Raw genomic sequence first — 56052 nt, 5'->3', positions numbered from 1 at the left:
ACGATCATCTTCTCGGCCAGCCCCATCCCCGGCAACACCATCTCCGTGGTGAACACCATCGACCGGCTGATGATGCTGGGTGCCAAGGTGGTCTACGGCAAGGGCGAGGGCATCCACGTGTCCGGCCATGGCTTCCAGGAGGACCAGAAGCTGATGCTGGCCCTCACCAAGCCGAAGTTCTTCGTGCCGGTGCACGGCGAGCACCGCATGCTCGTGGCCCACGCCAAGACCGGCATGTCGATGGGCATTCCGCCCGAGAACACGCTGATCATCGACAACGGTGATGTGGTGGAACTCACGCCCGATTCGATCCGCCGGGGGGATCCGGTGAAGGCCGGCATCGAACTGCTCGACGCCTCCCGCAACGGCATCGTGGATGCCCGGGTGCTCAAGGAGCGCCAGCAACTGGCGGAAGACGGGGTGATCACCCTGCTGGCCGTGATCAGCACCGACGGCGTGATGGCGGCGCCGCCGCGGGTGAACCTGCGCGGGGTGGTCACCACCGCCGATGCCCGCAAGCTCAGCCTCTGGGCCGAGCGGGAGATCACCTGGGTGCTCGAGAACCGTTGGAGCCAGCTCAGCCGCAACACCGGAGGCAAGGCTCCCGACGTGGACTGGGTGGGTGTGCAGCGTGAGGTGGAGCTGGGCCTGCAGCGCCGTCTGCGGCGCGAGCTGCAGGTGGAGCCGCTGATCATCTGCCTGGTGCAGCCTGCTCCTGCCGGCACACCCGCCTACAAGGGGCGGGCCGATGCCGAGCCCGACAGCCGTCCGGCTCCGCGGGGCCGGGGCGGCCGTGATGGGGGCCGTGACAGTGGCCGTGATGGCGGCCGGGACAGCCGCGGAGCCGACCGGGCTCCCCGCCGGGAGCTGGCCGCTGTGGGGGCTGCGGCCCCTGCTCCGGCCGCGCGGGCTGCGGTGAAGGTGGTCCCGGCGCCCAGCGCCAACCCCGAGCCTGAAATCGCCGGCCGCACCCGCCGCCGCCGTTCCGCGGCGTCGCGCTGAGGCCTGCGCTCAGCCCAGCACCACCCCCAGCAAGCCCCGGGAGAACTCCTCCAGTTCCTTGGGGCTGAACCCCGCCAGCTTCGCTGAAATCGCAGCTGGCGCGGCCGGCAGGGCTTCCAGTTCCCGCACCTCGATCTCCTCGCGGCGCTGGGGATCGGCCAGGGCCACCTCGATCTGTTCGGGCTCCTCAACCACATCCACGCTGTCCAGCCAGGGTGCGGCGGCCGTCACCGCCGTTGATTCCGTGGCAGCGGCGGCACTGAAGGGGAAGGGATCACCGGTGCCGATGGCCGTCTCCGGGGGCTGCATCGCCACGGGAGAGCCTGCCCTGCCGGCACTGCCCGGCTGATGCTCTGCCAGATCGCATTGGTGCAGCCCCTGATCGGCGATCTGCCGCAGGGTGTTGTCCGCTTCGGTGCGCAGCAGGGCCCGGTAGTACGAGCGGGCCGATTCCACATCCCCCATGCCGTAGAGCCGGGTGTGGCCCAGCAGCAGGATCACCCGCTGACGCAGGGGATCGGCCGGACTGTCGGGGAGATCGATCAGCAGCGACTCGCAGAGGGCTTCAACCTGGGGCCACTGCCGCTCGCTGTAGAGGCGCTCGACCGTGGCATAGCGCTGTTGGATCGATTCAGGGGTGGCCGTCATCGCAGGGATCGGAGCTCTCACGGGTCAGCAGCAGTGTGCTCCGCTGCTGCCGCAAACGCCAGCCATCGGCGAGGTGCACCACACCACTCCCCTGCCGCCGGTTCAGCTGATCCAGCAGGGTCTCCAGGCTGCGCCGCCCCAGCCGCCGCCCGGTGCGGCTCTCCAGCCATCGCTGCAGCAGCACGGCCTGGTTGGCACGCCGCAGCGTCCGCAGCTCGGCCAGCGGCAGCCGGTCCGTGTGCCGCACGGTCGCCTGGGGCACTCCCAGCAGCGCGGTGAGGGCCAGGCCGCTCAGCTCAGCCTGGGCGTCCTCCTCCTCGGCCAGCCCCGCCGCCAGTTCCGCCAGCCGGCGCTCGACCCCCGGATGCAGGGCCTCCAGCACCGGCAGCACCTCCTGCCGCAGGCGGTTGCGGCTGAAGCGGGGATCGGCGTTGCCGGCATCGGGCCAGACCGGCAGGTGCAGCCGTGCGCAGAGCCGCGCGGTGTCCGCCCGGCTGAACAGCAGCATCGGCCGGGCCAGCATCACGCTGCCGCCCAGGGGCCGCAGCGGCCGCAGACTGCCCAGCCCCCGGCGGTGGCTGCCGCGGGCCAGGTTGAGCAGGAGCGTTTCGGCCCGGTCACTGCCGGTGTGTCCGGTCACGACCCGCGTGGCCCCCAGCGCGCCCGCCCGGGCCCCAAGGCTGGCGTACCGCCAGCTTCGGGCGGAGGCCTCATCCATGGCCGGATCCCCCCAGCGCGCCAGGCTGAAGGGGAGCCCCTGCCCCTGGGCCCAGGCCTGCAGCTGCCGGGCCTGGGCGCTGGAGGCGGTGCGCCAGCGGTGGTCGCCGTGCCAGAGGTGCAGCTCCCAGCCATGCAGCCGGCGCAGGTCGCGCAGCAGGGCCACCAGGGCCATCGAGTCCTGCCCGCCCGACACCGCCACGAGCAGGCAGGCCCCGGCGGGCAGCAGCTCGGGCTGCCGCCGCAGCAGGCGATGCAGCCGCAGATGGTCGGCGCTCCAGGGGCCCGCGGCGGGGTGGCGGGGGGTGGGATCGGACACCTGGACGGTGAGGCTTCAGGTGGGAGAATCACCCCACTGTGCTGCGCCTCCCGTGATGTCGTCCGGTCACTCCCGCCTCGACCAGCTGCCGGCCTCCCTGCGGGCCGCCCTGGCGGAGCGCCGCCTGCTCAAGGTGATCGCCGGCCTCACCAACTTCGATGCGGCCTCCGTCGAGCGCGTCAGCCTGGCGGCGGGCCGCGGCGGCGCCGATCTGATCGACGTGGCCTGCGACCCCGTCCTGGTGGAGCGCGCCGCCGCCCTGTCCGGTCTGCCCATCTGCGTGTCGGCCGTGGATCCCGCCCTCTTCCCCGCCGCCGTGGCCGCCGGCGCCGCCCTGGTGGAGATCGGCAACTACGACGCCTTTTACCCGCTCGGCCGCGTCTTCGATGCCGCTGAGGTGCTCGACCTCACCCGCCGCACCCGCAAGCTGCTGCCTGCGACCGTACTGAGCGTCACCGTGCCCCATGGGCGGCCGCTCGACGAGCAGGAGCAGCTGGCCGTGGATCTGGTGGCGGCCGGCGCCGACATCATTCAGACGGAGGGTGGCACCAGCGCCCGGCCGCTCAGCCCCGGCACCCTGGGCCTGATCGAGAAGGCCGCCCCCACCCTGGCGGCGGCCCATGCCATCAGCCGCGCCCTCGCCGCCGCGGCGGAAGAGGCGCCTGCGGCGCCGGTGCTCTGTGCCTCCGGCCTCTCCGCTGTCACCCTGCCCCTCGCCCTCGCCGCCGGTGCCGCCGGCGTGGGGGTGGGTTCGGCGGTGAACCGGCTGGAGGACGAACTGGCCATGCTGGCCGTGGTGCGGGGGTTGCGTCAGGCCATCGCCGGAGTCCGCACCGTCTCCCCGGAGCGCCCCGCTCTGTACGACCAGCCCTGAACGGTTCATCACTAGGAGGTCACCACCGGCAGTCGCCTCCCGATCCCCTGCCTACGGTTCAGACGTTCCCGTCCCAATCGCCATGGGTTCTCTCGTGTGGCTGCTGCAGTGGCCAATCCGCGCCGTCGTTCTGCTGATCGTGGCCTGGCTGCCCCTCGGGGTGGAGGTTGAAAGCTTCGGCATCGCCCTGCTGGCGGCCGTGGTCATCGGCCTGCTGGGCACCCTGCTGATCTGGCCCCTCAAGGCCCTGATGGCCCTGCCCTGGGCGATCACCAGCCTGGGCGGCATCATCACGCCGGTCAGCTGGCTCTACAACTGGGCGATCACCGTGATCCTGTTCGGCCTGGCCGCCTGGTTGATCCAGGGGTTCCGGCTGAAGCAGGGCCTGCTCAGCGCCGTGCTGGGGGCCGTGGTCTATGCCGTGCTCTCGGCGGTGATCCTGCGCATGCTCGGGCTGGATGTGGACTTCACCCGCGTTTCGGCGGTGATGAGCGCGGTCGTGGCGGCCTGAGCCTCCCCGCTGCCGCCTCGGCGACCACACCAACCCCATGGCTCCCCCGAGAATGGCAGCCATGGTTCCGTTCCAACTCCACGCCCCCTACACCCCCAAGGGCGACCAGCCCACGGCCATCGCCGGGCTGGTGGCCGGGGTGGAAGGGGGCGAGCGCTACCAGACCCTGCTCGGTGCCACCGGCACCGGCAAGACCTTCACGATCGCCAATGTGATCGAGCGCACCGGCCGGCCCACGCTGGTGCTGGCCCACAACAAGACCCTGGCGGCGCAGCTGTGCAACGAGCTGCGGGAGTTCTTCCCAAACAACGCGGTCGAATACTTCATCTCCTACTACGACTACTACCAGCCGGAGGCGTACGTGCCCGTCTCCGACACCTACATCGCCAAGACGGCCTCGATCAACGAAGAGATCGACATGCTGCGCCACTCGGCGACGCGCTCGCTGTTCGAGCGGCGCGATGTGATCGTGGTGGCCTCGATCAGCTGCATCTACGGCCTGGGGATCCCGAGCGAGTACCTCAAGGCGGCAGTGAAATTCCAGGTGGGCGACACGCTCAACCTGCGCGGCTCCCTGCGGGAGCTGGTGAACAACCAGTACTCCCGCAACGACCTGGAGATCTCCCGCGGCCGCTTCCGCGTGCGCGGCGATGTGCTGGAGATCGGCCCGGCCTATGAAGACCGGCTGGTGCGGATCGAGCTGTTCGGTGATGAGGTGGAGGCGATCCGCTACGTGGATCCCACCACCGGCGAGATCCTCCAGAGCCTCGAGAGCATCAACATCTATCCGGCCAAGCACTTCGTGACGCCCAAGGAACGCCTCGAGGAGGCGATCCAGGCGATCCGCCTCGAGTTGCGGGAGCGACTGGACGTGCTCAACAGCCAGGGCCGGCTGCTGGAGGCCCAGCGCCTCGAGCAGCGCACCACCTACGACCTGGAGATGCTCGAGCAGGTGGGCTACTGCAACGGCGTGGAGAACTACGCCCGCCACCTGGCCGGCCGCCAGGCCGGCACGCCCCCCGAGTGTCTGATCGACTACTTCCCCGACGACTGGCTGCTGGTGGTGGACGAGAGTCACGTGACCTGCTCCCAGCTGCAGGCCATGTACAACGGCGACCAGAGCCGCAAGCAGGTGCTGATCGAGCACGGTTTCCGCCTGCCCTCGGCGGCCGACAACAGGCCGCTCAAGGGGGAGGAGTTCTGGGAGAAGGCCCGCCAGACGATCTTCGTGAGCGCCACGCCGGGCGCCTGGGAGCTGGAGCAGAGCCGGGATCAGGTGGTGGAGCAGGTGATCCGCCCCACCGGCGTGCTCGATCCGGTCGTGGAGGTGCGGCCCACCGAGGGCCAGGTGGACGATCTGCTCGGTGAGATCCGCCTGCGGGCCGACAGGAAGGAGCGGGTGCTGGTGACCACCCTCACCAAGCGCATGGCCGAGGACCTCACCGATTACCTGGCGGAGAACGGCGTGCGGGTGCGCTACCTGCACTCCGAGATCCACTCGATCGAGCGGATCGAGATCATCCAGGACCTGCGCAATGGCGAATACGACGTGCTGGTGGGCGTGAACCTGCTGCGGGAGGGCCTGGATCTGCCGGAGGTGTCGCTGGTGGCGATCCTCGATGCCGACAAGGAGGGCTTCCTGCGGGCCGAGCGCTCCCTGATCCAGACCATCGGCCGCGCCGCCCGCCACGTGGAGGGCGTGGCGCTGCTCTATGCCGACAACCTCACCGACAGCATGGCGAAGGCGATCTCCGAAACCGAGCGCCGCCGCGCCATCCAGCAGACCTACAACGAGAAGCACGGCATCACCCCCACGGCGGCCGGCAAGCGGGCGGGCAACGCGATCCTGGCCTTCCTGGAGGTGTCGCGCCGCCTCAATGACGAGCAGCTCGAGCAGGCCACAGAACAGGCGGAGCACAACGCCGTGCCCCTCGATTCCCTGCCGGAGCTGATTCAGCAGCTCGAGGAGAAGATGAAGGCCGCCGCGAAGAACCTGGAGTTCGAGGAGGCCGCCAACCTGCGCGACCGCATCAAGGGGCTGCGCCAGAAGCTGGTGGGGCGGGCCTGAGCCCCGGACCGGAGCCCAGTGGTTGCGCTCGCCAGCTCAGGCTGACGGTCTGCCCCCTGAGATGGCCGTCTGCTCAGCGCGCCGATGGAAGGAGATCAGCTCAGGGGCGGCCAGGGGGCGTGAGAAGAGAAAACCCTGGGCCGCCTGGATGCCGTAGTCCTGCAGCACGCGGAGCTGGTGCGCCGTCTCCACGCCCTCGGCCACCAGCATGAGCTCCGACGATCGGATCAGGGCCGAGATTCCCTCCAGCCAGTTGGGAAGGGCGTCTCCCGGCGAGATCAGCCCAACCAGGGAGCGGTCCACCTTGATGATGTCAAAGGGGCAGCGACTCAGGGCCGCCAGGTTGGCGCCTCCCATCAGGGTCACATCATCGAGAGCGATCCTCACCCCCAGGTCCCTGGCCGAGGAGAGACCCTGCAGCGCCAGGTGGTCGGGCAGTCCCCGCTCGGTGAGTTCCAGAATCAACTGCCTGGGTCTCTTCTGGAGGTCGGTCTTCATCCCGTAGTGGTAGAGCCCTCCGCGTCCGAGGATCTCCGGGGGGACGTTGATGGCGAGGTGGCAACCGGGGTGGTCCTCCAGCCACGGCAGGAGCTCGGCAATGGCCGTCTCCATCACCCAGTAGGTGAGGACACCGGAGGCCGGCGTGTTCTCCGCGCAGGGCATGAACTGCCCCGGCATCAGGACGCCGCTGGGCCGCCGCCAGCGGATCAGGGCTTCGGCACCGATGCAGCGGAGATCCTGCAGGGAGACGATCGGCTGGTATTCGAGAAAGAACTCGCCCCGGGACAGCCCGTCTTCAAAGTCCTTGAGCTCAATCAAGCAGGCTTGCTCCTGATGGGGATCCGAATTGCCAGCTCAGGGATGCAAACGCCTTGAGGCTCCGGTCAATCGAGGGAGCCAGTCTCAGCCTCGCCCCAAGGCCGGCGCTTGTTCAGACCGGCGCTTCGGTGCCCTCGGCCCGGTGCCGCGTGGTGCCCCCCAGTCCGAAGGCGGCATGAACCGCCTGCAGCGCCCGCACCCCCTCCTGTTCCGCCACCACGCAGCTGGTGCGGATCTCGCTGGTGGCGATCAGTTCGATGTTCACGTCCGCCTCGGCCAGGCAGCGGAACATGCGGGCCGCCGTGCCGGGGGTGCAGGGCATGCCGGCGCCCACGGCGCTCACCCGGGCGATGGCCGGGCCCTCCTCGAAGCGTGAACCCGGCCACTGCCGCAGCAGGGGGGCGAGGGCCTGTTCGGCCCGGCCCCGGTCGTCGCGGCGCAGGGTGAAGCTCATGTCGCGGCTGCGCTGGCTGCCGCTGCCATGGGTGCGCTCCGACTGCACGATCGCATCGAGGCTGATGCCGGCATCGGCCAGGGCGCGGCAGACGGCGGCAGCGGTGCCGGGCCGGTCGGGCACCTGGCGCACGGCCACCTGGGCCTGGTCGCGGTCGAGCGCCACGCCCCGCACGGCCGCTTCCCCCACGTGGCAGGGGGGTGGATCGTGGCGCAGCTGGGCCTCGCCCAGTTCGAAGGCCTCGGCGGCGGCCCGCAGGGCCTTGGTGCCCAGCTCGCCCGCCACCAGGCAGCTCACCTTCACCTCGCTGGTGGCGATCAGGCGCAGGTTGATGCCGTAGCGGGCCAGGGTGTCGAATAGCCGTGCCGCCACCCCCGGGCGCCCCATGATGCCGGCGCCGGAGATGCTCAGCTTGGCCATGCCGGCCTCGCCGCTGAGCTGGGCCCCGCCGTCGCCCAGATCGGCCCCCAGGCCGGCCAGCACCTCACGGCACACCAGCTGGGCCCGGTCGAGGTCGGCCTCCGGCAGGGTGAAGGCGATGTCGTTGGTGTAGGAGCCAGGGCCGCTGCCCACGTGGGTGGCCTGCACGATCAGGTCCACGTTCAGGCCGGCGGCCCCGAGCGCTTCGAACAGCTGGGCGGCCACGCCGGGCCGGTCCGGCACGTGGGAGAGGGCCACCACCGCCTGCTGGCTCTCCAGCTCGGCCCCATCCACGGGTTTGCCCAGCTCGAGCCCGCCCATGCCGATCGGGCGCGGTTCGCCGCTGGTGAGCAGGGTGCCCGGGGCATCGCTCCAGCTGGAGCGCACCACCAGCGGCACGCCGTAGTTGCGGGCGATCTCCACGGCCCTCGGGTGCAGCACCGCGGCGCCCAGGCTGGCCAGCTCCAGCATCTCGTCGCAGCTCACCTGCTCCATCAGCTGGGCATCGGCCACCTTGCGCGGGTCTGTGGTGAGCACCCCGGGCACATCGGTGTAGATCTCGCAGGCGTCGGCCCCGAGGGCGGCGGCCAGGGCCACGGCGGAGGTGTCGGAGCCGCCGCGGCCGAGGGTGGTGATCTCCGGGGTGCCGCCCGGGCCGCTGCTGGTGCCCTGGAAGCCCGCCACCACCACCACGTGGCCCTCATCGAGCAGGCGGCGCAGCCGCTCGGTGCGGATCTCCAGGATGCGGGCGCGGCCGTGGGCCGATTCGGTCACGATGCCGGCCTGGGGTCCGGTCATCGATACCGCCGGCACCCCCTCGGCATGGAGAGCGATCGAGAGCAGCGCGATCGACACCTGCTCGCCGGTGGCCAGCAGCATGTCCATCTCCCGCTGCGGCGGATCGCCGCTGATCGCCCGGGCCAGGCCGGTGAGCTCATCGGTGGTGTGGCCCATGGCCGACACCACCACCACCAGTTCATGGCCCTCCTCGCGGCAGTGGGCGACCCGCCGCGCCACCGCCTGGATCCGCTCCACGTCGGCCACCGAGGTGCCCCCGAATTTCTGAACCAGCAGGGCCATGGGCGCGGGATCCGGCGTGATCGCAACGGCTGATTATCGGCCGTGGGCCGCGGCGAACAGGAAGCCGTCGCGGAAGGCATCCCCCGGATCGGCGCCGCGCTTGAGGGCGGCCTCCACATCCAGCAGCTGGCTCAGCAGGGTGAGGAAGCGGCCGGCGGGGCGGCCGCGGATCTGCTTGCGCATCACGTAGATCCGCTTGGGGTTGCCGATGCCAGCCGCCTTGGCGATCACCGCCACGTCCTGCTCGCCCCGCTGATCCAGCAGCGCCACCCAGAGCCAGCCGCGGATCTGGCTGGTGAGGGAGGCCACGATGCGCAGGGCCGGCTCGCCCTGCTCCAGCAGGGATTCCACCAGGGCGATGGCGGTCACCGGCTCGCCCTCCAGCAGGGCATCCCCCACCGCCAGGGCGCTGGTGCTGTGGCCGCCCACCAGGGCCTGCACGGCCGCCACGCTGATCGGCCCGCCGGTGCCCCCCGGCCCCCGGCCGAAGAGCTGCAGTTTCTCCAGCTCGCTGGCCAGCCGGGCGCTGTCGTTGCCGATGGCCTCACTGAGGGCTTCGGCGGCCCCCGGCTCCAGCTGCAGGCCCAGCTCCCGCGCCGTGCGGTGCACCAGCTCCACCTGGCCGGCGCCATCCCAGATGGCCGGCAGCTGGAACGCCTGCTCCTCCGCCTCGCCAGCCTTCACCAGCTTCTGCAGTGCCTTGGTGGTGCGCAGGCGGCCATCCGGTTTCGCGGCATGCACCAGCAGCAGATGGCAGCTGGGCGGGATCAGCGGCAGGGTGGCTTCGAAGCTCTCCGCCAGCTCGGCCGGGCACTGGTTGCAGAAGGGGCTGCGCTGCAGCAGCACCAGCCGTGCACCGCCGCCGAAGGGGGGGGTGCGCGCCTCCTCGAGGGCCCGGGCCGCCTGGGCGGCGTCCTGGCCATCCAGCCGACTGAGGTTGATCGCGGCCCAGGCCGGATCCACCAGCTCGGCGATCAGGGCCTCCACCCGGCGGCCTCGGGCGGCCTCGTCATCGCCCCAGAGCAGATGGATCGGCATGGCGAATCGGCATCACGTAGCGGTGTGGCGGGCCCGGGGCGCATCGGGGAGTGCATAGGGTCTGGTGCGCCCGACCGTCGCGCCCGACCCCATCGACCGCCCCATCCTCACGGATCATCCGATCTTTCTGGAAAGCCTGCGGCTGATCCGCGCCGAGCTGACCGCCCGCGGCATCGCGCCTCCCGCCGATCCGCTTGAGCGCGCTGTGCTGGAGCGCTGCATCCACAGCTGCGGCGACGTGTCCATCGCGGCCGATCTCCACTGCAGCGCAGGCGCCTGCGCCGCCGCTGCGGCAGCCCTGGCGGCGGGGGCGCCGATCCTCACCGACACGGCCATGGCGGCGGCGGCCGTGGCGCCGATGGCGGCCCGCACCTTCGCCAATCCGGTGCAGGACGTGCTCGCCTGGGCACCAGCCACGGCTCCCGCCGGCACCACCCGCACCGCCGTGGGCATGGAGCGGGCCCTGCTGGAGCTGGGCGGGGGCCTGGTGGTGCTGGTGGGCAGCGCCCCCACGGCGCTGGAGCGGCTGCTGGAGCTGGTGGCCGCCGCTGCGGTGCCGCCCCCGGCCCTGGTGATCGGCATGCCGGTGGGCTTCGTGGGGGTGCAGGCCAGCAAGCGGCACCTGGCGGCCAGCGGCCTGCCCCAGGTGCGCCTGGAGGGCTCCCGGGGCGGGGCGGGCCTGGTGGCGGCGGCCTGCAACGCGCTGCTGCGGGCCGGCTGGCGTCAGGCGGCCCGCAGCTGACCCACCCGCACCTGGGAATTGGCCTCGATCCGGCTCAGCACCTGGCGGGCCCGCAGCAGCACCGAGGCCGGGACGCCGGCCAGCCGTGCCGCCTCGATGCCGTAGCTGCGGCTGGCGCCGCCCGGCACCACCCGGTGCAGGAAGCGCAGGTCGCTGCCGGTTTCCTCCACCAGCACCTGGGCGTTGGCCACGTTGGGCAGCAGCTCCGCCAGCTCGTTGAGTTCGTGGTAGTGGGTGGCGAAGATGGTGCGGGCGCCGATGCCCTGGGCCAGCTCCTCGGCCACGGCCCAGGCGATCGACAGGCCGTCGAAGGTGGCGGTGCCGCGGCCGATCTCATCGAGCAGCACCAGGGAGCGGGCCGTGGCGTGGTGGAGGATGTTGGCCGTCTCGGCCATCTCCACCATGAAGGTGGACTGGCCGGCGGCCAGATCGTCGCCGGCGCCCACGCGGGTGAAGATCCGGTCGGCGATGCCCAGCCGGGCGGAGCGGGCCGGGATCCAGCTGCCCATCTGGGCCATCAGCTGCAGCAGCCCGGTCTGGCGCAGATAGCAGCTCTTGCCGCTGGCGTTGGGGCCGGTGAGGATCAGCAGGTCGGGGGAGCTGCCGGGGCCGCTGCCCTCCCCGCCCAGGGCCACGCCGTTGGCGGTGAAGGCGTCGTTCACCAGCAGCAGCTCCACCACCGGATGGCGGCCGGCCTCGATCTCCAGCTCCCGGCCGCCGGTGAGGCTGGGCCGGCAGTAGCCGCCGGTGGCGGCCACCTCGGCGAGGGAGGCCAGGGCATCGAGCGCGGCCACGAGCCGGGCGGCCTGGCGGATGCGGGCGGCCTGCTCGCCGGCCCGGCCGCGCAGCTGGCAGAACAGCTCGTATTCCCGCTGGGCGGCCCGCGCCCTGAGCTGCTGGATCTCGGCCTCGCGGCCCTTGAGCGCCGGGGTGACGAAGCGCTCCTCGTTGGCCAGGGTCTGGCGGCGGATCCAGTGGTCCGGCACCGCAGCGGCCCGGGCCCTGCTCACGGCCAGGAAGTAGCCGAAGGTGCGGTGGTGCTGCAGCCGCAGGCCGGCGATGCCGCTGGCGGCCCGCTCGCTGGACTCCTGCTGGGCCAGCCAGGCGTCCTGGTCGTCGAGCTGGTTGCGCAGCCCGTCCAGCAGAGGATCGACGCCGTCGTGGATCAGGCCGCCGTCGGTGAGGGAGAGGGGAGGCGACTCGAGCAGCACGTGGCGCAGGTCCGCGGCCAGGGCCTCCAGCTCCGGCCAGGGCTGGGCCAGCCGCCGCAGGGGGGCGGCCGCGCAGTCCGCCAGCAGGGCGGCCAGCTGCGGCAGCCGCTCGAGGCCATCGGCCAGGGCCACCAGGTCGCGCGCCGAGGCGGTGCCGGCCCCGGCCCGGCCCGCCAGCCGCTCCAGATCCCCCATCGGCCGCAGCAGCCGGCGCAGGTTCAGCCGCAGCGGCCGTCCCTCCACCAGCTCGCCCACGGCGGCCTGGCGCGTTTCGATCGCCTGCCGGTCCAGCAGGGGTGCCTCCAGCCAGCGGCGCAGGCAGCGCCCGCCCATGGCGGTGTGGGTGCGGTCGAGGGCCCACAGCAGCGACCCCTCGAAGCCGCCGTTCATCTGGGTGCGGGTGAGCTCGAGGTTGCGGCGGGTGGCGGCATCGAGCACCAGGGCATCGCCCGCATGCCAGCAGGTGGGGGGATCGAGCGGCACCCGTCCGTTCTGGGTGCTGTCCAGGTAGGCCACCAGGCCCCCGGCGGCCCGCAGGGCCAGGGGGTGCTCCGTGAGGCCGAGGCCGGCCAGGCTGGCCAGATGGAAGCGCTGCTGCAGGGTGGCCGTGGCCTCGGGCTTCTCGAACGGGGTGCGGGCCAGGGGGGTGAGCTGCAGCGCCGGCGGACACCAGGCCGGCGCCGCTGCCGCCCCCTCTGCCCCCGCCCCTGCCTGCGCGGCTGGCTCTGCAGCTGCGGGCCAGAGCACCTCGGCGGCCTCCACCTGCAGCAGCTCCTGATGGAGGGCATCGCTGCCCTGCTGCTCGGTGACCCGGAATTCCCCCGTGCTCACGTCGGCCACGGCCAGGCCCCAGCGGGCGCCGCTGCCGGGGGGCTCCAGCACCACGGCGCAGAGCCAGTTGTTGCGGCGGGCCGCCAGCATGCCCTCCTCGATCACCGTGCCGGGGGTGAGCACCCGGGTGATGTCGCGGCGCAGCAGCTCGCCCTTGGCGGCGGTGGTCTCCAGCTGGTCGCAGAGGGCCACGCTGAGGCCGCGACGCACCAGATCGGCGCAGTAGCGCTCGGCGGCGTGGTGGGGGATGCCGGCCATCGGCACCCGGCCGATCGCCTTGCCGCCCTCCTTGCCGGTGAGGGTGAGCTCCAGCAGGCGCGAGAGGGCGATGGCGTCCTCGAAGAAGCACTCGAAGAAGTCGCCCAGGCGGTAGAGCAGCACCCGCTCGGGGTGGGCGCGCTTGAGCTCCACGTAGTGGCGCAGCATCGGCGTGAGCTGGGCCGGATCCACCAGGCTGTGGTGGTGCCAGGGGGGCAGGTCCGACCCGGGGTCGGCGGCCGCAGGGGCGCCGGGCCCGGCCGGCTTGGCCTGGCGCCGTTGCCGCCGCCGGGGTCTTGCGGCGGCGGCGGCCAGGGGATCGGCCGGCACCGGCGTGGCCGCCCCCTCCCCTGGATCCGTTCCGCCGTGATGGGGAGCGTGATCAGGGCTGTGATCAGGGCCGTGGCCGGGCCCCTCGGCACGGCTGTCAGCAGGGCCCTCAGCAGGGCCCTCAGCAGGGCCGTCGGCGAACAGCGAGCCCTGCAGGGCCAGCTCCGGAACGAGCGAAAGCTGCTGATCGGCTTCCGCGGCCACGGCTCAGCGCTTGGGTGGGTCCGATCGTAGGCGCAGGACACCGGCGGCCCGCCTGGCGCTGCCCGACAACTTGTGAAGGATCCCGAGGGGTGGCCCCGAAGGCCCGGGGGGCCCATGTGAGAATCCGGCCACTGACCGGCCCCGGCGACGCCGCTGTTCCATGCAGATCCTCAACACGCTCACCGTTCTGGCCCTGGTGGTGATGTCGTTCGCCCTCATCGTGGCGGTGCCCGTGCTCTATGCCAGCAGTGAGGACAGCGGCCGCTCCAACCGGCTGATCCTGATCGGCGGCATCGCCTGGGTGGCCCTGGTGCTGGTGAACTGGGGCATGAGCTTCTTCGTGGTCTGAGGCTGTCCGTCCGGGCCTGGCAGCTCCGAACCCGCTGCAGCAGGGCTTCTACCCTGAGGACACCTAGACCTCGCCACGCTGGTGGCGCTTGCCTGTGGCGATCTTCGAGGGCCGCTTCATCGGGGCCGATGCCCTCCGCATCGGCGTGGTGGTGGCCCGTTTCAATGATCTGGTCACCGCCAAGCTGCTGAGCGGCTGCCTCGATTGCCTCAGCCGCCACGGCATTGACACCTCCGCCTCCAGCAGCCAGCTCGATGTGGCCTGGGTGCCGGGCAGTTTCGAGATTCCCCTGGTGGCCCAGCGCCTGGCGGCCAGCGGCCGCTACCAGGTGGTGATCACCCTGGGGGCCGTGATCCGCGGCGATACCCCCCACTTCGACGTGGTGGTGAGCGAGGTGAGCAAGGGCGTGGCCGCCGTCAGCCGCCAGACCGGCGTGCCGGTGATCTTCGGGGTGCTCACCACCGACACGATGCAGCAGGCGCTGGAGCGGGCCGGCATCAAGAGCAACCTGGGCTGGAGCTACGGGCTGCAGGCCCTGGAGATGGGCAGTCTGATGAGCGCTCTGCCGGCCTAGCCCGGGTGGCGCGCGAGCAGATGCTGGCTCTCCACCCGCTGGAAGCCCAGTTGTTCGTAGAAGCCGGCGCTGTTGGTGGTCATGAGGTACACCCGCTCCACCCGGCGCAGCCGGGGATCGCTGAGCAGCCCCTCCACCATCTGCCGGCCCAGGCCCCGGCCCTGCAGATCACCGGCCACCACCACATCCCAGAGCACGGCCCGGCACACCCCATCGCTGCTGGCCCGCCCGAAGCCCACCAGCCGCTTGCCGCGCCACAGGCTCACCACCACGGGGCTGCCGGCCAGGAGGCGCCGCAGCTGGGGATAGCTGCGCTGCTGCGCCCAGAAGGCGTGGTGGTTGAACAGCCGCTGCAGCTTCAGCAGCCCGCGGGTCGGGCGAAGCCCGGGCCCCAGGCCAAGCCAGCGCAGACCGGGCGCGCCGGGGGCATGGCGGAGCAGCTGGATCGGCACCATGGCATCGCGTCCGTGGCATCATCTTCCCAGTCACGCCGAAGCCTTGAGTCCCGAGCGCAAAGGCATCATCTTGGCGGGAGGTAGCGGCACCCGGCTCCATCCGATCACGGTGGGCGTGAGCAAGCAGCTGCTGCCGGTGTTCGATAAACCGATGATCTATTACCCGCTCAGCACGCTGATGCTGGCGGGGATCCGCGAGGTGCTGATCATCACGACGCCCACCGATCAGGAGGCCTTCCAGCGCCTGCTGGGTGATGGCAGCCGCTGGGGCATGGCCATTGCCTACGCCGTGCAGCCCAGCCCGGATGGTCTGGCCCAGGCGTTTCTGATCGGTGAGGCGTTTCTGTCCGGGGCCCCTGCCGCGCTGGTGCTGGGCGACAACCTGTTCCACGGCCACGAGTTCAGCCCCCAGCTTCAGGGCTGCAACGGCCAGGGCGAGGGGGCCATCGTGTTCGCCTATCCCGTTCGTGACCCGGAGCGCTACGGCGTGGTGGCGTTTGATGGCAACGGGCGGGTTCTGAGCATCGAGGAGAAGCCCGCCCAGCCGAAGAGCCGCTACGCGGTCACGGGCCTCTATTTTTACGACGACACCGTTGTGGAGCGCGCCCGCCGGGTGGTGCCCTCCGATCGGGGTGAGCTCGAGATCACCGATCTCAACCGCCAGTACCTGGAGGAGGGGCTGCTGAAGGTGGAACTGATGGGCCGCGGCATGGCCTGGCTCGACACCGGCACCTGCGATTCCCTCCATGAGGCCGGCAGCTACATCCGCACCCTGGAGCACCGCCAGGGCCTCAAGGTGGGCTGCCCTGAGGAGGTGGCCTGGCGCATGGGCTGGATCGACGACGGGCAGCTGGCGGCCCTGGCGGCCCCCTTGCGCAAGAGCGGCTACGGGGAGTATCTGCTGCAGGTGCTGGAGACAGGTCATGCAGGTTGAACAGCTGAACAGCACCACGGGGGCGGCGCTGGAGGGGGTGCTGCTGCTCACCCCCCGGGTGTTCGGTGATGACCGCGGCTTCTTCTTCGAGAGCTGGAACCAGAACAGCTTCAACGCCGCTGCCGGTCCCACGGTCTTCGTGCAGGACAACCACTCCCGCTCGGTGCAGGGGGTGCTGCGCGGCCTCCACTACCAGCTGCCGCCCCATCCCCAGGGCAAGCTGGTGCGCTGCCTGGCGGGGGAGATCTTCGATGTGGCCGTGGACATCCGTCGCGGCTCGCCCACCTTCGGCCAGTGGGGCGGTGTGCGGCTGAGCGCGGAGAACAAGCAGCAGCTCTGGGTGCCGCCGGGCTATGCCCACGGCTTCCTCACCCTGAGCGACACGGCGGAGGTGCACTACAAGACCACCGACTTCTGGAGCAAGGAGTGCGAGCGGGGCATCCGCTGGGATGATCCCCAGCTCGCCGTCGGCTGGCCGCTGGAGGGCCTGGCAGGCGGCCAGCCCCTGCTCAGCGCCAAGGACGCCGTGGCTCCCCTGCTGGCCGAAGCCGATCTGTTCGCATGAGCGACTCCTCCCTCCAGGTGCTGCTCACCGGAGCGGGCGGCCAGCTGGGCCAGGAGCTGGTGGCCCAGTGCCCCGCAGGCGTGAGCCTCATGGCCACCGGCCGCGCCGAGCTGGACCTGGCCGACCCGGAGGCCTGCCGGCGCCTGGTGCGGGAACGGCGGCCCCACTGGGTGCTGAATGCCGGCGCCTACACCGCCGTGGACCGGGCCGAGAGCGAGCCCGAGCTGGCCCAGGCGGTGAACGGCGCGGCCCCTGCGGCGCTGGCCGCGGCCCTGGGCGAGACCGGTGGACGCCTGCTCCACGTGAGCACCGACTTCGTCTTTGATGGGGTCCAGGGCAGCCCCTACACCCCCGATCAGCCCCTCCACCCCCTGGGGGTGTACGGCGCCAGCAAGGCGGCGGGTGAGCAGGCGGTGCTGGCCAGCGACCTGGCCGAGCAGGGCCGCGCCCATGTGCTGCGCACCAGCTGGGTGTACGGCCCGGTCGGCCGCAACTTCTGCCTCACGATGCTGCGGCTGCATGGCGAGAAGGAGGAGATCGGCGTGGTGGCCGACCAGGTGGGCTGCCCCACGGCCACCCCCACCCTGGCGGCGGCCTGCTGGCGTCTGATCGGGCGCGCCATGGAGCCCCCCGGGGCCTCCGAGCCCCCTGAGCCCCCCGAGGCCGGTGCGCCCCTGCCGGCGGTGCTGCACTGGAGCGATGCCGGCGCCGCCAGCTGGTACGACTTCGCCGTGGCGATCGGCGAGCTGGGTGAGGAGCTGGGCCTGCTGCAGCGCCAGGCGCGGGTGAAGCCCATCACCACGGCCGATTACCCCACCCCGGCCCGCCGCCCCAGCTACTCCCTGCTGGACTGCACAGCCAGCCGGGCCGCCCTGGGCCTGGAGCCGATCCACTGGCGCGCCGCCCTGCGCCAGGTGCTGGGGCGGCTGGTGGCCTGAGCCGGCCAGTCCGCTCAGAGCGCCAGGGGCCAGCGTGGAAACGGCTCGGCGGGCCGGCCCAGCAGTTCATGGCTGGGGGTGAAACCGGCCAGGTCGGCCGCCAGCCGCAGCACGGCTTCAAAGGCTCTGGGGGATCCCAGCAGCAGCGGGGCCGAAAGCAGGAAGAACAGGCGGTTGGGAATCGGCAGCAGGCGGCAGCGGCGGGCGGGGTGATGCGCGGGCAGGGCCTGCTGCAGGCCTTCGAGCATCGCCCTGTAGGTGAGCGCCTGGTCACCACCCACGGCGAGCCGCTCGGGCAGGCCGGCGCCGCTGCCGGCCGCTGCCAGCCGCTGGGTGAGATGCAGCGCCACGGCGGCGAGCTGGAAGGCGTGGATCGGCTGCCGCAGGCCGGTTCTGGAGGGAACGGGCACCAGGGGCCAACGGCGCATCATCCCCACCAGGCGGCTCAGATTGCGGTCCCGCTGGGAGCCCACCTGGCCGTAGATCAGCGTGGGCTGGAGGATCCCGCAGGGGATGCCGTAGTGACGGCAGGTGGTGAGCAGATCGTCCTCCGCCTGGCTCAGGCAAGCCGCCAGGCTGCGGTCGGAGCCGTTGCTGGCAAACCGCTTGGTGAGGGCCGAGGAGGACGAACAGGCCACCACCGCGGCCAGGCAGCCCGCTGCATGGGGCTGGCGCGTCAACCAGCGCTTCAGGAAGGGAGCGAACAGCCAGAGGGGGGCGAAGCTCACCAGCCCCAGGGCTGGCTCGTCTGGGTTCAGCGCCAGGCCCTCGGCCTGGGCCAGGTCGAGGGCTGCATAGCCGTGCTGCTGCCTGGCATAGAGCTGCAGGCCCGATCCACCCGCCCACTGCGCCGCCAGGTCGGCGAAGGCGGCACCGGCCAGGGAGCGGGCACCGAAGACGTGCAGTTTCACGGAGCACACCCCCCGCAACCAGCGAAGCGGGCCGGGCCAGCGGTGCGATCAGGCAAATCTCAGCCCCCAGATCGAGCGGTAGATCAGCATCGATTTCAGCAGGCACAGCATCTGCCGCACGGACCTGTGGGAGCCGCGGGCCCAGCTGTGGACCACCCTTCCTTTGGGATTGTGCACGGTGAGGCCGATGGAGGAGAGACGTCGCACCAGATCCGCATCCTCCAGATGCAGGAAGTAGCGCTCGCAGAAGCCGCCCACGGCCCCGTAGCTGTGGGCTGGAATCACCAGGAAGCAGCCGGAGAGAAAGGCACTCGGAAAACACTCGCTGCTGTAGTCACGGAAGGCGTTTCTGTGGAACCGGTCGTAGCGGCGGAATCCTGGAACGGCCTTCAGAAGGGGGAAGCGGCCCAGGGCCAGCGCCAGCAGGGTGGGGTTGTGTTTGGCCGAGTACTGGATGGCGCCGTCGTCTCCCACCACCAGCGGAGCGGCGCAGGAGACCTGAGGGCTGCAGACCACCCAGTCCAGCAGAGGCGTCAGCTCAGCCGGTGCGAAGCGAATGTCCGGATTGGTCACGATGAACAGATCACCCGGATCCAGCGCGGCAGCTGCGTAGTTGCTGTTGTGGGCGCGCCCGTAGCCGACGTTCGCGCCCCGGGTGTAGTGCAGGGGCACACCGCCCAGCTGGGCCTCGAGTTCCGCAGCCGCGGGCAGGGCCGGGCCGGGAGGGCTGCCGTCGTACACCGCAAGGGCCGTGCGCCAGCGAGGGGTCTGCTCGGCCAGGGCGCGGATCGAGGCCAGCAGCGGCTGAATGCTGGGCAGGCGGTGCTGGAACAGCACGAGCGAGAACCAGATGCGCCGCTGATGGGGAGGGCTGGGGGGCTGCACGGGCTGGCCAACGGCGTCCGGACATGGTGTCCGGCGCGCTGGAGGGCACTGTATGCAGAGCGCGAGGCGGAAGCCTCCGGCCCCCAGCGGCAGCGCTGATAGCGTGATGCCGCCTGGCCAAGCCACCGCAGGAGTTTTCGCCGTGAACGACCTCCCCTCCCTGCTCGGATCCCGCAGGAGGGTGCTGGTCACCGGCGGGGCGGGCTTCATCGGGGGTGCCGTGGTGCGGCGCCTGCTGGCGGAGAGCGGCGCCACGGTGTTCAACCTCGACAAGTGCGGCTACGCCAGCGACCTCACCAGCATCGAGGCGGTGCTGGCGCCGCTGGGGGCCGCTGCGGAAGGGCGCCACCAGCTGCTGCGGGTGGACCTCACCGATGCGGCGGCCACGGCCGAGGCGGTGCGCCGGGCCGACCCGGATCTGGTGATGCACCTGGCGGCCGAGAGCCATGTCGACCGCTCGATCGAGGGGCCCGAGGCCTTCATCGCCAGCAACGTGAGCGGCACCTTCAACCTGCTGCAGGCGGTGCGGAGCCACCACGAGGGGCTGGCCGAGGAGCGTCGATCCGCCTTCCGCTTCCACCACATCAGCACCGATGAGGTGTTCGGCTCGCTGGGCGAGACCGGCCGCTTCTCGGAGACCACCCCCTACGACCCGCGCAGCCCCTATTCGGCCAGCAAGGCCGCCAGCGACCACCTGGTGAGCGCCTGGCACCACACCTACGGCCTGCCGGTGGTGCTCACCAACTGCTCCAACAACTATGGGCCCTGGCAGTTTCCGGAGAAGCTGATTCCGGTGGTGATCCTCAAGGCCGCCGCCGGCGAGCCGATCCCCCTCTACGGCGACGGCGCCAACGTGCGCGACTGGCTCTACGTGGAAGACCACGTGGACGCGTTGCTGCTGGCGGCCACCTCCGGCCAGCTGGGCCGCAGCTACTGCGTGGGCGGCCATGGCGAACGCACCAACAAGCAGGTGGTGACGGCGATCTGCGCCCTGCTGGATCAGCTGCGCCCCGCCGGCGCCCCCCACGCCGATCTGATCACCCCCGTCACCGACCGCCCCGGCCACGACCGCCGCTACGCCATCGATCCGGCCCGGATCAGCAGCGAGCTGGGCTGGCAGCCGCGCCATGCCTTCGAGCAGGGGCTGGAGGCCACGGTGCGCTGGTATCTGGAGCACCAGGAGTGGTGCAAGGGCGTGCGGGAGCGGGGGGGCTACAGCGGCGGGCGGCTGGGGTTGGTGGCGTGAGCGTCAGCCGCGCAGCCGGGCCGCCAACGCCCGGAGGCGTGGGAGCAAGGCGTGGCTGAGGAATGAGGCCGCGGTGCGCAGGGTGCTCTGCAGTGGGCGCAGCACCGGCAGGACCCAGCGCATCACCCCGAACAGTTCGGCTTCCAGCCGCCGCTCCACCGCCCGCTGCTGACGCCGCACCGCCTCCGGATCACGGGCCAGATGGCCATAGCGCCCATGCACCACCCGCATCGTTTCGAGGAAGTTGTGCCGCTGGCGGGCCGTGAGGGCGTCGGGTCCTGAGCGGGTCTGGAACTCACAGGTGGCTTCGGCCATGACGACGGCACCGAAGTTCTGCACCATGCGGATCCAGAGGTCCCAGTCTTCGTGGGTGGGAAGCGACTCGTCGAAGAAGCCGGCGGTGCCCAGGGCCTCCCGGTGGTGCAGCACCGCCAGGGTGGGGATGCGGTTCCGCACCAGCAGGGCTTCGAGGGTCAGGGGGCTGGTGGGGTGGAGCCGATGCCAGAGACGCCGGCCATCCCTGGCGCCGTAGCGCGCCTGCACGGCCTGGGCCACCACGAAGCGCGCCTGCTGGGTCCTGGCGGCGCCGAGCAGGGTTTCCAGATGGCGGGGGTAGAAGATGTCGTCGTCGTCGAGGTAAGCGATGTGGCGGCCGCGGCTGAGGCGCAGACCGCTGTTTCTGGCGGCGGCGGCACCGAGGCAGCGGGGATGGCTGATGCAGCGCACGGAGGCCTGGCCAGGCCGCGCTGTCCGGATCACCTCCGACACGTCCGCACCGCCGTCGTTGACCACGATCACCTCCAGGTTGCGGAAGGTCTGGGCGGCGATGCTCTCCAGGGCTCGGGCCAGCTGGGCCGGGCGGTTGCGGGTGGGCACGATCACCGACACCTCCGGCCGGCCGGGGGCCGGTTCGTCGGGGCTGAATGCCTGCAGGCGGTAGCGGCGCAGAAAACCGGAATGGGCGGGCGGCAGGGGGCCCGAGGCGGCGTCCCAGTGGCGCTGCCGGGCCCGGGCGGTTTCTTCCTGGTTGCGGCGGGCGTTGCGGTGCTCCAGGCTCCCCGGCCGCTCCAGGTAAAGCCCCAGCACCGCGGGGAGGTGCACAAACCGGGTGTGCCGGCAGATCCTCAGCCAGAACTCATAGTCCCCGGCGCTGTGGAAGCTGGGGTCGAACAGACCATGGGCGGCGTGGAGCTGGCGGCGCCACAGCGGCTGGGGGCCCACGAAGCACACGCGCAACAGCAGGGCCGGGTCGAAGGCGGGCCAGTGGAAGCAGCCGCTCACGGCACCGCTGCCGGCGAAGGCATCGGCGAAGCCGGCGTTGTCGGTGGAGGTCACCAGGGCGTCGGCATAGGCCAGGCCCGCCTGCGGATCGGCCTCGAGGGCCCCGCTCAGCCGCTCCAGTGCCTCAGGGGCCAGGCGGTCGTCGGTGTTGGCGTTGGTGAGGTAGCGGCCACGGGCCATGGCGATGCCGCGATTCCAGGCGGCGTAGACGGTTTCCCGCTCCGTGCGCAGAAGCCGGATGTTGGGGTGCGCGGCCTGATAGCGGCGCACGATGGCGGATTCCTCCTGCTGGGAGCCGCTGTCGATCACCAGGATTTCCAGCTGGTCGGCAATGGTCTGGGCCAGCAGGCTGTCGAGGCAGCCCGGTAGGTAGCGCGCGGCGTTGCAGGTGGACACGAGCACCGAAACGAGCGGAGGTGACGCTCCCTGGGGGCTCGGTTGGAGCTGGCTCATGCGGCGTGCCCCTGACGTCTCGCGGTGGGCAGAGGCCCGCCCCGGTTGCGCAGGCCGTCGCGCACACCCCGCCAGGCCATCCGGCCATGCAGGCCTGGCGTGGCGCTGATCCAGGGCATCACGCAGGCGTAGAGCAGGGCGAGCCAGAGGAAGCGCAGACGCTGCGGGCCCCGGGGGGCGGGCAGATGCAGGGCCAACCGCAGGGCGTTGCGGGTGATGAAGTAGCTGCGCTGGGCAGCGTGCAGAGCTACAGGACGGCCCAGCAGGGTCCCCATGGATTCCCCGAGCCGGTGCGATGTGCGGGCGTCGGCGCTGCCGTAGAGCTCGAAGCCCTGCCGGGCGGCCTGCAGGCACCACGCCACATCCACCCAGTCGATGAAGAGGCTCTCGTCCATCAGGCCGATCCGGGGCAGCACGGCGGTGGGAATCAAGGTGCCGGCAGCGATCGCATAGGAGATCCGGCAGAGGCCCTGGCTCCGGTGCACACGCTTCCAGAACAGCCCCTCATGGCGCAGGAACACGACCTCCTCCTGGGCCGGCTTGAGCGGATGCTCAAAGCCTGCGGCCACCGCCGCCACCCGGTGGCCGGAAAGGCTGAGCGCTTCATGGGCGGCCAGCAGGTGGTCGACGGCATCGTCGTGAAAGGTGGTGTCCTGATCGCTCAGCAGCACATGGGAATAGCCGTGCTCGATGGCCAGCCGCAGGCCGATGTTCTGGGCGGCGGCCAGCCCGAGATTGCGGTGATTCGGCCAGAAGATCCAGGGCTCTGTGCCCCGTTGTTCTCCTTCCTGTTGAAAGTGCTTCAGGTTGATCTGGATGCCTTCCGGAGTGTTGTCCACCAGGGCAAGGCCGGAGACCTGATGGCTGAGGCTGCTGAGGGTGTGCCCCAGCTGCTCCAGATCAGGGCGGAAGGTCACCACCACTGCCAGCACCCGATGGTTGTCCGGCGGGGGCTGTGGCGAGGCTGGTTCCCTGCTCGCGTTACCCATTCCAGGCGTCTCTGGCTTGCTCGTACACCTCCAGGTACTGCCGTGCGATCCCTGCTGGCTGCCAGAGCTGAGCTGCCCGCGACCTCGCCATCGCCCCGAGCTTGCTCCGACGCTCGTCGTCCTCCAGCACCCACCGGATGCCCGCGGCAAGGTCAGTGGGATCGAAGGGGGCAGCCAGATAGCCGGTGCGCAGGTGTTCCACTACATCGGGCAGGCCGGTGGCGTTGAAGGCCACCACGGGCACGCCGCATGCCTGGGCCTCCGAGGCCGTCTGCCCTAAAGCCTCCATGCGGGAGGGCACCACCATCACATCGGCGCTGGAGTAGAGCAGCGCCAGGGCTTGGTTGTCGTGGAGGGCACCCACGTAGTGGATCGGCAGTCCGAGGCGGGGAGGATCCGCCGGCTCCGACTGGCCGAACACCACAACCTGGAGGCTGGGCTGGGTGTGGGCCAGCTGTTGCAGGGCAGGGGCAAGCAGATCCCAGCCCTTGCGAGGGTCACGGCTGCCGCCGATGGCACCGAACAGCAGTAGCGGCGCCTCTGCCGGCAGGGCAAACAGTTGCCGCGCCAGGGCCTGGGGCCAGGGCCGGTAGAGGTCTGTGGGCAGGGGATGGGGAATCACCCTCACGGGCCAGTCGCGCAGCAGCGCTGAGCGCTCCACGCAGCTGGCCAGCCAGCGGCTTGGGCATACGAGCTGCATGGGTCGTTTCCAGTGCCTGCGTTTGCGCTGCCAGCACCAGCGGTCAAGATCCAGGCCGTGATGGTTCGGCGGCCTGTTGCCGCGGTGGTAGCCCTGCTGGTAGCGGCGATCCTCCGCACCATCGGGATAGTGCTCGCTGCCACAGAAAGCCCAGCCGTCATGCAGAGTCCACACCAGCGGCTTGTGCAACCGGCCGATGGCCTCGATTGAGAGCATCTCCCCCTGCACCCAGTGCAGATGCAGCAGATCGGCGTCGAAGGCGTTGAGTTCCCTGTCGAGTCGACAGGGGAGCCAGGCGGGGGAATGGAGCACCGGGTTGGCTGTGTGCTGCAGAGCTGGCAGCAGGCTGCCGAGTGCGTTGCGCGCCATAGGCAGCGCCCTCCGCTTCCCCAGGGGTCCATGGATGCTGGAATCGTCGCTCTGTTTGATAGCGACCTGCATGGCGCTGCTGATCTCGGGTGCCTCTCGTGCCTGAAGCGCGGCGTGGATGCGACAGGCGGCGCGGGCTGCGCCACCCTTCCCATCCGTGAAAGAGAGGTGGCAGATCCTCAACGGGCTGCACCGAAAATGGGAAGCTTTCTCAGTGCTCGCACCATGTGGCGGGCTGTGAGGACAAGCCAGGAAAGAAGGGGATGAAGAGCTTTGGCCAGCGTCTCGTGCAACCGTGCCCTGCTGAGATTTGGGGCTTCTTCAGAGCTTCGTTGATAGATCCACGCATGGCTGCCTTGGCAGTGCCCTATCTTGTGCAGGCCGAGAGGTTTTACGCACCAGCTAAAAAAATAGCGGAGATGAAAGGTGCAGGGAAGATGACAGAGGATCACCGGCTCAAAGCAGTTGGCAATGAAGAGATGCCCTCTTGGCTTTACCGTTTCCACCAGCTCGGCAAGCAGGCACAGAGGATCGTGCAGATGCTCCAGTACATCAGTGCAGACCAAGGCATCGTATTGGTGAGCCGTGAGCGTATCGATGTAGGTGATGTTTGGATACGGTTTGCAAATCTCTACCCCATGAGCTGGAGGGAAAGGATCGTAGATGAAGATCTGCGAGGCAGGCAGGCGATCTGCCATCAGCCTGGCCAAAGTGCCAAAGCCACCGCCAAAATCGAGAATCCGCTTTGGTCCAAGCGAGGCCACTGCGTTGGCGATTGAGTGTCGATGGCCCATGGATACTGGATCCTGTTCGATGTAGATGCCGTTCAGGAGCCAGACAGGATCCGCATAGAATCTATTGTAGTTACGTGCTTCATAGTTGCTTTGGCGGCAGCCCGCTCGGTGCCATGCTTGATCCATCAGGTTCCAAATCTGTTCTAGGGAAGGATTTGCTCCAACTTGGTTAAGGTAGTTCTCAAGATCTTTCTTCTCAGTGGCCGTAAGTTTGTATCTCTTGAGTTCAATCATTGCTTTCGAGTCTTGTCCTGGCTGATCGGCGGGGCTTTCCCAGTTGAAGCCGCTGGCCAAGGCGAAGAGCCAGACTTATGCTGAAATGGTGCTTATAGGTATAGGCGTCGGCAGACTTGTCTTGCAACGTGAAGCCAGGATGCCGAAGCGGGAACAGGCCTGAAGGCGAAGTTGCATTTACGAAGTTGCTAAGTGGCATTGCTGAACTGGGCGCCGTTGTCGTGTGGCACGCATCCATCGCAAATCCGATGTTCGTCACGAGATTTCTGTTGGGGAGTGCCGTTATTCCTCCGTTCATCAGGCAGGTGAGGGTCCATTGGTAATCCCAGGTGTCAGGCTTGCCTTCGTGAAGTAGGCGGTCCCAGATTCGTGTCCAGTACTTGGCTTCCCGTGAATTCTCAAAGATTGACCCGAGTAGGCCTGAAGCTTTCAGAGATGGCCAATGGAGAAGCTCCCTGTCGTAATGGCTCCAGCAATGGCGCCAGGTGGCCCAGCCCCAGCAGTGGTTGTAGCGGCTGAAGTAGTAGCTGCCGTCGCCACGCCATCGGCCATTCTGGAAGTTGTTGCCACTGATGCACCACACCCGGGTGTCGTGGCGGTAGCGCTCGAGCAGCTCCGTGCAGTAGGGGAAGAAGTCTGGATGGGGAACGCAGTCGTCTTCCAGGATGATCCCCTCTTCCACCTGCTCGAAGAACCAGGTGATGGCGCGGCTGACACCGAGCCGGCAACCCTGGTTGGAATCGGAATAGAGCTGCTGCATCTCACAGGGCCAGTCGATCTCCTCTTCGATCACTGTCCTTGTGGCCGCGACCTTCTCGGCCTCACCTGGCCGTTCGGGGTTGGGGCCGTCGCAGGCGACGAACAGCCGGCACGGGGCGACTGGCCGGATGGCGTCGATGACCTGACGCAAGGTGTGGGGGCGGCGCCAGGCGATCAGAAGGACAGGTGTCTTCATGTGTTACCAATTAACCACCACCTGAGTTGGCTATTCAATAATCTTTAGGGCAAATGGGCTATTGTCTTCTTGAATTATGGTTGGTCTCTCACAGCGCAATGGCCAACCCTTTGCCAGCACTAACTTAGGATTCTTGGCATGTGTGAATCTATATGGCTGGACAATCTCTGCTTGCCTGCAGGTGACCATTCCGCTTGACTCGGGAGCGTCTATGCTACTCGCAGAAATAGTGCGATTCTTAGTACTGTTAAAGATGCTTGATCTTGCCAGGCGGTAAGCCTGCCATGCTCATTGCCCAGCCAGCGTGCATAAGCCATTGTTCGGCCCAAACGGCCTTTAGGAGCAAGAAGATTTAAAATCATAGTAAGGCAGTATTTCGAGAAGGCAAATGACAATATGAAGAGCAAGCCTCTCTTCTTTGTGCGCATGGGAATCAGTTGAGGAAATGACTCGGATAGTGCGGGCAGATAAGAGCTCGCCGTCCAAAAGCTGAGCCTGAAAATGTAGTTGCTGTTTGCTTTGCTAGAATTAATCATATGGTTGCATGTAAGATCCGGTAGCACTCCTGCGGAATAACCAAGATTGAAAGCTTGCCAAACGATTTGAATATCTCCAGCGCTTGATAGTGACTTACCCCTCCGATCACTTCTAGTGAGCCTCCCCTGCTCGTATGCATTAGCATATGAATCTAATACTATACGCCTTACGGCAAGTCCTGTTCCGAAGGGGCAAAAAGAATTCCACTCGCCTGGCGTACATGCATAGCCAAATGGTGTGTCTCGCTTCTGAAAGACATTCGAATAACGTTTGACTTCCTCTGGAGTTCTGTCAACAAATTCTACTGAGACTCTTCCCGGGCCCCATGCCCCGCTATTTGGGTAAGTGTAGAATGCATTACGTATATGTTCTAAGTAGTTGGCGCACGGCTCATTATCGTCATCAAGGAAAATGAGAATATCCGAGTCTGTTTCACGTATGGCTCGAAGTCTAGCGTAAGTCAGTCCTTGTTTCTCTTCGACAACATATCTTGCGGAAGGAGTAGATGCAAGAAAGCTAACCACCGCTCCATCCTTGTTAAGTGGAGGAGAAGAATTATTATCGACTAGGACGATGCTCTGCGCTTCGTGCAACCCTTGAAGGCTATTGATTGCATATAGGAGTCTGTGAAGCAACCGTAAATCCGGATTGTGGCTGCATATTGCTATGGAGTAAGTAATGTGTTCCATTGGTTATTACCCGATATTAGATGTTAGACTTTCTCTAGCACTGCTAGTGAATCGACTAAGCGTATGAGCTGCCACTTAGATGCGGCCATTGCTTCCCCTACAACCTTATTTACCCCTGGGTAATGAGTTACGTCGTGAAATAGAAGAAGACCGTGCGGTTTCAGGTAGCGTGCGACTTTCTCAAAATCGCCTCTGACGGCCTTTTCAGAATGGTCGCCATCAATGAATGCCATGTCTAGACAGGTATTCAAGTCGGCAAAAGCTAGTGAGCAACTGTTCTTTCTGATTGGAGTAACTATTTTTGAGTACTGTAAGGTATTCAGCCTAAATTCCTCGAAGGTATCCTTAAGCCCATCTGGCATTGTTTCATTGTTCCATGTATCTACGCAGTATAGCCTCCCGCCCTTGCTTTGTATCCCTAAGCAAATGAGTAGTGCAGACGAGCCTAAGTGTGACCCTATCTCTAGAACTCTACTATTCTGTGGAAGGTTCCTCGCTGTTCTATAAATGCAAAGTCTCTCTTTTCGTGTCGTATGGGAAAATACTTGCAAATGCTTTTGAAGCATATAGTGTTCTTTACATAGCCCCGGGATATCTTTTGTGAATGTGGCAATCTTCCTGATGTTCATTTGATTCTACACTGATCGGGAAAACAAAAGATATGGACAGAGCTAGTATGAACACCTATTGAGTATACTGGCTAACTCTGGTTGTCTCAATGTCGAACACAATGAGGCCATGGTCTATTGTGTGCGGGAACAGCCTTCCTCGGGTAGGACTCGTTATGATGCTAAAATCTCCAACCAGGTGTCCACTGATAAAAGTTGACGTGTGATAGCTGCCTATCCAGCAAGACACGTCGTAATGTCCTGGGACTAGATTTGGTAGCTTGATAGTAAATGAGAAAAGTTGAAATCCTTCCTCTACTCTATGCGGGCCTTTGTCGTAAGTAAACGCTTGTCCTGCCACTAAATCATATCGAGTCTCTCTGATATCAAAAGCAAAATAGCATGAACATCCCTCTTTATGGCCGAGGAGGGCCAGGTTTATCTGCAGCACGTTAGTTCCTATGAGTTCAAGAGAAGACGAAATAATGTCAAAAAACTTGCATGATGAGCTTCTTTTCTGTAGTTTTCCGGGATCATCTTGGTATTTCTTCAGGGCATTTGCTGTTGCTCCAGCGAAAGATAGATTTCCTTGGCTGAGTAAAATTGAATTCTTGCACAGGGCTGATACTGCGCTTAGATTGTGGCTTACGTACAGTAGTGATCTGCCGGTAGCGGAGGTGTCTTTCATCTTCCCCAGACACTTCTTCTGAAACCCTGCGTCTCCCACGGAAAGCACTTCATCCACGAAAAGTATCTCTGGTTCTAAATGTGCTGCCACGGAGAAGGCGAGTCGGACATACATTCCGCTCGAATATCGCTTCACGGGCGTATCGAGAAATCTCTCCACTTCTGCAAAGTCAACGATCTCGTCGAACTTTCCGCAAATTTCCCGCCGGGTCATCCCTAGGATTGCTCCATTCAGATAAATATTCTCTCGCCCTGTGAGCTCGGGATGAAACCCTGTGCCCACCTCCAGCAGGCTCGCCACCCTCCCGCTGATCTCCACGCGGCCGGTAGTGGGTTCGGTGATGCGGCTCAGGATCTTCAGCAGCGTGCTCTTGCCCGCACCATTGCGCCCGATGATGCCCACCCGTTCTCCACGCCGGATCTCGAAGCTCACATCCTTGAGGGCCCAGAACTCCTCTTCACGGGCGTTTCGCGCCTGGGCAGACTGCCGTCTGGCTTTCTGCAGCTGTCCCGCCAGGGTGAACGGGTTCAGCAGCCGTCCAGCGGCTCTGGCCCGGCGAGCGATCACATCGCGCAGGGCTGTGTAGCTCTCCCGCCCCCCATGGTGGAGGGAGTACTTCTTGCCCAGGCCCTCCACCCGGATCACCACGTCAGAGTTGGCCATCTCAGATCACATCCGCAAACCGCTTTTCCATCCCGCGGAACTGGCGCACTCCCGTGACAAGCAGCAGCGCCACGATCGCCATCGAAAGCCAAAAGCCGGCTGGGTTGAGCATGGCACCTTTCCCGATGATGGCCCACCGGAAGCCCTCGATCACCCCCACCATCGGGTTGAGGGCATAGAGCAGCTGCCACCGCTCCGGCACCAGGGCGCTGGAGAAGCCCACCGGGCTTACGTAGAGACCGAACTGCACCAGGAATGGCACCACGTAGCGGAAGTCGCGGTATTGCACGTTCAGGCTGGCCAGCCACAGGCCAGGCCCCATGCTCGCCGCAAACGCCAGGATCATCCAGAACGGCAGTGAGAGCACCCGCCAACTTGGCCACCACTGGAACCACAGCATTAACCCAGCCAGGATCGCCAACGCGATCAGGGCATCCACGAAGCTGCTGATCACCGCCGCCGCCGGCACGATCAGTCGTGGGAAATACACCTTGGTGAGCAGGTTGGCGTTGTCCACCAGGCTGTCGGCGCAACTGCTCAGCGCTGTGCTGAAGAACTGCCAGGGCAGCAGGCCGGAGAACACCAGCACTGCATAGGGGGCCTCCCCCTCGCTCGGCAGCCGGGCCAGCCGGCCGAACACCAGCGTGAACACCAGCATCGTCAGCAGCGGCCGGATCAGGGCCCAGCCCACGCCAATCGCCGTCTGCTTGTAGCGCACGGCGATGTCGCGCCAGGCCAGGATCCAGAACAGCTCCCGGTAGCGCCACAGATCGCGCCAGTACTGCTTCTCGATTCGGTTCGGTTCCAGCACAAGGCGGTACTCCGCGGGAGGACGGCGCGGACGCCGGGCTGGGCCGGAGCGGCGGGAGCGGTGGCGGGGCATGGGCGGCAGCAGGGCCTGATGCCCACAGGGTGTGGGCTCCCCACCACCATGCCTGGCGGTGCCAGGGGGCACCGCTACCGTCCACCCAGGTGCCGAGGCCACCGCCCACCCCGATGCCGGCCACGATCTACCTGCACTGGGCCGCCACGCCCTACGACTGGGTGCGGCCGGGGCATTACCACTCGATCATCGCCGGCGACGGCACCCTGCACCGGCTGCACGCCTACACGATCGATCTGCCGGCCCACACCTGGCGCCGCAACAGCAATGCGGTGGCCCTCTCCTGCGCCTGCATGGGCGGCCGCCCCGACCCCTGGTCGATCCCGCCCACCGAGGCCCAGCTCGACGCCATGTGCCGCGAGGCGGCCGAGATCGCCCGTGGCTGGGGCTGGGGCGAGGCCGACATCACGATCGAGCGGGTGATGACCCACGCCGAGGCCGCCTCCAACCGTGACGGCCGCTGGATGCACGACAACTACGGCCCGGTGATCTGGGGCGGCACCGGCGAGCGCTGGGACTTCCTGCAGCTGCGCAAGGGCGGCCCGCCCAGCGGCGGCGATGAGCTGCGGCAGCGCATCCGCGCCTTTCTGGCCGGTGGCGGCCAGCCGGCCCCGCTCGTCTTCCGCCGCTCCGCGACGATGCAGGTCCGCGGCCAGGAGCTGGATGTGGAGATCGACGAGCACGGCAGCTCCTGGGCCCGCGCCGCCGACCTGCTGCTCCGCTATGAGATCCCCTATGCCTGGGAGGCCAGCCGCCGCCGCCTCCTGGTGGGCAGCCTCGATGTGGTGCCCAGTTTCCGCGCCGATCAGGTGCAGCCGCAGGTGGGCTGGCCCCTGTTCGAGATGACCCTGCTCAGCGGCCCGGCGCCGGTGATCCTGCGGGGCATCCTGCGGGACAACCGGGCCTGGTGCCGCGTGCTCGAGTTCGCTGAGGAGTTCGGCATCAGCGTGAGCTTCGAGCCCTTCACCCTGCTCGAGCGGCGCGGGGGCTAGGCCGATGCCGCCGTCCGTGCCCCCGCTCCTGAGCGTCACCGCGGCGGCCGCCCTGCTCTCCTCGGCCCTGCTGGCTCTGCTGCTGCCCCTGCTGGGTCGCTGGCTGCCCGACCAGCCCAACCCCCGCAGTGCCCACCGGCGCGTCACCCCCCGCGGCGGCGGCATCGTGTTTGCCCTGGTGGGCAGCGGTGGCGCCCTGCTGCTGGGCAGCGGCATGCCCTCCCTCTGCCTCCCCCTGGCCCTGGTGGGCCTCGCCGACGACCGTCGCTCCCTGGCCCCGGCCCTGCGCCTGCTGGCCCAGCTGGCCACCGCCCTGGTGCTGGTGTGGGCGGGGCAGCCGCCCACCATGGCGCTGGCGCTGCTGCTCGCCACCGCTGCCGCAGCCCTGATCAACCTCACCAACTTCATGGATGGCCTCGACGGCCTGGTGGCCGGCTGCCTGGTGGTGCTGCTGGCCACCGCCGCCGGCTCGCAGCCAGGGCTGTGGCCCCTGGTGGGCGCGCTGATCGGCTTCCTGCCCTGGAACTGGAGCCCGGCCCGCCTGTTCATGGGTGATGCGGGCAGCACCTATCTCGGGGCGGTGTTCGCCGGAGCCGTGCTGCAGGCGCCGGGCTGGCCGGCCGCGCTGGCCCTGCTGCTGGTGGCCACCCCTCTGCTGGCCGATGCCGGCCTCTGCCTGCTGCGCCGACTCCTGGCCGGCCACCGCCTCTGGCAGGCCCATCGGCTCCACCTCTACCAGCGCCTGCAGCAGGCCGGTTGGGGCCACGGCCGCGTCGCTGCCCTCTACATCGGCGTCACCGCTGCGCTGGCCCTGGCCGATCGGCTGGGCGGCTGGCCCTGGCTGCTCCCCCTGGCGGCTGGCGCGCTCCTGCTCGGACTCGTGCTGGAGCGCAGGGTGGCCGTGCCCTTCGCCGCCACGTCTACCGTGGGCGCCCCACCGCAGCCACCCGGGTGGCGCTGAGAATCCGCTGGCCGCGGCTCGGCCGCATCCCGCTGCTGTTGCGTCGTCTGCCGCTGCTGGCCGCCGATGTGGTGTTGCTGCCCCTGGCCGTGTGGGTCAGCTTCCTGCTGCGTCTGGGCGATCCCTGGCCCCCGGAGCTGCAGCAGTCGCTCTGGCTGCTGCCCACCGTGCTGGTGATCGGCCTGCCCCTCTATTCCCTCAGCGGGCAGTACCGGGGCCTTGCCCGCTATGTGGGCAGCGCTGCGCTCTACCAGCTCGCCGTGCGCAATGCCCTGCTGGTGCTGCTGGTGGCCTTCGCCGGGCTGCAGCTGCAGCAGCCCGCCCCGCCCCGCAGCAGCTGGCTGCTGCTCTGGATCCTGCTCACGGTGTTCACCGGCGGCCTGCGTTTCGCCCTGCGCGACCTGCTGCTCGGTCGGGCCCCGTCAGGGCCCCGGCCAAGGCGGCAGCGGGTGGTGATCATGGGGGCCGGTGCGGCCGCCGCCCAGCTGGCCGCCGCGCTGCGGCTGGGCCACGACACCCGCATCGCCGCTTTTCTTGACGACGATCCCGGCCTCTGGCACCGCACCCTCTACGGGGTGCCGGTGCTGCCGCCCGGACACCTGCCCCGGCTGCTGCGCAGCGGCCGGGTGGATCAGCTCATCCTCTCCACGCCGTCGCTGCCCCAGGCCGAACGGCGGCGGTTGCTGGCCAGGCTGCAGGGCTACGGCGTGCCGGTGCTGCAGGTGCCCTCGGTGGAGGAGATCGCCTCCGGCCGCGCCAGGATCGACACCCTGCGGCCGGTGCCGATCGAGGACCTGCTCGGTCGCGAGAGCGTGCCTCCCGACCCTGCCCTGCTGGCGGAGGCGATCAGTGGCCGCAGTGTGCTGGTGAGCGGCGCGGGCGGCTCGATCGGTGCCGAGCTCTGCCACCAGATCCTGCGGCTGCGTCCGGCCCGGCTGGTGCTGCTCGAGCGCAGCGAACTGGCCCTCTACGCGATCGGTCAGGAGCTGGCTTCCTCGGTCACGGACGTGCCGGTGATCGAGGTTCTCGGCGATGTGGCCGAGCAGGCCCTGGTGGAGCGGCTGCTGCGGAGTCATGCCGTGCAGGTGCTGTTCCATGCGGCGGCCTACAAGCACGTGCCACTGGTGGAGGCCAACATCTGTGCCGGGCTGGCCAACAACATCTTCGGCACCCGCAGCGCCCTGCTGGCTTCCCTCGCCTGCGGCCTGGAGCGCTTCACCCTCATCTCCACCGACAAAGCCGTGCGCCCCACCAACGCCATGGGTGCCAGCAAGCGGGTGTGCGAACTCCTGGTGCAGAACGCCGCCGCTGCCCAGCGGGCCCACCCAGGCGGCACCATCTGCTCGATGGTGCGCTTCGGCAACGTGCTCGGCTCCTCCGGCTCCGTGGTGCCCCTGTTCCGCCGCCAGATCGCCGCCGGCGGCCCCCTCACCGTGACCCACCCGGAGATCACCCGCTTCTTCATGACCATCCCCGAGGCCGTGCAGCTGGTGCTCCAGGCCAGTGCCATGGCCAGCGGCGGTGAGGTGTTCCTGCTCGACATGGGCGAGCCCGTGCGGATCGCCGACCTGGCCCGCCAGATGATCCAGCTCTCCGGTGCCAGCGTGCGGGATGCCGATCACCCCGACGGTGAGATCGAGATCCACTACACCGGTCTGCGGCCCGGCGAGAAACTGCACGAGGAGTTGCTGCTGGCGGCCGCCAGCGACCCCACCGCCCATCCCCTGATCCGTCGGGCCCGTGAAGCTTCGCTGTCGCCGCCGCAGCTCACCGTGCTGCTGGCCGCCATGGAGGCGGCCCTGCGCCGCTGGGATGAGCCCGGCGCCCTCGCGGTGCTGCGGCGCCTGGTGCCCGACTACCGGCCCCCGGCCCCTGGCAGCGCCACCGGTGTGGCCGGCCAGCCTCGGTAGGCTGCCGGTACTGCCCCGGTAGCCGATCTCACCATGCTCAAGCTCCTGCTGGGTGATCCCAATGCCCGCAAGCTGAAGCGCCACCAGCCGGTCGTCTCTGACGTGAACCTGCTGGAGGAGGAGATCGCCCCGCTCTCCGACGACGAGCTGCGCGGTCTCACCGCCGAGTTCCGCCAGAAGCTCGCCAGCCACCAGGAGGACTGCCGCAGCCGCGGGCTGAGCACCGAGGCCACCCTGGAGCGGGAGCGCAAGCTGCTGGATGAGCTGCTGCCCCAGGCCTTCGCCGTGGTGCGCGAGGCCGGCAAGCGGGTGCTCGGCATGCGCCACTTCGACGTGCAGCTGATCGGCGGCATGGTGCTGCACGACGGCCAGATCGCCGAGATGAAGACCGGCGAAGGCAAGACGCTGGTGGCCACCCTGCCCAGCTACCTCAACGCCCTCACCGGCCGCGGCGTGCACGTGGTGACGGTGAACGACTACCTGGCCCGCCGTGACGCCGAGTGGATGGGCCAGATCCACCGCTTCCTCGGTCTTTCGGTGGGGCTGATCCAGCAGGACATGACGCCCTACGAACGGCGCGACAACTACGCCTGCGACATCACCTACGCCACCAACAGTGAGCTCGGATTCGACTACCTGCGCGACAACATGGCCACCGACATCGCCGAGGTGGTGCAGCGTGACTTCCACTACTGCGTGATCGACGAAGTCGACTCGATCCTGATCGACGAAGCCCGCACGCCGCTGATCATCTCCGGCCAGGTGGAGCGGCCCCAGGAGAAATACCACAAGGCCGCCGAGGTGGCGGCGCGGCTGGTGCGGGCCGCCGAGCTGGGCAAGGACGGCATCGATCCCGAGGGCGACTATGAGGTGGACGAAAAGCAGCGCAGCTGCACCCTCACCGACGAGGGCTTCGCCAAGGCCGAGCAGATGCTGGGGGTAAGCGATCTGTTCGATCCGGCCGACCCCTGGGCCCACTACATCAACAACGCCCTCAAGGCCAAGGAGCTGTTCATCAAGGACGTGAACTACATCGTGCGCGGCAGCGATGCCGTGATCGTGGATGAGTTCACCGGCCGGGTGATGCCGGGCCGCCGCTGGAGCGATGGCCAGCACCAGGCGATCGAAGCCAAGGAGGCCCTGCCGATCCAGCCCGAAACCCAGACCCTCGCCTCGATCACCTACCAGAACTTCTTCCTGCTCTATCCCCGCCTCGCCGGCATGACCGGCACCGCCAAGACCGAGGAGGTGGAGTTCGAGAAGACCTACAAGCTCGAGGTCACCGTGGTGCCCACCAACCGGCCCCGCTCCCGGGCCGACTGGACCGACCAGGTGTACAAGACCGAGCCCGCCAAGTGGCGCGCCGTGGCCCTGGAGATCGCCGAGGTGAACACCTCCGGCCGCCCCGTGCTGGTGGGCACCACCAGCGTGGAGAAGTCGGAGCTGCTCTCCGCCCTGCTGGCCGAGCAGCAGATCCCCCACAACCTGCTCAATGCCAAGCCCGAGAACGTGGAGCGGGAGGCCGAGATCGTGGCCCAGGCCGGCCGCGCCGGCGCCGTGACCATCGCCACCAACATGGCCGGCCGCGGCACCGACATCATCCTCGGCGGCAACAGCGACTACATGGCCCGCCTCAAGCTGCGGGAGGTGCTGCTGCCCGTGCTGGTGCGGCCCGAGGAGGGCCACCGCCCGCCGGTGCCGCTGCAGCGCTCCGCCGAGGCCTCCGGCTTCGGCGGCGGCAAGGGCGGCAAGGGGGCTGCTCCCAACGGTTCCGCTCCCAGCGAGGCCAAGGCCATCGGCGCCCTCTATCCCTGCGAGCTGCCCGAGGAGCAGGAGCTCGCCTTGGTGACCCTCTCCCGCGAGCTGGTGAAGGCCTGGGGTGATCGGGCCCTCACCGTGCTCGAACTGGAGGACCGCATCGCCCAGGCCGCCGAGAAGGCCCCCACCGACGACCCCCAGATCCAGCAGCTGCGCGAGCGCATCACGGCCGTGAAGGCCACCTACGACGCGGTGGTGAAGCAGGAGGAGGCCAAGGTGCGCGAAGCCGGCGGCCTGCACGTGATCGGCACCGAGCGCCATGAGTCCCGCCGGGTGGACAACCAGCTGCGGGGCCGCGCCGGCCGCCAGGGTGACCCCGGCTCCACCCGCTTCTTCCTCTCTCTGGAGGACAACCTGCTGCGCATCTTCGGCGGCGACCGGGTGGCTGGCCTGATGAATGCCTTCCGGGTGGAGGAGGACATGCCGATCGAATCGGGCATGCTCACCCGCTCGCTGGAGGGGGCCCAGAAGAAGGTGGAAACCTATTACTACGACATCCGCAAGCAGGTGTTCGAGTACGACGAGGTGATGAACAACCAGCGCAAGGCGGTGTATGCCGAGCGCCGCCGCGTGCTGGAGGGCCGCGAGCTCAAGCAGCAGGTGATCGGCTATGGCGAGCGCACCATCGACGACATCGTGGAGGCCTACGTGAATCCCGATCTGCCGCCGGAGGAGTGGGACCTCAGCCGCCTGGTGGCCAAGGTGAAGGAGTTCATCTACCTGCTGGAGGATCTCGAGCCCGACCAGCTCAAGGGCCTCGGCACCGAGGAGCTCAAGGCCTTCCTGCAGGAGCAGATGCGCAACGCCTATGACATCAAGGAGGGCCAGATCGAGGCGCAGCGGCCCGGCCTGATGCGGGAGGCCGAGCGTTTCTTCATCCTCCAGCAGATTGACACCCTCTGGCGCGAGCACCTGCAGGCCATGGACGCCCTGCGCGAATCCGTGGGCCTGCGCGGCTACGGCCAGAAGGATCCGCTGATCGAATACAAGAACGAGGGCTACGACATGTTCCTCGAGATGATGACCCAGATGCGCCGCAATGTGATCTACTCGATGTTCATGTTCCAGCCGGCCCCCGCCCCCCAGGGCGCCACGGTCTGAGGGTCCGGAGTCCAGGCTTCAGCTGGTGGTGCCGGGGTTGTCGCCCAGGAACTCCAGGATCTCCCGGTCTTTGAGGTTCTGGGCCTCGCCGCGGCAGGGCTCCGGCAGGGGCCGCCCCGCCGCCACCGCGCGCAGGCAGGCCTGGGCCCGTGTCAGCTCGCCCTCCAGCGCGTCGATCCGCTCCATCAGGTTGCGGATCACCCGCGCCTCGGTGTCGGGCAGGGCCGAGTGGGCCAGCGGATCCACCCGCACGCCGCTCTGGTGCACCACCCGGCCGGGGATGCCCACCACGGTGGAGTCCGGCCCCACGTCGCGCAGCACCACCGAGCCAGCCCCGATGCGGGTGTTGGCCCCCACCAGGATCGCGCCGAGCACCTTGGCGCCCGCGCCCACCACCACGTTCTCCGCCAGGGTCGGGTGCCGCTTGCCATGGGCCTTGCCGGTGCCGCCCAGGGTCACCCCCTGGTACAGCAGGCAGTTGTCGCCCACCACCGTGGTTTCGCCGATCACCACGCCCATGCCGTGGTCGATGAACACCCCGTGGCCGATCTTCGCTCCAGGGTGGATCTCGATCCCGGTGAGCAGCCGCCCCACCTGGCTGAGCAGGCGCGGCAGCAGCGGCAGGCCGCCGCACCACAGCCGGTGGCTGATGCGGTGCAGCACCAGGGCGTGCAGGCCCGGATAACACAGCAGGATCTCGAGCGTGCCCCGGGCGGCGGGGTCGCGCTCCTTGATGATCGCCAGGTCGGCCCGGATTGCCTTGAACATGCAGGCATCCTGCCGGAGCCCGGTGGCGTTTGACCGAGGGGCCCCCGCTCGTGCATGATCAGCCCGTCGGCGATGCCGGCCAGGCCAGGGCAGCGGTTCCAGTCGCGGCTCGTGGTGTCTGCGGATGTAGCTCAGTGGTAGAGCATCTCCTTGCCAAGGAGAGGGTCGAGAGTTCGAATCTCTTCATCCGCTTGTCAGCTCTCCGGGAGTTCCCCGGGGGCGAGGGCCCAGGCGGGAGTCAGCCTGGGGGTGAGGTTCAGGCCGCAATCACGCCGATCTCCTTGCGCAGCTGGTCGATCGTGGCGCTGCCCAGGTAGCTCTGGGCGCAGTGCACCACCGGCATCCGCATCAGCTGGGCCCGGTTCTGGCGCAGGCTCTGCTCCACCAGCGGCAGGCTCGGCCGGTCGCACAGCACATGACTGGCCGCCCGCAGCAGCGCCAGCAGCCGGCTGCCGGTGTCGGGGTTGGCCGTCATCACCAGCAGCTCGTTGCCCCGCAGGCTGTGCAGGATCACCTCGGCGGCCCGCAGGATGCCGGGGCTGATGCTCACCAGCCCCACGCAGCTTCCCGCCCGCAGCTCCTTCAGCAGGCCCAGCTCGTGGCGGAAGTCGTTGAGGTCCACCGGCACCGCCCGCACCCCGTGGCGCTTGGCGATCTCCTCCACCGGCTGCAGGAAGTAGCGGCTGGTCACCACCGTGCCGTTGTTCGAGGTTTCCAGCACCCCCTCCAGCTCCTCCATCGGCACCACCTCCACCGGCACCTCCAGGTTCGGGGCGAGCTCCTCGGCGATCAGCATCGAGGCGCCGATGTCTTCCCGCGGCGTGCTCACCAGCACCCGGGCCCCGCAGCGCAGGCGCCAGTCGATCTCGCGGGTGAGCATGTCGCGGGCCTGCTGCAGGGTGCAGCCGCCGTTGAGCAGGCCGTCGATGCTCTCGCGCACCTGGCGGTCGAGGTCGGGCAGGGCCCGGCTGCGGGGGCCCGGAGGCGGCTTGATCTCGCGCGGCTTCTGCTGGTCGCGCACGTAGATGCCGGAGCCCGCCATGGCCTCCACCACCCCATCGGTCTCCAGCTGCCGGTACACCTTGCTGATCGTGTTGCGGTGCAGGCCGGTCTGCATCGCCAGCTGGCGGGTGCTGGGCAGCCGGTGACCCGGCGGATAGTGCCGCGCCGCGATCGCGAAGCAGATCTGGTTGTAGAGCTGGGTCGACGCCGGGATGTCGCTTTCCTGCTGGATGTGGAATCGCACGCCGGAGTGGGCCTGGGGAGCAGGGGCTCACCATACGGAGCCCAGGCCCGGCGGACAATCCCCCCGTTGGCATACGGCAGTGTGCCGGTTGGCGGCCAGAATCCCGGCAGCGATCCCTGCCTGCCATGGCCGCCGCCGCTCCCCTGCCCGTGCTCTCCGGTTGGCAGGAGCTGCCCGCCGAGGGCATGGTGACCCTGCGCTGCTGGTGGGCGCGGCCGGCCGGCCAGGCTCCGCGGGCAGCCGTGCTGGTGTTGCCGGAGGTGTTCGGCCTCAACAGCTGGGTGCGCTCGGTGGCGGATCGGCTCGCCGCAGCCGGCTACGCCGCCCTCGCCCTGCCGATCTTTGCCCGCACGGCCCCCGAGCTGGACGTGAGCTACGACGCGGCCGGCCTGGCGGCCGGCCGTCAGCACCGGGACCAGGTGACGGCGGTGGACTGCCTCGCCGACGCCGGCCGCGCCATCGCCTGGCTCCAGGCCCAGCCCGGCCTGGAGCAGCGGCCGGTGGGCTGTGTGGGCTTCTGCTTCGGCGGCCATCTCGCCCTGCTGGTCGCCAGCCTCGACGGCGTGGCCGCCACCTGCGATTTCTACGGTGCCCGGGTGTCGGTGTTCCGTCCGGGGGGCGGCCCGCCCAGCCTGGAGGTGGTGCCGCGAGTCCGCGGCGATCTGCTCTGTTTCTGCGGCGCCGAGGACCCCCTCATGCCCCCCCCGGAGCAGCAGGCGATCGCCGCGGCCCTCGAGGCCGATCGGCGCCGGCATCCCCAGCGGCTGCGGCGCCTCGTGGTGGCACCGGGGGCCGGCCACGGCTACATGTGTGAGCACCGCGGCGACTACGTGCCCCAGGCCGCGGCCGAGGGTTGGCGGCTGATGCTGGAGCTGTTCGCCGACCGCCTGGGTTGAGGCGACCCGGATCAGCCGGCCGGCTTCGGCTCCGCCGGGCTGGCCTCGGTGGCGGCGGTTCCGGCCGTGCGCACCACGGTTTTCACCGGCGTGGGCCGGGCCGGGGACGGCTTGCCCCCCCCACCGGCCTTGGCGGCCGTGGCCTTGCGCGGGCTCAGGAACATGATCATGTTGCGGCCCTCCCGCTTGGGAGGCTGCTGGATCTCGGCGGCGGTCTCCAGGTCCTTCGCCATGCGCATCAGCAGCACTTCAGCCAGGGCGGTGTGCTGGATCTCCCGGCCGCGGAAGATCACCGTGCACTTCACCTTGTCACCGGCCTTGAGGAAGCGGGAAGCCTGGCCGATCCGCACGTCGTAGTCGTGCTGGTCGATCTTGTAGCGCATCTTGACCTCTTTGACCTCGGTCTGGTGCGACTTCTTCTTGGCTTCCTTGGCCTTTTTCTCCTGCTCGAACTTGTATTTGCCGTAGTCCATGATCCGGCACACCGGCGGATCCGCTTTCTCGCTCACCAGCACCAGGTCGAGCTCCCGCTCCCGCGCCACCTCCAGGGCCGCCTCGCGGGTGATCACTCCAAGTTGACTGCCGTCGGCGTCGACCACCCGCAACTGGGGATAGTTGATCCGCTCATTGATGTTGGGCAGCTCCCGAACGGGAGCACGACGGTCAAAACGGGGACGGGGCATTCAGTGGGGTGAGGTTCGCGGAGTGGGGTGAGGTTCGCGGGGGTTGAGGGTCCGGAGGGATGCAGGGGGTGCGGGGCGGTTGGCGCGGCGCAGCCCAAGGCTCACCCTTCACCCTAGAGCTTGCTCGATCTCCTGCAAGGCCTGCTCCAGGCGTTGTGGCGTGGTGCTGCCCTCCAGCCACACCGGCTGGTGCTGGCGGCGGAACCAGGTGCGCTGGCGTTTGGCGAACTGGCGCGTGCGCTGGGTGGTGAGCGCGATGGCGGCGGGCTCCTCCAGGGTGCCTGCCAGCACCTGCAGGGCTTCGCCGTAGCCGATCGTGGCGAGCAGGGCCAGGTCGGCGCCGTAACGCTGCCGCAGCCCTGCCGTTTCCTCCACCAGGCCCGCGGCATAGAGGGCCTCGGTGCGCCGGCGGATGCGGCTCCGCAGGTCCGGCGGGTCCAGCCCCAGCTCCAGCACCTGCCAGGGCGGCGGGGCAGAGCCCTGCTGGCTGGAGAGGGGGCATCCCGTGGCATAGATCACCTCCAGGGCCCGTTGGGTGCGCACCGCGTCGGCGGCGGCGATCCGCCCGGCGGCGATGGGATCGGCGGCCTGCAGCAACTGGTGGCAGGTGGGCTGCCCCAGGGCGCTCAGCTGCCGGCGCAACGCCGGCTGGGGCGGCACCGCCGGCGGCCGCAGCCCCTGGGTGAGGGCCTTCAGATAGAGGCCGCTGCCCCCGGCCAGCAGGGCCATCGGGCTGCCCTGGCGGGGCCGCCCCAGCTCGGCCTCCACCTGGGCTGCCGCCAGGGCCCGGAACTCCTCCAGGTTGATGGGCTGGTCGGGATCGCGCAGGTCGAGCAGTTCATGGCGTGCCTGGGCCTGTTCGGCGGGGCTCGGCTTGGCGGTGCCCACATCCATGCCGCGGTACAGCTGGCGGGAGTCCACGTTCAGCACCGCCAGATCGAGGGCCTGGGCCAGGGCGATCGCCAGCTCCGTCTTGCCGCTGGCCGTGGGCCCGAGCAGCACGATCACCAGGGGCGGACGGGGAGTCTGGGAGGAGGCCATGCCCCCACCCTGCCAGCTGGCCGCCGCCCCGCCGGACACCCTGGAGCCCGGTGGTAGATTGCCGTTCGGAGAAGGGGTTTCACCACTTCTCCCCCCTCTTGCCCAGGGCCAGTCGCCGCCTCTGCCCGACCCCTGGGAAGCCCTTCCCGCATGAGCGAAGCCACGAAAGTTCAGGCCGCGTACGGCGCCGAGCAGATCCAGGTGCTGGAAGGCCTGGAGCCGGTGCGCAAGCGACCCGGGATGTACATCGGCTCCACCGGCCCCCGCGGTCTGCATCACCTGGTGTACGAGGTGGTGGACAACGCGGTGGACGAGGCCCTCGCCGGCCACTGCGATCAGATCCTCGTGGTGCTCAACGAGGATGGCTCCTGCTCCGTCACCGACAACGGTCGCGGCATCCCCACCGACATCCACCCGCGCACCGGCAAGAGCGCGCTGGAAACGGTGCTCACGGTGCTCCATGCCGGCGGCAAGTTCGGTGCCGGCGGCTACAAGGTGTCCGGCGGCCTGCACGGTGTGGGCGTGTCGGTGGTGAACGCCCTCTCCGAGTGGGTGCAGGTCACCGTGTACCGGCACGACCAGGTGCACACCCAGCGCTTCGAGCGCGGTGCGGCGATCGGCAGCCTCGCTTCCGTCCCCGGAGAGAAGGGCCGCACGGGCACCACGGTGTGTTTCAAGCCCGACAGCCAGATCTTCACCACCGGCATCAGCTTCGATTACGCCACCCTCTCCTCACGCCTGCGCGAGCTCGCCTACCTGAACGGCGGCGTGCGCATCGTGTTCCGGGATGAGCGGGAGAGTGCCCGCAATGCCGCCGGTGAGCCCCATGAGGACATCTATTTCTACGAAGGCGGCATCAGGGAGTATGTCGCCTACATGAATGCGGAGAAGGATCCGCTCCATCCCGACATCATCTACGTGAATGCCGAGAAGGAGGGGGTGCAGGTGGAAGCCGCGCTGCAGTGGTGCGTGGACGCCTACTCCGACAGCATTCTCGGCTTTGCCAACAACATCCGCACCGTGGATGGCGGCACCCACATCGAGGGGCTCAAGACGGTGCTCACCCGCACCCTCAACACCTTCGCCAAGAAGCGGGGCAAGCGCAAGGATTCCGACGCCAATCTGGCGGGCGAGAACATCCGCGAAGGGCTCACCGCCGTGCTGTCGGTGAAGGTGCCCGAGCCCGAGTTCGAGGGCCAGACCAAGACCAAACTCGGCAACACCGAGGTGCGGGGCATCGTGGACACCCTGGTGGGTGAGGCCCTTGGTGAGTTCCTGGAATTCAACCCCTCGGTGATCGATCTGATCCTCGAGAAGGCCATCCAGGCCTTCAATGCCGCCGAGGCCGCCCGCCGGGCCCGCGAGCTGGTGCGCCGCAAGAGCGTGCTGGAGAGTTCCACCCTGCCCGGAAAGCTGGCCGACTGCTCCTCCCGCGATCCCTCCGAATCGGAGATCTACATCGTGGAGGGGGATTCCGCCGGTGGATCCGCCAAGCAGGGCCGCGACCGGCGCTTCCAGGCCATCCTGCCCCTGCGGGGCAAGATCCTCAACATCGAGAAAACCGACGACGCCAAGATCTACAAGAACACGGAAATCCAGGCCCTGATCACGGCCCTGGGGCTCGGCATCAAGGGAGAAGACTTCGATGAGAAGAATCTCCGCTACCACCGGATCGTGATCATGACGGACGCCGATGTGGACGGCGCCCACATCCGCACCCTGATCCTCACCTTCTTCTTCCGCTACCAGAAGGCGCTGGTGGAAGGCGGCTACATCTACATCGCCTGCCCGCCCCTCTACAAGGTGGAGCGGGGCAAGAAGCACGTGTACTGCTACAACGAGGGTGACCTCAAGACAACCATTGAGAGTTTCGGCGAGAAGGCCAACTACACCATCCAGCGCTTCAAGGGTCTGGGCGAAATGATGCCCCAGCAGCTGTGGGAAACCACGATGGATCCGGCCACGCGCACGATGAAGCGCGTGGAGATCGAGGATGCCCTCGAGGCCGACCGCATCTTCACGATCCTGATGGGCGACAAGGTGGCCCCCCGCCGTGAGTTCATCGAAACCCACAGCGCCGAACTCGATCTGGCCCAGCTCGACATCTGAGATGGGTTCTTCCGCACCCCTGCTCGCGACCTGGCGCTGGATCGCCCTGCTGGGCTTCGCCCTGGTGGCGCCGGCCGCCCTGCCCGCCGGCGGTGCCGAGTGGCGCGCACCGGAACTGCGCCGGCGCCAGAGCAGCCGCGAACCGCTGCTCAGCCCGGTGCCCCAGGTGCTGCGCTGTGCGCCCGAGCACCAGGCTCCGGTGATCAGAGAGGCCCCGGCCGGAGAGCCCCTGCGGGTGTTGCGGACCTGGGTGCAACCCGGCGGTGAGCGCTGGCTGCAGGTGCAGCTGGCGGGGGCAGCCGGCAGCCGCCGTGGCTGGCTGGCCGGCTGACTGGAGGGGCGGAGCGCAGGGGGAGGTCAGGCCGCCAGGGCCGCCTCGATCGCCGCGGTGAGTTCGGCCGATTCGGGCTCCACGCCGCTCTTGAAGCGGGCCACCACCGTGCCGTCCTTGCCCACCAGGAACTTCTCGAAGTTCCAGGCCACCGGCCCGGCCGGCTCCGCCTGGGTGAGGGTGGTGTAAGGCGCCTCGGCCATTGCCACCTTGTCGAACAGGGTGAAGTCGGCGCCGTAGGTGGTGGAGCAGAACTGCTGGATCTCCGGCAGGGTGCCCGGTTCCTGGGCGCCGAAGTCGTTGCAGGGGAAGCCGAGCACCGCCAGGCCCTTCGGCCCGTAGGTGTCCTGCAGCTTCTGCAGGCCGGCGTACTGGCGGGTGAAGCCGCAGCGGCTGGCCACGTTCACGATCAGCAGCACCTGGCCGTTCCACTCGCCCAGCCGGCGCTCGCCGCCTGCGGCATCGCGCACCACCACATCGCTCACGTTCACGGTCATGGAGTGTTGAAGTTCCGGAGGGCGGACGCTAGCGGCTGCCCCCCGGGCTCCGGCCCATAAACTCCGGTGGCGGGCGCGGCGAGCCGATGAGTGAGGCGAAGGGCCCGAACCACGACGCTGCCGGCGCCACCGCCGCCGCGCCGGCCCCGGGCGTGCGGGTGGGTCTGGCCGAGGTGGTGTCGCGCCAGCTCGCCACCCTGCTGGAGGCCGGCAACTACGACGGCGCCAAGCTGCTGCTCCAGCCGGTGCAGGAGGTGGACATCGCCGAGGCGATCGGCACCCTGCCCCGCACCCTCCAGGCCCTGGCCTTCCGCCTGCTGCCCAAGGACGAGGCGATCGAGGTGTACGAGTACCTCGACGGCCCCGTGCAGCAGAGCCTGCTGGACCGGCTCCGCTCGGGCGAGGTGCTGGAGCTGGTGGAGCGGATGTCCCCCGACGACCGGGTGCGGCTGTTCGACGAGCTGCCTGCCAAGGTGGTGCGCCGCCTGCTGGCCGAGCTGAGCCCGGCGGAGCGGCGGGTCACGGCCCAGCTGCTCGGCTACGAGCCCGAAACGGCCGGCCGGCTGATGACCACCGAGTTCATCGATCTCAAGGAGTTCCACAGCGCCGCCCAGGCCCTGGAGCTGGTGCGCCGGCGGGCCCGCGACACCGAAACCGTCTACTCCCTCTACGTCACCGACGGCTCCCGCCACCTCACCGGCATTCTCTCGCTGCGGGATCTGGTGGTGGCCGACCCCAAGGACCGCATCGGCGATGTGATGACCCGCGAGGTGGTGAGCGTGTCCACCGAGACCGACCAGGAGGAGGTGGCCCGGGCGATCCAGCGCTACGACTTCCTGGCCGTGCCGGTGGTGGACCGGGAGGAGCGGCTGGTGGGGATCGTCACGGTGGACGACGTGATCGACGTGATCGAGCAGGAGGCTACCCGCGACCTCTACGCCGCCGGCGCCGTGCAGGCCGGCGACGAGGACGACTACTTCCAGAGCAACCTGTTCACCGTGGCCCGCCGCCGGGTGGTGTGGCTCTCGGTGCTGGTGGTGGCCAACGGCTTCACCTCCGAGGTGATCGCGCTCAAGGGTCAGGTGCTCAGCCAGGTGGTGGTGCTGGCCGCCTTCATCCCGCTGCTGATCGGCACCGGCGGCAACGTGGGCGCCCAGAGCTCCACGGTGGTGATCCGGGGTCTCAGCACCCAGCGCATCCAGTCGCTGGGGCCCGTGCGCACGATCGCGCGGGAGGCGGTGGCCGGTGCCCTGCTGGGGCTGCTGATGCTGGTGGTGGTGGTGCCCTGGGCCTGGTGGCGGGGGGAGGGGCCGCTGGTGGGCCTGTCGGTGGGCATCAGCCTGCTGGCGATCACCACCCTGGCGGCCACGGCGGGGGCGGCCCTGCCGCTGCTGTTCGACCGGCTGAAGCTGGATCCGGCCCTGATGTCGGCCCCCTTCATCACCACCGCCACCGACGTGGCCGGCGTGTTCATCTACCTCACCACCGCCAGCTGGCTCATGGGCCGGATCGGCTAGATGAGAGAGCGTTCACACTTCTTCAGGTTAGGCTTAACGGAACTTCAAGGGCCTGAACCATGACACTCGCTCTCGCCCCCGCCCCTGCCGCCGCTGCCTCCGCGGCCGCATCAGCCGCCGCCCCGGCCCGCTCCATGCCCGCCGTGGACGGCGATCTGGTGCGCAGCTACCTGCGGGACATCGGCCGTGTGCCGCTGCTGACCCATGAGCAGGAGATCACGCTGGGCCGGCAGGTGCAGGAGCTGATGGCGCTGGAGGAGGTGGAGCAGGAGCTGACGATGCGTGCGGGCGGCACGGCGCCGAGCGCGGCGGAGCTGGCGAAGGCGGCGGGGTTGAGCCCGGCGGTGCTGAAGAAGCGGCTGCAGGCGGGCCGGCGGGCGAAGGAGCGGATGGTGGCGGCGAACCTGCGGCTGGTGGTGAGCGTGGCGAAGAAGTACACCAAGCGGAACATGGAGCTGCTGGATCTGATCCAGGAGGGAACGATCGGGCTGGTGCGGGGCGTGGAGAAGTTCGACCCGACGCGGGGCTACAAGTTCAGTACGTATGCGTACTGGTGGATCCGCCAGGGGATCACGCGGGCGATCGCGGAGAAGAGCCGCACGATCCGGCTGCCGATCCACATCACCGAGACGCTGAACAAGCTGAAGAAGGGTCAGCGGGAGCTGAGCCAGGAGCTGGGGCGCACCCCCACGGTGACGGAGCTGGCGGGGTTCGTGGAGCTGCCGGAGGAGGAGGTGAAGGATTTGCTGTGCCGTGCGCGTCAGCCGGTGAGCCTGGAGACGAAGGTGGGGGATGGGGAGGACACGGAGCTGCTGGACCTGCTGGCGGGGGATGGGGAGCTGCCGGAGGAGCGTGTGGACGGGGAGTGCCTGAAGGGTGATCTGCGGGCGCTGCTGGAGCAGCTGCCGGAGCTGCAGGGGCGGGTGCTGAAGATGCGCTACGGCATCGACCCCGAGTCGGCCGAGATGGCCGAGCCCATGAGCCTCACCGGCATCGGCCGCATCCTCGGGATCAGCCGCGACCGGGTGCGCAACCTCGAGCGCGATGGTCTGGCGGGCCTGCGGCGCCTCAGCAGCGCGGTGGAGGCCTACGTGGCCAGCTGAGCCGGCCGCTCCGGGGGGGCGCGGGCTCTCCAGGGTTAGTTTCGTTCGCTGAGTGCCCCGGGGCGCTGCATCCCTGATTCCCGCCCATGCCCTCCGAGTCGCTGTTGTCCTGGCTGGAAGGCCGCCGCGGGCTCTGCGACATGACCGTGCAGGAGATCCCCTGGCAGCACTCCGGTGAATGGCGCTACCGGGAGGGAGCCCTGCAGCACAAGTCCGGTGGCTTCTTCAGCATCGTGGGGGTCGAGGCCACCGCCGGCGGCCGCCCCACACTGCGCCAGCCCCTGATCAACCAGCCCGAAGTGGGCATCCTCGGCTTCCTGCTGCAGCACCGCGGCGGCGAGCCCCATCTGCTGATCCAGGCCAAGCCTGAGCCCGGCAACATCGGTCTGTCCCAGGCCGCCCCCTCGGTGCAGGCCACCCGCAGCAACTACAAGCGGTTGCACCACGGCAAGCCCACCGCCTTCCTCCAGTACTTCACCGGCGATCCGGCGGCCACGGTGCGGGCCGACAGCCTGCAGTCGGAGCAGGGCACCCGCTTCCTCGGCAAATACAACCGCAACATGACGGTGGAGCTGCCCGCCGCACTGGAGCTGGATCTCGATGATGCGGTGTACCGCTGGGCACCGGTGCGGGAGGTGTGCGCCCTGCTGGTGAGCGACTTCCAGATCAACACCGACGCCCGCTCCGTGCTCGCCTCCTCCGACTGGTCGGCCCTGGCCGGCGGCGACGCCCCGTTCAGCCGCTGCAGGGGCCAGGGCGGTTTCGGGGAGGCTCTGCTGCGCTCCTACGGCGCTGGCCCGGCGGCGGAGCAGGCCAGTGATGGCGAGATCCTCCAGCGCCTCGAGCAGCTGCGGGCCGCCCATCCGTTCGCCGTGGCCACTGTTCCCCTCGACGACCAGGTGGACTGGCTGGAGGGCCGCCAGCCCCGCCTGCTCGGTCCGGCCGGCAGCTTCGACGTGCGCCAGGTGGCGGTGAGCTCCAGTGAGCGCGAGGTGCACAGCTGGGATCAGCCGATCGTGGCCCAGGAGCGGGAGGGCACCGCCGTGCTGCTGGCCCGCGAATTCGGCGGCGTGCTGCACCTGCTGTTCCGCGGCCGCGCCGAGATCGGCTTCAGGGAGGGCTTCCAGTACGGACCGGCCCTGCAGGATGCCGGCGGCGCTCCCTCGCCGGTGCCGGAGCTCGATGCCGAGGAGCGGCTGCTTGAGGCGATCCACCGCCGCGCCACCCCCGTGCTCTCCAATCTCCACTCCGACGAGGGCGGGCGCTTCTACCGCTCCGTGGCCCGCTACAGCATCGCCCTGCTCGATCCTGCCGATGAGCTGCCGGTCTCGCCCTCGCTCAGCTGGATGACCCTGGCCCAGATCGCGCGGCTGGTGAAACGGCAGGGGGTGTTCTCCAACGAGGCCCGCAGCCTGATCTCGATGCTGCTCGCCTACCTCTGAGCCGATGCCCTCGCCCCTGCCCCGCGTCAGCCTCGTGATCGCCACCTACAGGCGGGTGGATGCCCTGCGCAGCACCCTGCGGGCCCTGCAGCTGCAGACCTGTGGCGACTGGGAGGCCGTGGTGGTGGGCGACTGCTGCGACCCCGACACCGGCACCATGCTCGAGCAGCTGGGCGATCCCCGGGTGCGCTACTACAACCTCACCGAGCGCTTCGGGGAGCAGTCCGGTCCCAATTCCTTCGGCCTGGCCCTGGTGCGGGCGCCGGTGGTGTGCTTTCTCAACCACGACGATCTGCTGCTGCCCGATCACCTCGAGCAGGGCCTGCGGCATCTGGAGCAGACCAGGGCCGATGTGCTGCTGGCACCGGCCCTGAAGCTGGTGAACTGCCACGAGGAACCGGATGGGCGCATCCGGCCCGTGTTCATGAAGCGGGTGACGCTGGGGCCGGACCTGCGTGATCTGCGCATGCTGCTGCGCCGGGAGGATCTCTACTACGACCCCAGCAGCTTCTGGCTGGTGCGCACCGCCTTCGCCCGTCGGGTGGGCGCCTGGACCCACTCCAGCCGGCTGTGGCGCACCCCCCTGCGGGACTGGCTGCTGCGGGCCTGGCGGCGCGGTGGGCGCTTCGCCTTCACGCCCGAGCTGGCGGGAATCCGGGTGGTCACGCACAACCACCGCGGCAGCCGTCGGCGCTACAACGCCGCGACCCCCGAGCACCAGCGCCTGATCAAGCTGTTCGCTTCCCTGCCCCCCGAGCAGGTGCGCGAGCGTCTGCCCCGCCGCATGCGGGAGAAGGCGGCGTTGCTGGGCCGCCCGCTGCGGCGCCGCGACCGGCCGTCGGAAGTCACCCTGGCCCTGCGGCTCCAGGCCCTGCTCTACCGCCTGCTGGGGCTCGACTGGCAGGTGCTGCGCTGGCGCTGTCAGGGGGTGAAGCCGGGCGCCTTCCACTCGCGTCTGCTGCGGCTGCGCACGGGTGAAACCCTTGCCGCGGTGCCGGAGCTCTCCCCGCTGCTGGCGGAGCCGGAGCGCTACCGGGTGGTGTGAGCACGCGGCCTCTGCGAGCGCCTGTGTCCGAGCCTCCCTCCGAGCTTCCCTCCGAGCCTCCCTCCGTGCCGCCGACTGCCGTCGAGGCGTGGCTCGCCCACACCGGGCCGGCGTTGCGCGAGGCGCTGCTGGCCTGGTGGACGCTGGAGGGGCGTCACGCCATCCCCTGGAAACAGCCCACCGCCGGGGGGCAGCCGGGCCCGGGAGAGGTGCTCGACCCCTATGGCATCTGGGTGGCGGAGGTGATGCTGCAGCAGACCCAGCTGCAGGTGGTGCTGCCCTACTGGCGGCGCTGGATGGCCGCCCTCCCCGACCTCGCCGGCCTGGCGTCCGCCGGCGAGCAGCAGGTGCTGCTGCTCTGGCAGGGCCTCGGCTACTACGCCCGGCCCCGCCGTCTGCAGCAGGGCGCCCGCCAGCTGTGGCGTGCGGCCGCCCGCGGCGACGGGCAGGGCACGGCCGATCCCTGGCCCCGCGACCTGGCGGGTTGGCAGGCCCTGCCCGGGGTGGGCCGCAGCACCGCCGGCAGCATCCTCTCCTCGGCCTTCGACCTGCCCCACCCCATCCTCGACGGCAACGTGAAGCGGGTGCTGGCGCGCCTCACCGCCTGGCCCGTGCCGCCGGCGCGGCAGCTGGCGGCGTTCTGGCGGCTGAGCGAGCAGCTGCTCGACCCGGTGCGGCCCCGCCAGTTCAACCAGGCCCTGATGGATCTGGGGGCCACCGTGTGCACGCCCCGGCAGCCCCGCTGCGGTGCCTGCCCCTGGCAGGGGGAGTGCGCTGCCTACGCTGCCGGCGACCCCGCCCGCTTCCCCGTGAAGGACGCTCCCAGGCCGCTGCCCTTCCAGGTGATCGGCGTGGGGGTGGTGCTCAACGGCGCCGGCGAGGTGCTGATCGATCAGCGCCTTCCCGAGGGCCTGCTGGGGGGGCTGTGGGAATTTCCGGGCGGCAAGCAGGAGCCTGGGGAGCCCATCGCGGCCACCATCGCCCGGGAGCTGCGCGAGGAGCTGGCGATCGAGGCCGAGGTGGGCCAGGAACTGATCAGCCTGGAGCACGCCTACAGCCACAAACGGCTGCGCTTCGTGGTGCACCTCTGCCGCTGGGTCGGTGGTGAACCCCAGCCCCTGGCCAGCCAGCAGGTGCGCTGGGTGCGGCCCGCTCAGCTGGCCGAGTTCCCCTTCCCGGCCGCCAATGCCCGCATCATCGCGGCCCTGCTCGAGCATCTCGGCGCTGACGCCGCGGCCTGATCCGGCCAGCCTGGGTGCAGACGAACGGCAGCCTCATGGTCGCGTCCCCCCGGGTGCTCTGCCTCGGGGAGGCCCTGGTGGATCGCCTCGGCCCCCCCGGCGGCGATCCCGCCACGGCCTCCCCCGATCAGATCGACGACCGCCTCGGCGGAGCACCCGCCAACGCGGCCTGCGCCCTGGCCCGGCTGGGCACGACGGCGGCGTTTGTGGGGCGGCTCGGCACCGATCCGATCGGCCGGGCCTTCGCCGGGCTGTTCGAGCGCCGGGGGGTGAACACCGCCGCTCTGCAGTGGGACCGGCGGCGACCCTCCCGGGTGGTGCTGGTGCACCGCGACCGGCAGGGGGAGCGCCGGTTCGGCGGTTTCGCGGGGGATCGCGGCGAAGGATTCGCGGATGAGGCTCTCGAGGCCGCTCCCCTGGCCGGGGCCCTCACGGGCGCCGGCGGGCTGCTGGGCCCGGCCTCCTGGCTGCTGGTGGGCACGATCCCCCTGGCCCGGCCCGCGGCGGCGGAGGCCCTGCGGCGGGCCGTGAGCCTGGCCGCCGCCGCCGGGGTGGCCATCGCCGTGGATGTGAACTGGCGACCCACGTTCTGGGATGGGGCGGCCGCTCCCGACGCCCCGCCCAACGAGGCCCAGCAGAAGCAGATCCTGGACCTGCTCGGCCAGGCCGCCCTGGTGAAGTGCGCTGCCGAGGAGGCCCGCTGGCTGTTCGGCAGCGCCTCCCCCGAGGCGGTGCGGCAGGCGCTGCCCCGGCACCCCGCCGTGGTGGTCACCGATGGCGCCAGCCCCCTGCGCTGGAGCTTCGGGGCCAGTGCAGGGGAGCTGTACGCCTTTCCGGTGACCGTGGCCGACACCACCGGGGCGGGGGATGCCTTCACGGCCGGCGTGCTGCACGGGCTCTGCGCCAGGCCGGAGCTGCTGCGGGGCGAGCACCTGGACGGGGTGGTGGAGCTGATGCGCTTCGCCAGCGCCTGCGGGGCCCTGGTGTGCCAGGCGCCCGGGGCCATCGATCCCCAGCCCACCGCCGCAGCCGTGGCCGCTTTCCTGGCCGGCGCCGTCAGTGCGGCGCCCACACCCGGGCCAGCCGGCCCGCCTCCGGATCGCCCCCCTGGGGCAGCTCCAGCTCCACCCGCCAGGCCTCCGCAGGCAGGACGCTGAGCCGCTGCGGCCACTCCACCGCCAGCACCGCCCCCAGCTCCCGCGCCGTTTCCTCTTCCTGGGCGAACAGCTCGTCGGCGGCGGCAGGCTGCTCCAGGCGGTAGAGGTCGAGGTGCACCAGGGAGCCGCCGCCACCGGGGCCCACCGGGGCGCTGTAGTGCTGGGCCAGGGCGAAGGTGGGGCTGGTGATCGGCTCGTCGATGCCCAGGGCCGCGGCGAGGCCCTGCACCAGGCAGGTCTTGCCCGCGCCCAGCTCACCCAGCAGCAGCAGGATCGCCGGGCCGGGGCCGACCAGGGCGGCCAGCCGGGCGCCCAGTGCCTGCGTGGCGGCGGCATCGGCCAGGGATTCGCACCGGCAGGGCGGGATGGCAGGGCTCACGCGGATCTTGAACCTGTCTGTAGATTGCCGCTCAAGCGAGCCCGAAGCCTCGGCGTCTCCGCAGAATTTTCCCCCAACGCCCTCCCAGCCGGGAGCGAGCAGTTATCTGGAGCCGAAGTCCCATGGTGGCCACACCCTCTGCACTGTCGTTGCAGACCACATCCTCCTACGTGATCGCTGATCTCGGCCTCGCCGATTTCGGCCGCAAGGAGATTGCCATTGCCGAAACCGAGATGCCGGGCCTGATGGCCCTGCGCCGCAAGTTCGGCGCCGAGCAGCCCCTCAAGGGGGCCCGCATCGCGGGATCCCTGCACATGACGATTCAGACCGCTGTTCTGATCGAAACCCTGGTGGCCCTCGGCGCCGAGGTGCGCTGGGCCAGCTGCAACATCTTCTCCACCCAGGACCACGCCGCCGCCGCGATCGCGGCCGCCGGTATCCCCGTGTTCGCCTACAAGGGCGAGACGCTGGATGAGTACTGGGCCTTCACCCACCGCATCCTGGAGTGGGGCGATGGCGGCACGCCCAACATGATCCTGGACGACGGCGGCGACGCCACCGGTCTGGTGATCCTGGGCACCAAGGCCGAGAAGGATCCCTCCGTTCTCGACAATCCCAGCAACGAAGAGGAAACCGCCCTCTTCAACTCCATCCGCCAGAAGCTGGCCGCCCAGCCCGGTTTCTACTCCCGGATCCATGCCGCCATCCAGGGCGTCACCGAGGAAACCACCACCGGCGTGGCACGGCTGTACCAGCTCCAGAACGCGGGCGAACTCCCCTTCCCTGCGATCAACGTCAACGATTCGGTCACCAAGAGCAAGTTCGACAACCTCTACGGCTGCCGCGAGTCGCTGGTGGACTCCATCAAGCGGGCCACCGATGTGATGGTGGCCGGCAAGGTGGCGCTGGTGCTGGGTTACGGCGACGTGGGCAAGGGATCAGCCCAGTCGCTGCGGGGCCTGGGCGCCACGGTGATGATCGCCGAGGTCGACCCGATCTGTGCCCTGCAGGCGGCGATGGAGGGCTACCGCGTGGTGCGTCTCGACGACGTGGTGCGCGACGTGGACATCTTCGTGACCGCCACCGGCAACTTCAAGGTGATCCGCCATGAGCATCTGATCCAGATGAAGGATCAGGCGATCGTGTGCAACATCGGCCATTTCGACAACGAGATCGATGTGGCCTCGCTCAAGCAGTACCCCTGGGACAACATCAAGCCCCAGGTGGACCACATCCTGCTGCCCAGCGGCAACAGGATCATCCTGCTGGCCGAGGGCCGTCTGGTGAATCTGGGCTGCGCCACGGGCCATCCCAGCTTCGTGATGAGCAATTCCTTCACCAACCAGGTGCTGGCCCAGATCGAGCTGTTCACCAAGGGTGAGCAGTACGCCAGGCAGGTGTATGTGCTGCCCAAGCACCTCGATGAGATGGTGGCCCGCCTCCACCTCGAGAAGATCGGCGCCCGGCTCACCGAGCTCACCCCGGAGCAGGCCGCCTACATCAACGTGCCGGTGGAAGGTCCCTACAAGCTCGACCACTACCGCTACTGAGTAGCTGTGCCGGCGGGGCGCCTGGCTGTGCCCGCCCCGCTGGCGCGACGGCGGGCATCGCCAGGCACCCCGCGGCCCGCTGGATGGGCCAGCGGAAGCCTGCGCTTCTCTGGATCGCCTGGGGGCGCGGCTGGGCCGGCACGGCCCTCGCGCCAGCGGGGCCGGCGACTCCAGCCGTGCACCCCCATGGCGGGCGCTCAGAAGGGCACTTCCTCCTCGCTCGGCTCGCCGCCGCCGAACCCGCCGCCGCCGTAGCCGCCGCCCCCGCCCATGGAGGCTTCGGCGTCGCGGCGCGAGCCCAGCAGCTCCAGCCGGTCCACCCGGATCACCGGTTTGGTGCGCTCCTCGCCGCTGCTGCGATCGGTCCAGCGGTCGAGCTTGAAGCTGCCGATGATGCCGAGCAGCGAGCCCTTCTTCACGTAGTCAGCCGCCACCTGGGCCTGCTTGCCCCAGATCTCGAGGTTGAACCAGTCGGGCTCGTCGTCGCGGCTGCGGCGGTTCACCGCCAGGGTGAGGTTGGCCACCATGCTGCCGGATTCGAAGTAGCGCACCTCGGGGTCGCGGCCGGCCCGGCCGACGAGGGTGATGGAATTGACGCCCATGGCGGGTCTCCTTGGTCAGTTGGATCAATGATGCGGCACCCCGGTCGGGGGCCTCACCGGTTCAGTTCCACCAGCCGACCCACCCGGGTTGGGTTCGGTGGCCCCCCCTATGATTCGGGGCTGCCTGGCGGGATGTCCGTGTTCTTTCGACGTTTCCAGTTCTCCCGCGACATCGGCATCGACCTGGGAACCGCCAACACCCTGATGTACGTGTCCGGCAAGGGCATCGTGCTGCAGGAACCCTCGGTGGTGGCCCTGGACCTGGAGCGCGGGGTGCCCCTGGCGGTGGGTGATGAGGCCAAGATGATGCTCGGCCGCACCCCCGGCAACATCCGGGCCGTGCGTCCGCTCCGCGACGGCGTGATCGCCGATTTCGACGCCGCCGAGCAGATGATCAAGACCTTCATCCAGAAGGGGAATGAGGGCCGCGGCATCGTGGCCCCGCGGCTGGTGATCGGCATCCCCAGCGGCGTCACCGGTGTGGAGCGCCGCGCCGTGCGCGAGGCCGGCCTGGCCGGCGCCCGGGAGGTGCACCTGATCGATGAGCCCGTGGCGGCGGCGATCGGCGCCGGCCTTCCCGTCACCGAGCCGGTGGGCACCATGATCGTGGACATCGGCGGCGGCACCACCGAGGTGGCGGTGCTCAGCCTGGGCGGCACGGTGCTGAGCGAATCGGTGCGGGTGGCGGGCGATGAGCTGAGCGATTCCATCAGTGTGTACCTCAAGAAGGTGCACAACCTGGTGGTGGGTGAGCGCACGGCCGAGGACATCAAGATCCGGATCGGCTCCGCCTTCCCCGACGACGAGCACGACGAGACCTCCATGGACGTGAGGGGTCTGCACCTGCTGTCCGGTCTGCCCCGCACGATCAACGTGCGCGCCGGCGACATCCGCGAGGCCATGGCCGAGCCGCTCAACGTGATCGTGGAGGCCGTGAAGCGCACCCTGGAGCGCACCCCGCCCGAGCTGGCCGCCGACATCGTGGATCGGGGCATCATGCTGGCCGGCGGCGGCGCCATGGTGCGCGGCATCAGTGATCTGATCAGCCACGAGACCGGCATCCTCACCCACACGGCGGAGGACCCCCTCCTCTGCGTCGTGATGGGCTGCGGCATGGTCCTCGAGGACTACAAGCGGCTCGAGCGCGTGCTCGACACCCCTGACTTCGTGCGCCAGGCGGCCTGATTCCGATGCAGGCGGGCCGCAGGCTCAGGCTGCCGTCGTTGCGCCTGATCAGGGTGTCATGGCCCTGGCTGCTGGTGCTGCTGGCCCTGGCCGGGGTGCGGCTGAGCAAGGGGGCGGTGCTCAATGATCTCTACGCCCTGCTCAGCCGACCCTTCTGGCCCGGTTCCGCCCAGAGCGAGTGGCTCAAGGCCGCCCAGCAGCTGGATCAGCAGACCCGGCTGTCGGTGCTCGAGGCGGACAACCGACGGCTGC

General features: G+C 69.0%; 52 protein-coding genes and 1 tRNA gene (2 of these 53 only partly in view). 28 read left to right on the top strand and 25 right to left on the bottom strand.

The annotated features are described in order from the left end of the window. Positions 1-1002, top strand: partial view of a ribonuclease J gene (locus tag CBM981_RS10850; RefSeq protein WP_087068417.1) — the end only. It extends 1008 nt beyond the left edge of the window; the window shows 1002 of its 2010 coding nt (coding positions 1009-2010); the start codon falls outside the window, past its left edge; the stop codon is at positions 1000-1002. A 9-nt stretch (positions 1003-1011) separates the two neighbouring features. On the opposite strand, the gene CBM981_RS10845 is transcribed toward CBM981_RS10850, so the two are convergent. Both CBM981_RS10845 and tilS read right to left on the bottom strand, forming a co-directional pair. Beyond that, positions 1012-1650 (bottom strand): hypothetical protein, encoded by a 639-nt coding sequence (locus tag CBM981_RS10845; RefSeq protein ID WP_087068416.1) that lies wholly within the window; start codon positions 1648-1650, stop codon positions 1012-1014. After that, the gene (tilS, locus tag CBM981_RS10840; protein WP_157665420.1) at positions 1634-2686 is read right to left on the bottom strand and encodes a tRNA lysidine(34) synthetase TilS; all 1053 of its coding nucleotides are present in this window, start codon (positions 2684-2686) and stop codon (positions 1634-1636) included. The genes CBM981_RS10845 and tilS overlap by 17 nt, the downstream gene beginning before the upstream one ends. 55 nt (positions 2687-2741) lie before the next feature. On the opposite strand from tilS, the gene CBM981_RS10835 reads away from it, so the two are divergent. The 3 genes from CBM981_RS10835 (at position 2742) to uvrB (ending at position 6139) form a co-directional block, all read left to right on the top strand. Next, the gene (locus CBM981_RS10835) at positions 2742-3560 is read left to right on the top strand and encodes a DUF561 domain-containing protein (protein WP_087068415.1); all 819 of its coding nucleotides are present in this window, start codon (positions 2742-2744) and stop codon (positions 3558-3560) included. An 82-nt stretch (positions 3561-3642) separates the two neighbouring features. Then, positions 3643-4071, top strand: coding sequence for a phage holin family protein (locus CBM981_RS10830; RefSeq protein ID WP_087068414.1), 429 nt, complete (start codon positions 3643-3645; stop codon positions 4069-4071). Positions 4072-4132: 61 nt separating this feature from the next. After that, a complete protein-coding gene (gene uvrB, locus CBM981_RS10825; RefSeq protein ID WP_157665419.1) occupies positions 4133-6139 on the top strand; it encodes an excinuclease ABC subunit UvrB in 2007 nt (668 codons plus the stop codon). A 36-nt stretch (positions 6140-6175) separates the two neighbouring features. On the opposite strand, the gene CBM981_RS10820 is transcribed toward uvrB, so the two are convergent. The 3 genes from CBM981_RS10820 to holA all read right to left on the bottom strand — a co-directional run bounded on the left by CBM981_RS10820 (position 6176) and on the right by holA (position 9950). Further along, positions 6176-6958, bottom strand: coding sequence for an EAL domain-containing protein (locus tag CBM981_RS10820; protein WP_087068412.1), 783 nt, complete (start codon positions 6956-6958; stop codon positions 6176-6178). 112 nt (positions 6959-7070) lie between these two features. Beyond that, positions 7071-8912, bottom strand: coding sequence for an aspartate kinase (locus CBM981_RS10815; RefSeq protein ID WP_087068411.1), 1842 nt, complete (start codon positions 8910-8912; stop codon positions 7071-7073). Between the two features lie 33 nt (positions 8913-8945). Next, positions 8946-9950 carry a DNA polymerase III subunit delta gene (gene holA / locus CBM981_RS10810; protein WP_087068410.1) on the bottom strand — a complete coding sequence of 335 codons (1005 nt, stop codon included), beginning with the start codon at positions 9948-9950 and terminating at the stop codon, positions 8946-8948. Positions 9951-10014: 64 nt separating this feature from the next. Here holA and CBM981_RS10805 point away from each other — a divergent pair, with 64 nt between their 5' ends. After that, entirely contained in the window at positions 10015-10692 is a 678-nt protein-coding gene (locus CBM981_RS10805) for a precorrin-8X methylmutase (protein ID WP_225867355.1), read from the top strand. Here CBM981_RS10805 and mutS read toward each other — a convergent pair. After that, positions 10674-13526, bottom strand: coding sequence for a DNA mismatch repair protein MutS (gene mutS, locus CBM981_RS10800; RefSeq protein ID WP_087068409.1), 2853 nt, complete (start codon positions 13524-13526; stop codon positions 10674-10676). The two genes, CBM981_RS10805 and mutS, sit on opposite strands and share 19 nt — an antisense overlap. 160 nt (positions 13527-13686) lie before the next feature. Between mutS and psbZ the strand changes: the two genes are divergently transcribed. Together psbZ and ribH are read left to right on the top strand one after the other, a co-directional pair. Beyond that, positions 13687-13875, top strand: coding sequence for a photosystem II reaction center protein PsbZ (gene psbZ, locus CBM981_RS10795; protein WP_006909989.1), 189 nt, complete (start codon positions 13687-13689; stop codon positions 13873-13875). A gap of 94 nt (positions 13876-13969) precedes the next feature. Beyond that, positions 13970-14449, top strand: a complete 480-nt coding sequence (gene ribH / locus CBM981_RS10790) for a 6,7-dimethyl-8-ribityllumazine synthase (RefSeq protein ID WP_087068408.1) — start codon at positions 13970-13972, stop codon at positions 14447-14449. Here the strand turns inward: ribH and CBM981_RS10785 are convergent. Beyond that, positions 14446-14904 (bottom strand): GNAT family N-acetyltransferase, encoded by a 459-nt coding sequence (locus tag CBM981_RS10785; RefSeq protein WP_087068407.1) that lies wholly within the window; start codon positions 14902-14904, stop codon positions 14446-14448. The two genes, ribH and CBM981_RS10785, sit on opposite strands and share 4 nt — an antisense overlap. On the opposite strand from CBM981_RS10785, the gene rfbA reads away from it, so the two are divergent. The 3 genes from rfbA to rfbD are packed head-to-tail and all read left to right on the top strand — an operon-like array spanning position 14903 to position 17341. Further along, positions 14903-15838, top strand: coding sequence for a glucose-1-phosphate thymidylyltransferase RfbA (gene rfbA / locus CBM981_RS10780; protein WP_087068406.1), 936 nt, complete (start codon positions 14903-14905; stop codon positions 15836-15838). The two genes, CBM981_RS10785 and rfbA, sit on opposite strands and share 2 nt — an antisense overlap. Next, positions 15828-16403, top strand: coding sequence for a dTDP-4-dehydrorhamnose 3,5-epimerase (gene rfbC, locus CBM981_RS10775; RefSeq protein ID WP_087068405.1), 576 nt, complete (start codon positions 15828-15830; stop codon positions 16401-16403). The genes rfbA and rfbC overlap by 11 nt, the downstream gene beginning before the upstream one ends. Then, positions 16400-17341, top strand: coding sequence for a dTDP-4-dehydrorhamnose reductase (rfbD, locus tag CBM981_RS10770; protein ID WP_087068404.1), 942 nt, complete (start codon positions 16400-16402; stop codon positions 17339-17341). Before rfbC ends, rfbD begins: the two co-directional genes overlap by 4 nt. A 14-nt stretch (positions 17342-17355) precedes the next feature. On the opposite strand, the gene CBM981_RS10765 is transcribed toward rfbD, so the two are convergent. Both CBM981_RS10765 and CBM981_RS10760 read right to left on the bottom strand, forming a co-directional pair. Then, positions 17356-18252, bottom strand: coding sequence for a hypothetical protein (locus CBM981_RS10765; protein WP_157665418.1), 897 nt, complete (start codon positions 18250-18252; stop codon positions 17356-17358). Positions 18253-18300: 48 nt separating this feature from the next. Continuing rightward, on the bottom strand, positions 18301-19137 hold the full coding sequence (locus CBM981_RS10760; protein WP_087068402.1) for a glycosyltransferase family 2 protein: 837 nt from the start codon (positions 19135-19137) through the stop codon (positions 18301-18303). 142 nt (positions 19138-19279) lie between these two features. Between CBM981_RS10760 and rfbB the strand changes: the two genes are divergently transcribed. After that, a complete protein-coding gene (rfbB, locus tag CBM981_RS10755) occupies positions 19280-20383 on the top strand; it encodes a dTDP-glucose 4,6-dehydratase (protein ID WP_225867354.1) in 1104 nt (367 codons plus the stop codon). 3 nt (positions 20384-20386) lie between these two features. On the opposite strand, the gene CBM981_RS15365 is transcribed toward rfbB, so the two are convergent. The 9 genes from CBM981_RS15365 to CBM981_RS10715 form a co-directional block, all read right to left on the bottom strand. Then, positions 20387-22117 (bottom strand): glycosyltransferase, encoded by a 1731-nt coding sequence (locus CBM981_RS15365; protein WP_157665417.1) that lies wholly within the window; start codon positions 22115-22117, stop codon positions 20387-20389. After that, positions 22114-23034 carry a glycosyltransferase family 2 protein gene (locus tag CBM981_RS10745; protein WP_157665416.1) on the bottom strand — a complete coding sequence of 307 codons (921 nt, stop codon included), beginning with the start codon at positions 23032-23034 and terminating at the stop codon, positions 22114-22116. The genes CBM981_RS15365 and CBM981_RS10745 overlap by 4 nt, the downstream gene beginning before the upstream one ends. A gap of 64 nt (positions 23035-23098) precedes the next feature. Further along, a complete protein-coding gene (locus CBM981_RS10740; RefSeq protein WP_087068399.1) occupies positions 23099-24175 on the bottom strand; it encodes a glycosyltransferase in 1077 nt (358 codons plus the stop codon). Positions 24176-24354: 179 nt separating this feature from the next. Then, positions 24355-25263 (bottom strand): methyltransferase domain-containing protein, encoded by a 909-nt coding sequence (locus tag CBM981_RS10735; protein WP_172820876.1) that lies wholly within the window; start codon positions 25261-25263, stop codon positions 24355-24357. Continuing rightward, positions 25196-26113, bottom strand: coding sequence for a glycosyltransferase family 2 protein (locus CBM981_RS15360; RefSeq protein ID WP_157665415.1), 918 nt, complete (start codon positions 26111-26113; stop codon positions 25196-25198). Before CBM981_RS15360 ends, CBM981_RS10735 begins: the two co-directional genes overlap by 68 nt. A 254-nt stretch (positions 26114-26367) precedes the next feature. Next, positions 26368-27384, bottom strand: coding sequence for a glycosyltransferase (locus tag CBM981_RS16225; protein WP_087068397.1), 1017 nt, complete (start codon positions 27382-27384; stop codon positions 26368-26370). Between the two features lie 23 nt (positions 27385-27407). Continuing rightward, positions 27408-27950 (bottom strand): class I SAM-dependent methyltransferase, encoded by a 543-nt coding sequence (locus CBM981_RS16220; RefSeq protein ID WP_225867651.1) that lies wholly within the window; start codon positions 27948-27950, stop codon positions 27408-27410. A 118-nt stretch (positions 27951-28068) separates the two neighbouring features. Then, positions 28069-29343, bottom strand: coding sequence for an ABC transporter ATP-binding protein (locus CBM981_RS15920; protein ID WP_225867353.1), 1275 nt, complete (start codon positions 29341-29343; stop codon positions 28069-28071). Position 29344: 1 nt separating this feature from the next. Then, the gene (locus tag CBM981_RS10715) at positions 29345-30226 is read right to left on the bottom strand and encodes an ABC transporter permease (protein ID WP_087068395.1); all 882 of its coding nucleotides are present in this window, start codon (positions 30224-30226) and stop codon (positions 29345-29347) included. Positions 30227-30339: 113 nt separating this feature from the next. Between CBM981_RS10715 and CBM981_RS10710 the strand changes: the two genes are divergently transcribed. From CBM981_RS10710 to secA, 4 genes are read left to right on the top strand one after another with little or no spacing between them, the layout of a single operon-like run. Further along, positions 30340-31218 (top strand): N-acetylmuramoyl-L-alanine amidase, encoded by an 879-nt coding sequence (locus CBM981_RS10710; RefSeq protein ID WP_087068394.1) that lies wholly within the window; start codon positions 30340-30342, stop codon positions 31216-31218. Positions 31219-31222: 4 nt separating this feature from the next. Then, a complete protein-coding gene (locus CBM981_RS10705; protein ID WP_087068393.1) occupies positions 31223-32179 on the top strand; it encodes a glycosyltransferase family 4 protein in 957 nt (318 codons plus the stop codon). Next, positions 32170-34089: a nucleoside-diphosphate sugar epimerase/dehydratase gene (locus tag CBM981_RS10700; protein ID WP_087068392.1), complete on the top strand. Its 1920-nt coding sequence runs from the start codon at positions 32170-32172 to the stop codon at positions 34087-34089. Before CBM981_RS10705 ends, CBM981_RS10700 begins: the two co-directional genes overlap by 10 nt. Positions 34090-34122: 33 nt before the next feature. Next, a complete protein-coding gene (gene secA, locus CBM981_RS10695) occupies positions 34123-37008 on the top strand; it encodes a preprotein translocase subunit SecA (protein WP_087068391.1) in 2886 nt (961 codons plus the stop codon). Positions 37009-37026: 18 nt separating this feature from the next. Here secA and cysE read toward each other — a convergent pair whose 3' ends face one another. Next, complete coding sequence (cysE, locus tag CBM981_RS10690; RefSeq protein WP_255376857.1) at positions 37027-37869, bottom strand: serine O-acetyltransferase; 843 nt, start codon at positions 37867-37869, stop codon at positions 37027-37029. A gap of 27 nt (positions 37870-37896) precedes the next feature. On the opposite strand from cysE, the gene CBM981_RS10685 reads away from it, so the two are divergent. Then, positions 37897-37968, top strand: a tRNA-Gly gene (locus CBM981_RS10685). Positions 37969-38032: 64 nt separating this feature from the next. On the opposite strand, the gene CBM981_RS10680 is transcribed toward CBM981_RS10685, so the two are convergent. Continuing rightward, positions 38033-39022: a GntR family transcriptional regulator gene (locus CBM981_RS10680; protein WP_087068389.1), complete on the bottom strand. Its 990-nt coding sequence runs from the start codon at positions 39020-39022 to the stop codon at positions 38033-38035. 125 nt (positions 39023-39147) lie between these two features. Between CBM981_RS10680 and CBM981_RS10675 the strand changes: the two genes are divergently transcribed. Further along, a complete protein-coding gene (locus CBM981_RS10675; RefSeq protein ID WP_087068388.1) occupies positions 39148-39918 on the top strand; it encodes a dienelactone hydrolase family protein in 771 nt (256 codons plus the stop codon). A gap of 11 nt (positions 39919-39929) precedes the next feature. On the opposite strand, the gene infC is transcribed toward CBM981_RS10675, so the two are convergent. Both infC and miaA read right to left on the bottom strand, forming a co-directional pair. Next, complete coding sequence (gene infC, locus CBM981_RS10670) at positions 39930-40601, bottom strand: translation initiation factor IF-3 (RefSeq protein ID WP_087068387.1); 672 nt, start codon at positions 40599-40601, stop codon at positions 39930-39932. Between the two features lie 108 nt (positions 40602-40709). Then, positions 40710-41642: a tRNA (adenosine(37)-N6)-dimethylallyltransferase MiaA gene (gene miaA, locus CBM981_RS10665; protein WP_087068386.1), complete on the bottom strand. Its 933-nt coding sequence runs from the start codon at positions 41640-41642 to the stop codon at positions 40710-40712. A gap of 150 nt (positions 41643-41792) precedes the next feature. Here miaA and gyrB point away from each other — a divergent pair, with 150 nt between their 5' ends. Together gyrB and CBM981_RS10655 are read left to right on the top strand one after the other, a co-directional pair. Next, entirely contained in the window at positions 41793-43751 is a 1959-nt protein-coding gene (gene gyrB / locus CBM981_RS10660) for a DNA topoisomerase (ATP-hydrolyzing) subunit B (RefSeq protein ID WP_087068385.1), read from the top strand. A 1-nt stretch (position 43752) separates the two neighbouring features. Next, positions 43753-44082 carry an SH3 domain-containing protein gene (locus CBM981_RS10655; protein WP_087068384.1) on the top strand — a complete coding sequence of 110 codons (330 nt, stop codon included), beginning with the start codon at positions 43753-43755 and terminating at the stop codon, positions 44080-44082. Between the two features lie 26 nt (positions 44083-44108). Here CBM981_RS10655 and CBM981_RS10650 read toward each other — a convergent pair whose 3' ends face one another. After that, positions 44109-44579 carry a glutathione peroxidase gene (locus CBM981_RS10650; protein WP_087068383.1) on the bottom strand — a complete coding sequence of 157 codons (471 nt, stop codon included), beginning with the start codon at positions 44577-44579 and terminating at the stop codon, positions 44109-44111. An 86-nt stretch (positions 44580-44665) separates the two neighbouring features. Here CBM981_RS10650 and mgtE point away from each other — a divergent pair, with 86 nt between their 5' ends. The 6 genes from mgtE to CBM981_RS10620 all read left to right on the top strand — a co-directional run bounded on the left by mgtE (position 44666) and on the right by CBM981_RS10620 (position 52084). Then, positions 44666-46096: a magnesium transporter gene (gene mgtE, locus CBM981_RS10645; RefSeq protein WP_225867352.1), complete on the top strand. Its 1431-nt coding sequence runs from the start codon at positions 44666-44668 to the stop codon at positions 46094-46096. Between the two features lie 134 nt (positions 46097-46230). After that, positions 46231-47199 (top strand): RpoD/SigA family RNA polymerase sigma factor, encoded by a 969-nt coding sequence (locus CBM981_RS10640; protein WP_197686693.1) that lies wholly within the window; start codon positions 46231-46233, stop codon positions 47197-47199. Positions 47200-47285: 86 nt separating this feature from the next. Next, positions 47286-48641: an NDP-hexose 2,3-dehydratase family protein gene (locus tag CBM981_RS10635; protein WP_087068381.1), complete on the top strand. Its 1356-nt coding sequence runs from the start codon at positions 47286-47288 to the stop codon at positions 48639-48641. 4 nt (positions 48642-48645) lie between these two features. Continuing rightward, the gene (locus CBM981_RS10630) at positions 48646-49686 is read left to right on the top strand and encodes a glycosyltransferase family 2 protein (protein ID WP_087068380.1); all 1041 of its coding nucleotides are present in this window, start codon (positions 48646-48648) and stop codon (positions 49684-49686) included. 65 nt (positions 49687-49751) lie between these two features. Next, complete coding sequence (mutT, locus tag CBM981_RS10625) at positions 49752-50927, top strand: 8-oxo-dGTP diphosphatase MutT (protein ID WP_225867351.1); 1176 nt, start codon at positions 49752-49754, stop codon at positions 50925-50927. A gap of 35 nt (positions 50928-50962) precedes the next feature. After that, the gene (locus tag CBM981_RS10620; protein ID WP_172820875.1) at positions 50963-52084 is read left to right on the top strand and encodes a carbohydrate kinase; all 1122 of its coding nucleotides are present in this window, start codon (positions 50963-50965) and stop codon (positions 52082-52084) included. On the opposite strand, the gene tsaE is transcribed toward CBM981_RS10620, so the two are convergent. Then, positions 51984-52469, bottom strand: coding sequence for a tRNA (adenosine(37)-N6)-threonylcarbamoyltransferase complex ATPase subunit type 1 TsaE (gene tsaE / locus CBM981_RS10615; RefSeq protein WP_087068378.1), 486 nt, complete (start codon positions 52467-52469; stop codon positions 51984-51986). The genes CBM981_RS10620 and tsaE overlap by 101 nt on opposite strands. A gap of 116 nt (positions 52470-52585) precedes the next feature. On the opposite strand from tsaE, the gene ahcY reads away from it, so the two are divergent. Next, on the top strand, positions 52586-54013 hold the full coding sequence (ahcY, locus tag CBM981_RS10610) for an adenosylhomocysteinase (RefSeq protein ID WP_087068377.1): 1428 nt from the start codon (positions 52586-52588) through the stop codon (positions 54011-54013). Positions 54014-54210: 197 nt separating this feature from the next. On the opposite strand, the gene CBM981_RS10605 is transcribed toward ahcY, so the two are convergent. Next, positions 54211-54615 carry a single-stranded DNA-binding protein gene (locus CBM981_RS10605; protein WP_087068376.1) on the bottom strand — a complete coding sequence of 135 codons (405 nt, stop codon included), beginning with the start codon at positions 54613-54615 and terminating at the stop codon, positions 54211-54213. A gap of 138 nt (positions 54616-54753) precedes the next feature. Here CBM981_RS10605 and CBM981_RS10600 point away from each other — a divergent pair, with 138 nt between their 5' ends. Together CBM981_RS10600 and mreC are read left to right on the top strand one after the other, a co-directional pair. After that, positions 54754-55800: a rod shape-determining protein gene (locus CBM981_RS10600; RefSeq protein ID WP_043369946.1), complete on the top strand. Its 1047-nt coding sequence runs from the start codon at positions 54754-54756 to the stop codon at positions 55798-55800. 5 nt (positions 55801-55805) lie between these two features. Then, positions 55806-56052: the 5' portion of a rod shape-determining protein MreC gene (mreC, locus tag CBM981_RS10595; protein WP_087068375.1), read on the top strand. Its footprint extends 494 nt past the window's final position; only the first 247 of its 741 coding nucleotides appear in the window; it begins with the start codon at positions 55806-55808; the stop codon falls past the right edge of the window.

It is taken from the genome of Cyanobium sp. NIES-981 (assembly GCF_900088535.1).
In the GTDB taxonomy this organism is placed as follows: Bacteria; Cyanobacteriota; Cyanobacteriia; order PCC-6307; family Cyanobiaceae; genus NIES-981.
The sequence above is the reverse complement of the archived record's forward strand: the minus strand, read 5'-3'. Positions and strand labels throughout refer to the sequence as shown.

Coding starts and splice junctions, on each gene's coding strand:
- CBM981_RS10845 (WP_087068416.1), bottom strand. CDS start 1,650: ATGACGGCCACCCCTGAATCGATCCAACAGCGCTATGCCACGGTCGAG.
- CBM981_RS10835 (WP_087068415.1), top strand. CDS start 2,742: ATGTCGTCCGGTCACTCCCGCCTCGACCAGCTGCCGGCCTCCCTGCGG.
- CBM981_RS10830 (WP_087068414.1), top strand. CDS start 3,643: ATGGGTTCTCTCGTGTGGCTGCTGCAGTGGCCAATCCGCGCCGTCGTT.
- uvrB (WP_157665419.1), top strand. CDS start 4,133: ATGGTTCCGTTCCAACTCCACGCCCCCTACACCCCCAAGGGCGACCAG.
- CBM981_RS10815 (WP_087068411.1), bottom strand. CDS start 8,912: ATGGCCCTGCTGGTTCAGAAATTCGGGGGCACCTCGGTGGCCGACGTG.
- holA (WP_087068410.1), bottom strand. CDS start 9,950: ATGCCGATCCATCTGCTCTGGGGCGATGACGAGGCCGCCCGAGGCCGC.
- psbZ (WP_006909989.1), top strand. CDS start 13,687: ATGCAGATCCTCAACACGCTCACCGTTCTGGCCCTGGTGGTGATGTCG.
- rfbA (WP_087068406.1), top strand. CDS start 14,903: ATGGCATCGCGTCCGTGGCATCATCTTCCCAGTCACGCCGAAGCCTTG.
- CBM981_RS10785 (WP_087068407.1), bottom strand. CDS start 14,904: ATGGTGCCGATCCAGCTGCTCCGCCATGCCCCCGGCGCGCCCGGTCTG.
- rfbC (WP_087068405.1), top strand. CDS start 15,828: ATGCAGGTTGAACAGCTGAACAGCACCACGGGGGCGGCGCTGGAGGGG.
- rfbD (WP_087068404.1), top strand. CDS start 16,400: ATGAGCGACTCCTCCCTCCAGGTGCTGCTCACCGGAGCGGGCGGCCAG.
- CBM981_RS15365 (WP_157665417.1), bottom strand. CDS start 22,117: ATGAGCCAGCTCCAACCGAGCCCCCAGGGAGCGTCACCTCCGCTCGTT.
- CBM981_RS10740 (WP_087068399.1), bottom strand. CDS start 24,175: ATGGCGCGCAACGCACTCGGCAGCCTGCTGCCAGCTCTGCAGCACACA.
- CBM981_RS16225 (WP_087068397.1), bottom strand. CDS start 27,384: ATGGAACACATTACTTACTCCATAGCAATATGCAGCCACAATCCGGAT.
- CBM981_RS16220 (WP_225867651.1), bottom strand. CDS start 27,950: ATGCTTCAAAAGCATTTGCAAGTATTTTCCCATACGACACGAAAAGAG.
- CBM981_RS15920 (WP_225867353.1), bottom strand. CDS start 29,343: ATGGCCAACTCTGACGTGGTGATCCGGGTGGAGGGCCTGGGCAAGAAG.
- CBM981_RS10715 (WP_087068395.1), bottom strand. CDS start 30,226: ATGCCCCGCCACCGCTCCCGCCGCTCCGGCCCAGCCCGGCGTCCGCGC.
- CBM981_RS10710 (WP_087068394.1), top strand. CDS start 30,340: ATGCCGGCCACGATCTACCTGCACTGGGCCGCCACGCCCTACGACTGG.
- CBM981_RS10705 (WP_087068393.1), top strand. CDS start 31,223: ATGCCGCCGTCCGTGCCCCCGCTCCTGAGCGTCACCGCGGCGGCCGCC.
- secA (WP_087068391.1), top strand. CDS start 34,123: ATGCTCAAGCTCCTGCTGGGTGATCCCAATGCCCGCAAGCTGAAGCGC.
- CBM981_RS10675 (WP_087068388.1), top strand. CDS start 39,148: ATGGCCGCCGCCGCTCCCCTGCCCGTGCTCTCCGGTTGGCAGGAGCTG.
- infC (WP_087068387.1), bottom strand. CDS start 40,601: ATGCCCCGTCCCCGTTTTGACCGTCGTGCTCCCGTTCGGGAGCTGCCC.
- miaA (WP_087068386.1), bottom strand. CDS start 41,642: ATGGCCTCCTCCCAGACTCCCCGTCCGCCCCTGGTGATCGTGCTGCTC.
- gyrB (WP_087068385.1), top strand. CDS start 41,793: ATGAGCGAAGCCACGAAAGTTCAGGCCGCGTACGGCGCCGAGCAGATC.
- CBM981_RS10655 (WP_087068384.1), top strand. CDS start 43,753: ATGGGTTCTTCCGCACCCCTGCTCGCGACCTGGCGCTGGATCGCCCTG.
- CBM981_RS10650 (WP_087068383.1), bottom strand. CDS start 44,579: ATGACCGTGAACGTGAGCGATGTGGTGGTGCGCGATGCCGCAGGCGGC.
- mgtE (WP_225867352.1), top strand. CDS start 44,666: ATGAGTGAGGCGAAGGGCCCGAACCACGACGCTGCCGGCGCCACCGCC.
- CBM981_RS10640 (WP_197686693.1), top strand. CDS start 46,231: ATGCCCGCCGTGGACGGCGATCTGGTGCGCAGCTACCTGCGGGACATC.
- CBM981_RS10635 (WP_087068381.1), top strand. CDS start 47,286: ATGCCCTCCGAGTCGCTGTTGTCCTGGCTGGAAGGCCGCCGCGGGCTC.
- CBM981_RS10630 (WP_087068380.1), top strand. CDS start 48,646: ATGCCCTCGCCCCTGCCCCGCGTCAGCCTCGTGATCGCCACCTACAGG.
- CBM981_RS10620 (WP_172820875.1), top strand. CDS start 50,963: ATGGTCGCGTCCCCCCGGGTGCTCTGCCTCGGGGAGGCCCTGGTGGAT.
- ahcY (WP_087068377.1), top strand. CDS start 52,586: ATGGTGGCCACACCCTCTGCACTGTCGTTGCAGACCACATCCTCCTAC.
- CBM981_RS10605 (WP_087068376.1), bottom strand. CDS start 54,615: ATGGGCGTCAATTCCATCACCCTCGTCGGCCGGGCCGGCCGCGACCCC.